The organism is Paracoccus versutus (genome assembly GCF_000763885.1).
Classification (GTDB): domain Bacteria; phylum Pseudomonadota; class Alphaproteobacteria; order Rhodobacterales; family Rhodobacteraceae; genus Paracoccus; species Paracoccus versutus.
Genome location: NZ_JRKO01000010.1, coordinates 56,629 through 108,766, shown reverse-complemented (window position 1 = coordinate 108,766; position 52,138 = coordinate 56,629). Strand labels below are relative to the sequence as shown.

Sequence of the window (52,138 nt, the reverse complement as noted above, 5' to 3'; positions counted from 1 at the left end):
CGCGAGCAGATCTCGCCCGCCATCCTCGCCGTCGCCACGCTGCTGGTCATCTTCTCCATCGCGCTGCTCACCACCGTCGAGCTGCTCCGCAGGCGCTCGGAACGGCTCAGGGGCCTGACCCCAAGGTAGAACCGGACGCCGCCCCTTCGGGGCGGCGTTTGCGCATCAGGGCAGGGCGCCGAGCCAGAACCAGACCGACAGCATCGACAACCCCGTCGCCATCAGCACCGTCGAGGCCGAAACCCGCTTGGCAACCCCGTAAAGCGACGCGAAAAGATAGGCGTTGACCCCCGGCGGCATGGCGGCCGTCATCACCGCCGAGCGCATCTCGGCCACGCTCAGCGCGAACAGCTTGCCCAGCCCGAAGGTCACGCCCGGATGCAGCAGCAACGAAATGCAGCAGCACAGCGCGATGGCCCGCGCCTCGCCCTCGGGGCGATAGCGGTATAGCACGCCGCCCAGCCCGAACAGCGCTGCCGGCAGCGCCGCGCTGGACATCATCCTGACCGCGGCCCAGAAACCCTCGGGCAGGACCAGCCCGGCCTGGGTCAGCAGGTTCACGGCAAAGCCGCAAAGGATGCCGATGACCAGCGGCGTATGCAGCACCCCCGACAGCGCCCGCAGGGCCACCCCGCCGACCGACAGGTCCTGGCCACGGGCGCGGGCGAATTCCATCGCGGTGATGCCGAAGGTGTAAAGCAGCGGCGAATGCAGCGAGATGATGGTGAAATTGCCCAGCAGCGCCTCGGGACCATAGGCGCGCTCGGTGATCGGCACGCCCAGCAGCAGCGAGTTCGAGAACAGGCAGACGAAGCCGATGGCGATGGCGTCCTCGATGGGCCGCCGGAGCCAGCGAAACGCCAGGATGGTTCCCAGTGCAAAGGACAAGAGCGCGCCGCTGTAGAAGGCCAGGAGCAGCAGCGGGTTGTAGTTCGCGCCCAGGTCCAGCCCGGCGATGGCGCCGAACAGCAGCACCGGCAGGGCGAAGTTCTGGGCAAAGCGCATGACGCCATCGACCGCGACCTCGGTCAGCCATTTGCGCCAGCAGACCAGATAACCGAAGCCAACCACCAGGAAAACCGGCAGGATGACGTCGAAAAGTGCGGTCATATCAGCTCGATCCGCATCCCGTCATGGGCGGGCACCACATTCTCGGGCGTCTCGCGCATCATGGCGTCGTAATCCAGGTCGACATGCATGTTGGTCAGGATCCCCCGCGCGCAGCCCGAACGCGCGATCCATTCCAGCGTCAGCGCCAGATGGGCGTGGCTGGGATGCGGGATGCGCCGCAGCGCGTCGCAGATGAACACCTCGCAGCCCATGATCGTCGGCCAGGCGTCCTCGGGGATCGCCAGCACGTCGGGCAGGTAGACCAGGCTCTGCTCGACCCCGCCTATGCGAAAGCCAAGCGCGTTCATGTCGCCGTGGTTGACCTCGAAGGGTGCAAGTTCGATGCTGCCGCCCGCGCCCTCGATGGCGAAGGGGCCACGGATCGGTTGCAAATCGCAGATCGGCGGGTAGGAGGAACCGGGCGGCGTCTCGAAGATATAGCCGAAGCGGGTTTTCAGCGCCGCCGCGGTCGGCAGGTCGGCCCAGACCGGCATCCGCCGGCGCATGTTGAAGACGATCTGCCGCAGGTCGTCGATGCCGTGGATATGGTCGGCATGGGCATGGGTATAGGCCACCGCGTCCAGTTCCGCGACATCCGCGTCCAGCAGCTGCGGCACCAGGTCCGGCCCGGTGTCGACCAGCAGGCGCGTCACCCCGTCATGGCCGAAGCGCTCGACCAGGAGCGCGCAGCGGCGGCGGCGGTTGCGCGGGTTCGCCGGATCGCATTCGCCCCAGCGATTGCCCAGCCGCGGCACGCCGCCCGAGGAGCCGCAGCCCAGGACGGTGGCGCGGATCATGCCGCGGCCTTGCGAAACAACCGCTCGAAGTTCAGCGTGGTGAGGCTGGCGAATTCGTGCTGGGTCATGCCCAGCAGGTCCGCGCCGACCTTTGCGGTATGGGCGACGAAGGCCGGCTCGTTGCGCTTGCCGCGATGGGGCGGCGGGGCGAGGTAGGGCGCGTCGGTCTCGACCAGGATGCGGTCGGCGGGGGCGGCGGCGAAGATCTCGCGGATCTCGGTCGAGCGCGGGAAGGCCGCGATCCCCGACATGGACAGGTAGAAGCCCAGGTCCAGCGCCACCCGCGCCAATTCGCGCCCGCTGGTATAGCAATGCATCACGCCGGTGAAGGCGCCGGCGCGATGTTCCTCGGTCAGGATGCGGGCCATGTCCTCGTCCGCATCGCGGGAATGCACGATCAGCGGCAGGCCGGTGCGGCGCGCGGCCTCGATATGGATGCGCAGGCTTTCGGCCTGAACGGCGGCGCTGTCGGCGGTATAGTGATAGTCGAGCCCGGTCTCGCCGATGCCGACGAAACGCGGATGGCGCGACAGGGCCACCAGTTCCTCGACCGTGGCCAGCGGCTCTTCGGCGGCATGCATCGGATGGGTGCCGGCGGCATAGAAGACGCCCGGATGCGCCTCGGCGATGGCGCGCACGGCGGGCTCGTTGCGCAGCCGGGTGCAGATCGTCACCATGCGGGTGACGCCCGCCGCATGGGCGCGGGCGACCAGCTCGGCCTGCTGGCCGTCGAAATCGGGGAAGTCCAGGTGGCAATGGCTGTCCACCAGGATGGGAAGATCGGATTCGGGCATGATCGGTTTCCGTCAGACGGCGGGCTGGTTCGCAAGCCCGACCAGCATATCCAACACCAGCGCGGAAGGGTCAAGGTTGACCGCCCGCCCGGCGCGGGCCCGCGCCGACAGCTCGGCCTGGGCGGCGGCCCAAAGCCGTGCCGCCGCGGGGTCGGGGGCGACGCGGCCCAGCACCTCGGCCTCGCCCTCGGCCGCCTCGGGCAGGGGGGCGCCCAAAAGGCCGGTGCGCGCCGCGCGGGTCAGGAAACGGTCGAGCAGGGTCACGACCAGGTCGAAGGGATCGCCCTCGGCCCCTGCGCGTCCCGCCGCCAGATCGGCCAGGGCGGCGGCGGCGCGGCGGTCCATGCGCGGATATTCGGCGAAAAGCCCGGTGATGCGCTGGTAAAGCGCCAGCCCGTCCTGGCCGGCCAGCCGCAGCGCCTCGCCGATCGAGCCGCCGGACAGCGCCGCCAGCCGCGCCGCGTCGTGGTCGAGCCCAAGGTCGTGCAGCACCCGGCCCATGTCCTCGGGGCTCAGCGGGTGCAGCCGCAATTCGCGGCAGCGCGAGCGGATCGTCGGCAGCAGCCGCGCCGGTTGATGCGCGACCAGCAGCAGCGTCGCATGCTGCGGCGGCTCCTCCAGCAGTTTCAGCAGCGCGTTGGCGGCGGCCTGGTTCATTTCGTCCGCGGCGTCGATAATGGCGGCGCGGCGCCCGCCCTCGACCGCGCTCATGTGGAAAAAGCCCTGCAGGCGGCGGATTTCGTCCACGGTGATCTCGGCGCGCAGGCGCAGGGTCTTGTCATCGACCGGGCGCCGGACCAGGTGCAGCCGCGGTTCGGACAGCGCCCGGATGCGGCGGACGGTCGGATCGTCCTGCGGCGTGGTCAGGTCGGGCGTCGCGGCGCCGCTCAGCAGCCATTTGGCGACGGTCCAGGCCAGGGTGGCCTTTCCGGTGCCGCGCGGGCCCGAGATCAGCCAGGCATGATGCAGCCGATGCGCCTGGGCGGCGGCCAGGAAATCCGCGACCGCGGCGTCCTGGCCGATGATGCGGGCCGCATCGCGGGGATGGGGGGCGCCCGGCACGCGGTCGGGTTCGGGCAGCGGCTCGTCGTTCATGCCGGATCTGCTCATGTCAGGGCGGCCAGAACGCGGGCGGCAACTTCGTCCTCGCTGCCGCGGCCGTCGATCACCCGGATGCGTCCGGGCGCCTCGGCGGCAAGGGCCAGGAAGCCTGCGCGCAGTTTCTGCTGGAAGCCCAGGCCCAGCGTTTCGAAGCGGTCCTCGGCCCCGCCGCGGGCCTGGCCGCGGGCCAATGCCACCGCCGGGTCGATGTCGATGATGAAGGTGCGGTCGGGCTCGATGCCGATGGTCAGCCGGTGCAGTTCCTCGACCAGTTGCCGCAGGTCGGCGCGGGCGAGGCCCTGGTAGACCCGGCTGGAATCGGCGAAGCGGTCGGTGACGATCCAGGCGCCCCGTTCCAGCGCCGGCCGGATCAGCCGCTCGACATGGTCGCGGCGGGCGGCGGTGAACAGCAGCAGCTCGGTTTCGGGGGACCAGCGCTCGCCGCCGCCCTCGACCAGAAGGCGGCGGATTTCCTCGGCGCCGGCGCTGCCGCCGGGTTCGCGGGTCAGCAGCGTTTCGGTGCCGCGCGCGTTCAGCGCTTGCGCCAGCCGCCGCGCCTGGGTGGACTTTCCCGATCCGTCGATGCCCTCGAAGCTGATGAACATGGCGGGCGCGGCGTCAGTTGCGCACCGCCTGGACGGCCCTTTCGCCCAGGCGAAAGGCCGCGCTTTGCATGCGGCCCAGCACGCCGGTGCGGGCGACGTCGCTGGCGGCGAACAGCGGCAGGCGCGATTGCCCGGCGCCGGGGATGTCCACGATCAGCTCGCCCAGCTGGTCGCCCTGGGCGATCGGCGCCTCGATGGGGCCGTTGAACACGGCCTCGGCCTTTACGCCTGCATGCGAGCCGGCGGGGATCAGCACCCGGACCCCGTCCTTGGTGGTCAGGCCGACGCGGCTCTTGTCGCCCAGCCAGACCGGGGCCTGGACCACGATTTCGTCCTTGGGGATGATGGTGCGCATGGTGAACTGGCGATAGGCCCAGTTCACGATCTGCTCGGATTCCTCGGCCCTGGCCTTTTCGCTGGGCAGGCCGGTGATGACGAAGACGATGCGCCGGTCGCCCTGCACGGCCGAGCCGACAAGCCCGTAGCCCGCTTCCTGGGTGTGGCCGGTCTTCAGCCCGTCGGCCTTCCAGTCGCCCGTTCCCAGCCGCAGCAGCGGATTGCGGTTGCTGGCATTCGAGGGCACCCGGCCCTTGTAGTTGTATTCGGTGAGGGCGAAATTCTTGTAGAGGTCCGGGAATTCGGTGATCAGCCGGGTAGCAAGCAGGCCCAGGTCGTGCATCGACATCCGGTGCCGGGGGTCCGGCCAGCCCGAGGAATTGACGAAATGCGAATTCGTCATGCCGAGTTGCCGGGCGCGTTCGTTCATCAGCCGCGCAAAGGCTTCCTCGGTTCCCGCCAGCCCCTCGGCCACCACGACGCAGGCGTCGTTGCCCGAGTTGATGATGATGCCGTGGATCAGATCCTCGACCGTAGGGCGGTCGGCGGGTTCGACGAACATCTTCGACCCGCCCATCTGCCAGGCCTTGGTCGAGACCGGGAAGGTCGTGTCCATCGCCACGCGGCCGTCGCGCAGCGCCTCGAACAGCATGTTCAGGGTCATCAGCTTGGACATGGAGGCCGGCGGCAGCGGCTCGTCGGCGTTCTTTTCCATCAGCACGGTGCCGGTGGCCACGTCATAGACCCAGGCGGCGCGGGCCGTGGTGTCGAAGGCCTGCGCCGGCAGCGCAAGCAGCATGGCCAGAGCGAAGATGCGGAACGTCAGAGCGCGCATGGATTATCCTTGACCTGTCGCCTTTGGCCCATGGTTATCCCAGCGGGCCAAGACCCGCAACGCCGCCCGGCGGCCTGTGCCGCGCAAGTGAACGGCGCGCGGCCTAATAGCTGCGGATCAACCCCACCAGCCGGCCCTGGACGCGGACCTTGTCCTCGGGCAGGACACGGGTTTCATAGGCGGGGTTGGCGGCCTCCAGCGCGATCATGCCGCCCTTGCGGCGATAGCGTTTCAGCGTCGCCTCGAAACCCTCGACCAGCGCCACGACGATGTCGCCGTTCTCGGCCGTGTCCTGTTCGCGGATCACCACCACGTCGCCGTCGTTGATCCCGGCCTCGATCATCGAATCGCCGCGCACTTCCAGCGCGTAATGGCGGTCCTGGCCCGAGAGCATCGAGCCGGGCACGGCGATGTGATGCGATACCTCGGAAATCGCCTCGATCGGAACGCCGGCGGCGATGCGGCCCATCACCGGCAGTTCGATGGCCGAGACGGAGATTTCCATGGCGCCGCGCGGCAGGGGCGCGGGGCGGTCGGGGACGACCCCTTCGATCACGCGGGGCTGGAAGCCGGAACCCTTGCTGAGGCTGTCGGGCAGGCGGACGATTTCCAGCGCGCGGGCGCGATGCGGCAGGCGGCGGATGAACCCGCGTTCTTCAAGGGCGGTCACGAGGCGATGTATTCCCGATTTCGAGCGCAGGTCCAGCGCGAGTTTCATTTCGTCGAACGAGGGCGGCACCCCGTCGCGAGCCATCCGCGCCTGAATGAATTCAAGAAGCTGGATCTGTTTCTTCGTCAGCATGCTCTGCCCCCGATCTGCTGCGGCCGCCATCATGTTCATAGAATGTTCTAGCGCGCCCCGTCCCATGCGTCAATCACTATGACGATTCGGGTAAATGTCCGGTTAACCGGGCTAGAGCGGCAGGTAGTCCATGCGCTCGCCCGCCCGTCGGGCCGGGTCGTGGGCGGGGCGGATCAGCAGCGCGTCGGCCTCGGCCAGCAGCCAGAGCCGGGCGGAATCCTGGTCGGCGAAGGGCTCGATCGCCGGCAGGCCGTCACCGGGCGAAAGCCGGGCGCGCAGGTAGTGCTGGCGGTCGCCCTCGGGCGGCAGCTCGCGGGCAAGCGTGGCCTGCAGGGGCTCGGGCCCCGGCGGCAGGCCCTGCATGGCGCGGATCAGCGGCTGCATGAAGAGTTTCGCGCAAACCACGGCAGAGACGGGATTTCCCGGCAGGCCCAGCATGGCGGCCGATCCGATGCGGCCGGCCATCAGCGGCTTTCCGGGCCGCATCGCCAGCTTGTAGAAGGCGCGCTCCATGCCCAGGTCGGCCGCGACCTTGCCGATCAGGTCGTGGTCGCCGACCGAGGCGCCGCCGATGGTCACGATCAGGTCGCACCCTTCGGCCTGGGCAAAGCGGTCGCGCAGGCTTTTCTCGGTATCGCGGGCCAGCGGCAGGACCAGGGGCTCGGCCCCGGCCTCGCGCGCCAGCGCGGCGATGGCGAGGTCGTTCGAACTGATGATCTGGCCCGGCGCGGGATCCGAGCCGGGAGGAACCAACTCGTCTCCGCCGGCCAGGACGGCGACGCGGGGGCGGCGCGCGACCGTCACCTGCGGCACGTTCATCGCCGCCAGCAGCGCCAGGTCGGCGGGGCGCAGCGGGCGCCGCGGCAGGAATTCCGAGCCCTCCGCGAAATCATTGCCCCTGGGGCGGATGTTGGGGTTGCCGCCGGGCTCGGCGACGGTGATCCGGTCGCCGTCGCGCGTGACCATCTCTTGCATGACCACGCGGTCGTAGCCGGCGGGAACCGGGGCGCCGGTAAAGATGCGGATGGCGCTGCCGGGGGACGCCTCGCCCTGCCAGGGCTGGCCGGCGGCCGCGGTGCCGATCACCGCCAGCGGTCCGGGCAGGTCGGCCGAGCGCAGCGCATAGCCGTCCATGGCCGAGGCGTCGAAGGGCGGCTGCGTCAGCCGGGCCAGCGCCGGCGCGACCATGGCGCGGCCAAGCGCATCGGCCAGCGCGACCTGCCGGGGCTCGGGGGCCGGGGCAAGGGCCAGGACGCGGGCGCGGGCTTCTTCGACGCTGATCATGGGTTCCCCCTTCAGGGTGCGGCGCGGAACGGGCCGGATTTGCCGCCGGTCTTGGACAGCAGGCGGATGCCTTCGATCCGCATGTCCTTCTGCGCGGCCTTGAGCATGTCATAGACGGTCAGGCAGGCGGTCGAGACGGCGGTCAGCGCCTCCATCTCGACCCCGGTCTTGCCGGCGGTGCGGACGGTGGCGGTGACGCGGATGCCGGGCAGGGCGGGGTCGGCGGCCAGGTCGACCGAGACCTTGGTGATCGGCAGCGGGTGGCACAGCGGGATCAGGTCCGCGGTGCGCTTGGCGCCCATGATCCCGGCCAGCCGCGCCACGCCCATCACGTCGCCCTTGGCCGCGCCGCCCTGCGCCAGGGCCAGCGTCTCGGGCGCCATGATCACCACGCCCTCGGCCACCGCCTCGCGCGCGGTCTCGGGCTTGTCCGAGACATCGACCATATGCGCCTGGCCCTGGGCGTCGAAATGCGTCAGGCTCATGCCGCAAGACCCAGGATCTGGCGGGTGGCGCCGGTCACGTCGGGCTGGCGCATCAGGCTTTCGCCGATCAGGAAGCGCCTGACCCCGGCCTCGGCCATGCGGTTCAGGTCGGCAGGCGTGAACAGCCCGCTTTCGCAGACCAGATCGCGATCGGCGGGCACATGCGGCGCCAGGTCCAGCGTCACGTCCAGGCTGACCTCGAAGGTCTTGAGATTGCGGTTGTTCACCCCGATCAGCGGCGATTTCAGCCGCAGCGCGCGGTCGAGTTCGGCGCGGTCATGCACCTCGACCAGCGCGTCCATGCCCCAGTGGAAGGCGGCGTCCTCAAGCTCGGCGGCCAGGGCGTCGTCGACCGAGGCCATGATGATCAGGATGCAATCGGCGCCCCAGGCGCGGGCCTCGGCCACCTGGTAGGGATCGTAGAGGAAATCCTTGCGCAGCGCCGGCAGGTCGCAGGCATCGCGCGCGGCGGTCAGGAACTCGGGCGCGCCCTGGAAGCTCGGGGCGTCGGTCAGCACCGACAGGCAGGCCGCCCCCCCGGCCTCATAGGCGCGGGCCAGCGCGGGCGGGTCGAAATCCGGGCGGATCAGACCCTTGGAGGGGCTGGCCTTCTTGATCTCGGCGATCAGCGCATGGCCGGTCGCGGCCTTGCCCTCCAGCGCGCGGGCAAAGCCGCGCGGCGGGGTGGCGGCACGGGCCGCGGCCTCGACCCCGGCCAGCGGGCGGGCGGCCTTGGCGGCGGCGATTTCTTCCAGCTTGTAGGCCTTGATGCGGTCGAGAATATCCATGGCGTCGGTTTACCCCGCGGTGGCGGTTTCGGAAAGGGCCCAGTCGATTGGCGGCTCGCCCCGCGACCGCAGCCAGTCGTTCACCCGGCCGAAGGGGCGCGAGCCGAAGAAGCCGCGCCGCGCCGACAAGGGCGAGGGATGGGCGCTTTCGATCACCAGGTCCTGCGGCCGCGGCAGCCCGGCCAGCGCCTTTTGCGCATGCGCACCCCAGAGGATGAAGGCCAGCGGCCGTTCGGCCTGGGCGCGGGCGACGGCCTGGCGCGCCAGCTTCTCCCAGCCCCATTTCGCATGGGCGCCGGCCTGTCCGGGCAGCACGGAAAGCGAGGTGTTCAAAAGCAGCACCCCCTGCCGCGCCCAATGGCTGAGGTCGCCGTTCGGCGGGGCGGTGCCCAGATCGTCGCGCATCTCGGCATAGATGTTTTTCAGCGACCGCGGCAGGGCGGTTTCCGGCGTGACCGAAAAGGCCAGCCCGTTGGCATGGCCCGGCGTGGGATAGGGGTCTTGCCCCAGGATCACCACCCGGGCCTGCTCGGGCGGGGTCAGCTCCAGCGCGGCGAAGACGCGGGCGGGGCCGGGCAGCCAGTCGCGGTCCCGCAGGCGGGCGGCGATGGCCGGCCAGTCCTGGCGAAAGAACGGCAGTTCGGCCCAGGCGGCGGGAACGGGGATGCCCTCAGCCATGGGGCTCGGCCGGCGCGCCCACTTCGGCGGCCAGCGCGGCCAGCTTGGCCCTGGCCTTGCCGCTGTCGATCGAATCGCGGGCGATCTCGGCCCCTTCGCGCAGCGAGGCGGCCTTGCCGGCGATCAGCAGCGCGGCGGCGGCGTTCAGCACCACGGCGTCGCGATAGGCGCCCGGCGCGCCCCCCAGCAGCGCCCGTAGTGCCGCGGCGTTCTGCGCCGGATCGCCGCCCAGGATCGCCTCGAACGGATGGACGGGCAGGCCGGCATCCTCGGGCGAGATCTCGAACTCGGTGATCTCGCCGTCCTTGAGCTGCGCCACCCAGGTCGGCTCGGCGATCGAGATCTCGTCGGTGCCGTCGCCGCCATGCACCAGCCAGGCGCATTCCGAGCCAAGCTCGCGCAGCGTCTCGGCCATGGGCCGGTTCCAGACCCGGTCGAAGGTGCCGGTCAATTGCCGCCTGACCGAGGCGGGGTTGGTCATCGGCCCCAGCAGGTTGAAGATCGTCCGCGTGCCCAGTTCCGCCCGCGCCGGGCCGACATGGCGCATGGCCGGATGATGCACCGGCGCCATCATGAAGCAGATGCCGGTGGCGGCCAGCGCGGCCTCGGCGATCTCGGGCGTGCCCATCACGTTCAGCCCCAGATGGGTGATGGCATCGGCCGAGCCCGATTTCGAGGACAGGTTGCGGTTGCCGTGCTTGGCAACCGGCACGCCCGCGCCCGCGACCACGAAGGCGGTGGCGGTCGAGATGTTCAGCGTGCCCTTGCCGTCGCCGCCGGTGCCGACGATGTCCATCGCGCCCTCGGGCGCCTGGATGCGGTTCATGCGGGCGCGCATGGCGCGGGTGGCGGCGGCCATCTCCTCGACCGTCTCGCCGCGCACGCGCATGGCCATCAGCAGGCCGCCGATCTGGGCGGGGGTGGCCGCGCCCTCGAACAGCGCGCCAAAGGCCGCCTCGGCCTCGGTCCCGGTCAGCGGCCGGCTGGCGGCCAGGCCGATCAGCGGGCGGATGTCGGTCGCCGCGCTCATGCGGCGCGGTCCAGGTTCGAGCAGCGGCGCAGGAAGTTGCGGATCATGTCGTGGCCGTGTTCCGAGGCGATGCTTTCGGGATGGAACTGCACGCCCTCGACCGGCAGGGTCCGGTGCATCAGCCCCATGATCGTGCCGTCCGCGGCGGTGGCGGTGACGCGCAGGCATTCGGGCAGGCTTTCCGGCTCGACCGTCAGCGAATGATAGCGCGTCGCGGTCAGCGGCGAGGGCAGGCCGGCGAACACCCCGGTCCCGTCATGGCTGATCGCGTCGGTCTTGCCATGCACGATGCGGCCGGCGCGCACCACCTTGCCGCCGAAGGCCTCGCCGATGGCCTGGTGGCCCAGGCAGACCCCGAACAGCGGCACGCCCTTGTCCGCCGCCGCGCGGATCAGCGGCACGATGATCCCGGCATGGGCCGGATCGCAGGGGCCGGGCGAGATCACGATGCCCTGCGCGCCCATCCCCAGCGCCTCTTCGACGGACAAGGCGTCGTTGCGGCGGACGACGACCTCGGCCCCGGCCTCGCCCATGTAATGCACGAGGTTCCAGGTGAAGCTGTCGTAATTGTCGATGAGCAGGATCATGGTCTGGGCCTTCCGGCTGGAGCGCCTTGCATTGGGGGGGTGAACCCCGGAAATTCTGCGGCTATAGATGGGCTAAAGCCTTGCCGCGGGTCAAGAGCGCGAGGCAAGAAAAACGGCGCCGGGGGGCATGCGGCGCGGCATTGGGGGCAGGGGCTGGGCAAGGGCATGGCAAGAGGGTTCGCGACGGGTCTGGTTCATGGCGCGCTGGCCTGCGGCGCGGCGCTGGTCGGGCTGTCGCTGGCGCTGCCGCAGCCGCCGCATCCGCAGGCGCCCGCCGCCGTTGGCCAGGGCCCCGCGGCCGAGACGCTGTCGGTCCCGGCGGGGTCCGAGTTCTCGCGCGCCAGCGACATGCAGCCGCAGGCCCCGGCGCCGCTTGCCGCCGGGGCGCCGCGTCCCGCCCTGGCCCCGCTGGCGCCGCGTCCGGCCGACGAAACCGCCCCGGCGCCCGCCGATCCCGCCGGGCTGCGCCCGCTTGCGCCCGCCGAAAGCCCCGCCGCGCCCGAGATCGCCCTGCCCGAGGCCGATCCCATCGACCTGCCCGATCCGGCGGGCGAGGCGCCGATCCCGGTGCCGCCGCCCGGCCAGGTGGTGGTGCCCGCGCTGGACCGCGCCCCCGAACGCGCCCTGCCGGCCCCGGCGCCCGAGACGCAGCCCCGAGCGGCGCATGAGGCACCTGTCGTTTCCACCGGGACGCAGCCGGCTTCGCCAGCCCCTGCCCTTGGAGCGGACGCGGCATCCGCCGACACGATGCCCCAACCGGCCGGGTCCGCGCTGCCGTCGCTGCCCGCCGTCCCAGCGCCCGAGGCGCAGCCCCAAGCGACGCCCGATGCATCTGCCGTTTCCAACGGGACGCAGCCGGCCGGGAACGCGCGCCCTTCGCCGCCTGCCGCCACAATGCCCGAGGGGGCGCCCGGCATGGCAGAGCCTTCCGCCGCGCCCGAAGACACCGCGCGCGGGCAGGGCGGCGAGCCTGTCCGGCCCGCAGCCGGTGCGGGCCTCGACCTGTCCACGCCGCCCGATTTCGGTGCGCTGCGCCTGACCGACTGAGGCCCGTCGCCATGCTGCCGCTGAACCCCGCCCTTGCCGCGACCTTTCGCCCGCCCGTCATGGAGGCGCGGCGCTGGCTTGCCGGACTGACCTTTCCGCCCGAGCGGCCGCTGATCAACCTCAGCCAGGCCGCGCCGGTCGAGCCGCCGCCCGAGCCCTTGCGCCGCGCCATGGCCCAGGCGGCGCTGGAGCGGCCCGACGCGCATCTCTATGGCCCGGTGCTGGGCCGTCCCGAACTGCGCGAGGCAGTGGCCCGCGAATGGTCGCGCGCCTATGCCGGCACCATCCGGCCCGAAGAGGTGGCGATCACCCAGGGCTGCAACCAGGCCTTCTGCGCCGCGATCCAGAGCCTGGCCGGGCCGGGGGACGAGGTGATCCTGCCGACGCCCTGGTATTTCAACCACAAGATGTGGCTCGACATGCAGGGCATCCGCACCGTTCCCCTGCGCTGCGGCGGGGACATGGTGCCGGATGCGGCCGAGGCGGCCAGGCTGGTCACGGACCGCAGCCGCGCCATCGTGCTGGTCAGCCCCAACAACCCCTCGGGGGCGGAATACCCGGCCGAGACCCTGCGCGCCTTTGCCGAGCTGGCGCGGTCGCGCGGGCTGGCGCTGGTGCTGGACGAGACCTATCGCGACTTCGATGCGCGCGAGGGCGCGCCGCACGACCTGTTCGCCGATCCCGACTGGGGCGAGGTGCTGGTCCATCTCTACAGCTTCTCGAAAGCCTATCGCCTGACCGGGCATCGCGTCGGCGCGCTGATCGCCAGCCCGGCGCGCCTGGCCGAGATCGAGAAGTTCCTCGACACCGTCGCCATCTGCGCCGGCCAGATCGGCCAGATCGGCGCGGCCTGGGGCATGGCGAACCTGCGCACCTGGCTGGCGGGCGAGCGGGCCGAGATCCTTGCCCGCCGCGCCGCCATGGCCGAGGGCATGGCGCGGCTTCCCGGCTGGCGCGTCAAGGGCTGCGGCGCCTATTTCGCCTGGGCCGAGCATCCGTTCGACATGCCCTCGCCCGAGCTGGCGCAGCGCCTGCTACATCAGGCGGGGGTCCTGCTGCTGCCCGGCACCATGTTCATGCCCGAGGGCGATGCGCAGGGCGCGCGCCATGTCCGCATCGCCTTCGCCAACGCCGACCGGGACGGCATCGCCGCGCTGATGCGCCGGCTGGAGGCGTTCCGGCCCTGACCGGCCGACCGGATTGTGATCTGCGGTAAAGGCGGCGCGGCGTCGCGGCCCTTGCCGCCGGGGCCTCGGCACCCTAAAGACTTGCGCTGACTGACAAGAACAATGGCGGGGCACGGCGACAAGATGCGAGGCAAGGGCAAATCGACCATCGTCTGGTTGCTGATGGGCATGCTGGTCCTGGGGCTGGGCGGCTTCGGCGTCACCAATTTCTCGGGCGGCTCGGCCGACATCGGCGCGGTGGGCGATGTCGAGATCTCGGCCCAGGACTATGCCCGCACCCTGCGCGCCGAGATGCAGGATTTTTCCGCCCGCACCGGCCGGCAGATCAGCGCCGCCGAGGCCAAGGCCATCGGCGTCGACCAGGCGGCGCTGGCGCGGCTTTACACCGCCGCGGCGCTCGAGGCCGAGGCGAACCGGCTGGGCGTCTCGGTCGGTGACCAGGCGGTGGCCGAGCAGATCACCGGCATCGCCGCCTTCCGCGGGCTGAACGGCCAGTTCGACCGCGCCATCTATGCCGATGCGCTGCGCCGCGAGGGGATGCGCGAGGCCGAGTTCGAACATGACCTGCGCATGGACATGGCGCGGCTGATCCTGCAGGACGCGGCGCTGGCCGGGGTCAGCGCGCCCGAGCCGGTGGTGGCGCAGACCCAGGGCTGGCTGCTGGAGACGCGCGACATCCATTGGCGCGAACTGACGGCCGAGGATCTGCCCGCGCCGGTCGCCACCCCGGACGAGCCCACGCTGCAAGCCTGGCACAAGGCCAATGCCGACCGCTTCACCGCGCCCGAGATCCGCAGGATCACCTATGTCTGGCTGACCCCCGAGATGCTGGAGGGCGAGGTCGAGGTCGACGAGGCGGCGCTGCGCGAGCTTTACCAGGACCGGATCGAGGAATTCCAGCAGCCCGAGCGCCGCATGGTCGAGCGGCTGGTGTTTCCGACCAGGGCCGCGGCCGAGGAAGCCAAGGCGCGCATCGACCGCGGCGAGATCACCTTCGAGCAGCTGGCCGCCGAGCGCGGGCTGACGCTGGCCGACATCGACCTGGGCGAGGTGAGCCAGGCCGAGCTGGGCGCCGCGGGCGAGGCGGTCTTTGCGCTGGAAGAGCCCGGCGTCGCCGGCCCGGCCGGTTCCGACCTGGGGCCGGCGCTGTTCTCGATGAACGCGATCCTGGAGCCGCTGGACATTCCCTTCGAGGAGGCGCGCGACGACCTGCGGCTCGAGGCCGCGGTGGACCGCGCCCGCCGCCAGATCGAGGAACGCTCGGGCGAGTTCGCCGACCTGCTGGCCGGCGGCGCCGCGCTGGAGGACATGGCGCAGGACACGCCGATGCAGCTGGGCCGCATCGACTGGAGCCAGGGCGCCGAGGCCGATCCGAACGGCATCGACGCCTATCCCGAATTCCGCCAGCGCGCGGCGCAGCTGACCGAGAAGGACTTTCCCGAACTGTTCGAGACCGGCGACGGCGGCGTCTTCGCCATGCGGCTGGACGAGATCGAGCCGCCGGCGCTGATCCCCTTCGAGGAGGTGCGCGAGCGCGTGGCCGAGGACTGGGCGCGCAACGAGACCCATCGCCTGCTGCTCGCCCTGGCCGAGGAGCGCCGCGTCGAGGCCGAGGCGGCCGCCGAGACCGGCATCGAGCCGGCCCCGGCGGCGGCGACCGCGCCGGTCGCCCAGGCCCTCGGCGCCGCCGCGACCGGGACCGGGACCGATAGCCCCGCTCCGGCGGCCGAGAAGCCCGTCCCCGATCCCGGCACGCCCGCGACCAACCTTGCCCGCGGCGGTTTCATCAACGGCGTGCCGCAGGACGTGGTGGCCCAGGCCTTCGAGATCGCCGAGGAAGGCGCGACCGAGGTGGTCGATGCCGAGAACCGGGTCTTCCTGGTCACGCTGGACCGGATCCACCCGGCCGAGACCGAGGGAGACGAGGCCGCGCAGATCCGCGAGGGCATCTCGGCCCGGCTGGCGGATTCGCTGCGCCAGGACGTCTTCGACTATTTCACCCGCGCGCTTCAGGCGCAGGCCGGCGTGACGCTGAACCAGACCGCGGTGGATGCGGTGAACGCGCAGGTCCAGTGATGGAGATCACCCCCGATTTCGCCGGATTCGAACGCGGCTGGGCCGAGGGGCGCAACCAGCTTCTGACCATCCGGCTGGCGGCCGACCTGGACACGCCGGTCAGCCTGATGCTGAAGCTGGCCGAGGCCGCGCCCAATTCCTTCATGCTGGAAAGCGTCACCGGCGGCGAGGTTCGCGGCCGCTATTCCTTCATCGGCATGAAGCCCGACCTGATCTGGGAATGCTGCGACGGCCAAGCCCGCATCAACCGCAACGCGCGCTATTCCGACGAATTCGCGGGCGACGACCGCCCGGCGCTGGACAGCCTGCGCGCCCTGATCGCGGAAAGCCGCATCGACATGCCGGACGGCGTCCCGGCGGGGGCGGCGGGGCTTTTCGGCTATCTCGGCTATGACATGATCCGCCTGGTCGAGCGGCTGCCCGACGTGAACCCCGACCCCCTGGGCCTGCCCGATGCGATGATGATGCGCCCCTCGGTCGTTGCGGTTCTGGACGGGGTCAAGGGCGAGGTGTTGCTTTGCGCCCCCGCCTGGCATGACGCGGACACGCCCGCCCGCGCCGCCTATGCCCAGGCCGCCGAGCGGGTGATGGAGGCGCTGCGCGCGCTGGACCGCCAGCCCAGCGAGCCGCGCGCCCTGGGCCACGACCTGAAGATCGGCGAGCTGCGCAGCAATTTCAGCAAGCCCGCCTATCTGGCGGCGGTCGAGAAGGCCAAGGAATACATCCGCGCCGGCGACATTTTCCAGGTGGTGCCCTCGCAACGCTGGGCGATGGATTTCCCGCTGCCGCCCTTTGCGCTTTACCGCGCGCTGCGGCGCACCAACCCCTCGCCCTTCATGTTCTTCCTGAACTTCGGCGGCTTCCAGATCGTCGGCGCCTCGCCCGAGATCCTGGTGCGGCTGCGCGAGGGCGAGGTGACGATCCGCCCCATCGCCGGCACCCGCCCGCGCGGCGCCACGCCCGACGAGGACCGCGCGCTGGAGGCCGACCTGCTGGCCGACCAGAAGGAACTGGCCGAGCATCTGATGCTGCTGGACCTGGGCCGCAACGACGTGGGCCGGGTGGCGCGCATCGGCACGGTCCACCCGACCGAGCAGTTCACCATCGAGCGCTACAGCCATGTGATGCATATCGTCTCGAACGTGGTGGGCGAACTCAACGAGGGCGAGGATGCGCTGTCGGCGCTGCTGGCGGGGATGCCGGCGGGCACGGTCTCGGGCGCGCCCAAGGTCCGGGCGATGGAGATCATCGACGAGCTCGAGCCGGAGAAGCGCGGCGTCTATGCCGGCGGCGTGGGCTATTTCGCCGCCAATGGCGAGATGGACATGTGCATCGCCCTGCGCACCGGCGTGATCAAGGACGGGCAGCTTTACATCCAGGCCGGCGGCGGCGTGGTCTATGACAGCGACCCCGAGGCCGAGTTCATGGAAACGGTGAACAAGAGCCGCGCCCTGCGCCGCGCGGCCGAGGAAGCGGCGCGTTTCGTGCGCGGGAACGGATAGGGCGCGGCTGCCGCCGGCGGGCTCAAATCCTGCCCGTGATGCCTGGCCTGGCAAGGCAGCTGGCGGACCGGCGCCGCTGCGCCGGAATAGGGCACGGTTGCTGCCGGCGTGCTCCCCCCCGCCCGCGATCCCTGGTGTGCCAAGGCGGCTGGCGGAGGCCGGTGGGTGGTCCGGCCGGGCAGGTGGTCGGCCCCGCTGCGCCGGAATGCGGCAGGAGCGGTCAGTCCCGCCAAAAGGGAATGTCCGTGCGGCAGTAATTCCCCACCGCCATCCCCACGGGCAGCGAGCCGTCGCGCGGTCCCGAACCGAACGCGGACAAGCCGGCCCCTTCCGCCTTTCGCGCCGGATCGAGGGTAAAGACGATCCCCTGGCCCGCCGCGCGCGGCTTGGGTGTGGCGCGCCAGATCCGGGTCTTGCCGGGCTGGCCCAGGGCGCGCTGCGCATAATCGCCGGCGGCACACCAATAGTCGGTGTCTTCGCGTCGCGGCTGGTAGGCGACCGCGATCTCGGCCGGGCCGGTCTGCGTGACGGTCATGCCGTTGCGGGCCGTGAAGGCGACGGCCGGCATCGGCAGCAGCAGCAGCGCGGCAAGCAGCATCGGTCGCATCGGGACTCCCCTGGGACGGCGGGCCGTGTCCGGCCCACTATTCGATGATGCGCCACAAGCATGTCCGCGGCAATCCCGAAGGACTGCCCGCGCCATGCCGCGTGGGGTCAGTCCTCGCCGCGATAGGGCTGGACGTATTGCAGCGCCATGTCCCAGGGAAAGAAGATCCAGGTGTCCTGGCTGACCTCGGTCACATAGGTCTCGACCATGGGCCGGCCCTTGGGCTTGGCATAGACGGTGGCGAAATGCGCCTTGGGATACATGGTGCGCACATGTTCCAGCGTGCGGCCCGAATCGACCAGGTCGTCCACCACCAGGATGCCGTCGCCGTCCAGCATCACCGCCGGGTCGGGGGCCTTCAGCACCGTGACCTCGCCGCGTTCCTGCCCGCCCTTGCCGCGATAGGACTTGACCGAGATCGTGTCGATCACCCGCACGTCAAGTTCGCGTGCGACGATCATCGCCGGCACCAGCCCGCCGCGGGTGATGGCCAGGATCGCGCGCCAGGGGCGATCCTCGAGCCGCCAGGCCAGCGCGCGGGCGTCGCGGTGCAGCTGGTCCCAGCTGATGTGGAATCCGCGTTCATGGGGCAGGCGATCGTTCATGCTGGCTCCTTAGTGGTTGACGATCAGAAGCAGGCCCAGCAGCGCCATGGCGATGCCGGCGGCCCGGTCGATCCAGAACTTTGCCGCAAAATAGCGCGCGCGCATGACGGCTGTCGACATCAGAACGGCGACCAGCGCATACCAGAACAGCTCGGTCGCAAGGCAGATGCCATAGATCAGCGCCTGGCGCGCGATCCCCATCGGCTCGGGAAAGACCGACAGGATCAGCGCGGCATAGAACAGCGCGGGCTTGGGATTGGAAAGATTCAGCGCGATCCCGCCCCAGAAGCCCTTGCTGGCGCCGCCCGCCGCCGGCGGCAGCGGCAGGGTCGAGGCGCGCCACAGCGCCCAGGCGAACCAGAGCAGGTAGAAGCCGCCGAAGATCTTGAGCGCGACGAACAGCGCCGGGTGCAGCCGGAACAGCACCGCGAGGCCGGCCAGGGCGAAAAGGCACCACAGCGAGGCGCCGGTGGCCAGCCCCAGCGCATAGGGCAGGGCGCGGGCGCGGCCATGCAGGAAGGCGGTCTGCACCGTGGCGATGATTGCCGGCCCCGGCGTCAGGATCGCCAGCGTCAGCGCCGAGACAAGCGCGATGACTTGTTCGGCGCTCATCGCGGGGGATCAGTCCTTTTTCGTGGTGGCGATGTCGGGGGCGTCCACGGCCTTCATGCCGACGATGTGATAGCCGGAATCGACGTGGTGCGTCTCGCCCGTCACGCCCGAGCCCAGGTCGGACAAAAGATAGACCGCCGACTTGCCGACATCGTCGATGGTGACGTTGCGGCGCAGGGGCGAGTTCAGCTCGTTCCATTTCAGGATATAGCGGAAATCGCCGATGCCGCTGGCGGCCAGCGTCTTGATCGGCCCGGCCGAGATGGCGTTGACGCGGATGCCGTCCTTGCCGAAATCCTCGGCCAGGTAGCGCACCGACGCCTCCAGCGCGGCCTTGGCGACGCCCATGACGTTGTAATGCGGCATCACCCGCTCGGCCCCGTAATAGGTCAGGGTCAGCATGGCGCCGCCGTTCGGCATCATCGCGGCGGCGCGGCGCGCGACGGCGGTGAAGGAATAGACCGAGATGTCCATGGTCATCAGGAAGTTGTCGCGCGTGGTGTCGGCATAGCGGCCGCGCAACTGCTCCTTGTCGGAAAAGCCGATGGCATGGACGATGAAGTCCAGGCTGTCCCAGCGCTCCGCGATGGTCGCGAACAGCCCGTCGACCGAGGCCTCGTCGGCCACGTCGCATTCGGCCAGCAGGTCCGAGCCGATCTGCGCGGCCAGCGGCTCGACCCGGCGCTTCAACGCCTCGCCCTGATAGGAAAAGGCCAGCTCGGCACCCTGTTCGGCCAGCGCCCTGGCGATGCCCCAGGCGATGGACTTGTCGTTCGCCAGGCCCATGATGAGGCCGCGGCGACCCTTCATCAGCCCATTCCCGCCGTCACTTGACATGATGCTGCCCCTCGCGCTTCTTCGGTTTTCAGCAGGATTAGGACAAGTGCATGGAGGCATCAAGTGTCGGTAAGCAGGCAGCCATGAGCGACCGCAGCGGAATTTTCGCGGGCGACGACCCCTTTGCCATCGCCCGCAGCTGGTTGGCCGAGGCCGAAAGGACCGAGCCGAACGACCCCACCGCCATGGCGCTGGCCACCGTCGACGCCGCGGGCATGCCCGATGTGCGCATGGTGCTTTTGAAGGATATCGAGGGCGCGGGGACGGAGGGCTCCTTCGTCTTCTATACCAATCACGAAAGCGCCAAGGGCAGCCAGATCGAGGCGACCGGGGTCGCCGCCTTCGTCATGCACTGGAAGTCCCTGCGCCGGCAGATTCGCGTGCGCGGCAACGTCACCCGCGTCGAATCCGACCTGGCCGACGCCTATTACGCCTCGCGTCCCTTGCAGTCGCGCATCGGCGCCTGGGCCTCGCGGCAAAGCCGGCCGCTGGCCAGCCGCGGCGCGCTGATGGGCGATGTGGCGCGGCTGGGAATCAACCTTGGATTGAATCCGCCACGCCCGCCGCATTGGGGCGGCTATCGAATCCACCCGGTCCAGATCGAGTTCTGGGCCGATGGCGCCTTCCGCCTGCATGACCGTTTTCGTTGGACAAAACGAGGTTTTTCCGGCAAAAACTGCGAGGCAGAGGACAATAGTCAAGAAATTATTCAAAGTTTATGGCAAGTCTGCCGTCTTAGCCCTTGATGCGGGTTCGCGATTTATCCATGGTATGGAAAACCTGACCAATCCGGCTCCACCTTCGTTCAGACGGGATCGAGGGGCGCGGGACCGGAGTTTCGGGTGGTTTCTGGTTTTCTAACGGGTGACAGGACGACATGGAAGAAGACGACGAGCAACAGCGCAAGATTGCGGGCGTCGTGAAATGGTTCGATGGCAGCAAGGGCTTCGGTTTCCTGACCGATCCCGAGGGTGGCGCCGACATTCTTCTGCACGCCAACGTGCTGAGGAATTTCGGCCAGAGCTCGGTTGCCGAGGGCTCTCATGTGGTTGCCATCATCCAGAAGACGCCGCGCGGCATGCAGGCGGTCGAGGTGCTGGAGATCACGCCGCCCGCCAGCGAGCCGATGCCCGCCATCGCCGATCTGTGTTCGGCCACGCCGGAAGAGATCGCGCAGCTGCCGCTGCTGCCGGCGCGGGTGAAATGGTTCGACAAGGCCAAGGGCTTCGGCTTTGCCAATATCTTCGCCGAAAAGGCCGATGTGTTCCTGCATGTCGAGGTCTTGCGCCATTCCGGCTTTGCCGATCTGGCCGTGGGCGAGGCGATCGCGCTGCGCGTGGTCGATGGCCGGCGGGGGATGATGGCCGCACAAATCCTGTCCTGGGAGAAAGCCGCGATCGAGGCGCGGCAGACACAGCCGGGGGGAGCGGCCGCGCTCGCTAAATTGCGGCTGGTCGCGGGCGCGGTATGAAGTTGCGGGCCGTTTCGGTTGTTCTTGCTCTTCTTGTCATAAATCAATCACCGGCCCTTGCGGCCACCTGCCACCCCGACCGGGCGCTGTTCCAGGGTCGGGGGAAGCCGGTCGAGATCGCGGTCGAGATCGCGGACAGCGACGAGGAACGCGCGCGGGGCCTGATGTTCCGCCGCGACCTGCCGGCGGGGCAGGGCATGCTGTTCATCTACGAATCGCCGCAGCCGGTCAGCTTCTGGATGCGCAACACGCAGATCGCGCTGGACATGATCTTCATCGATGCGCGGGGCGAGGTGCGTCACGTCCATCCCATGGCCCGGCCGCTGGACGAGACGGCGATTCCCGGCGCCGCGCCCGGCGATCCCGCGCCCGAGCGGCTGATGGTGCTGGAGGTGCGCGGCGGCGACGCGGCGCGGCTGGGCATCCATCCCGGCATGGTGCTGTCGCATCCGCGCCTGCCGCAGCAGGATGCGCTGGCGCCCTGCGACTGAAGGCGCGGGCGGCGCGTCAGTTTTCCCTTTCCCCCCGCGCGGTCAGCCGCTAGACAGCGCGGCAGGTCCGGGGCGTAGCGCAGCCTGGTAGCGCGACGGTTTTGGGTACCGTAGGCCGGAGGTTCGAATCCTCTCGCCCCGACCACTTCCTGCTTTCCCGCACGGGTCCGGCAGCCGCCTCGGCGGATTCCTGCCGAAAAAGCCAGCGTGACTTTGCCGCATCAGCGCCGCTTCATGACTGGATGGGCGTCCCGTTGTTTTCAAGGCGTCACATTCGTCTGATCGAAGGTGTTTTGATGAGTATGCGAGGTTCTCATGAACGCTTGGTGGAGCGCGTCCGTCTGCATCAACCGGACACTTGGGGGACAGCAATCAGAGCCGCTTTGCTCGCGCGTCTATCGTCAGCCGCCGTCGCCCTGGCGCAGCGCCTTCATGGCGCTGATGGACTGCATCTTTTCCGAAACGGCCCATTGCGAGACCATCCATAGCCGCTGGCGCGACCGCCGCGGTGCCTAGCTTTTGGCGGCAAGCTGCCGCTCCAGCTGCTCCAGCGCGGCGATGGTGGCGTCGTAGCTGTTGCCGGCCTTGGGAAAGCGCGCCTTGCGGCCGCGATAGAAGGCCAGCCATTTCGGCAGTTCCTCCAGCGGATAGGTGGCCGACCAGATCTTGCCGGTCAGCGTAAAGGTGGATTCGTCATGCGTCACTTTCATGCCCGCCCTTTTGCGGCCCCGCGCCCGCCGCTTCAAGATCCCGGCCGCGCTGGCGGCGGGACGGGCAAAATAATGCACCGGAAAGTTCGGGAAACGCCTGCCGCCCCTTGTTCTTTTCCCGTCCCGACCCTAGAAGGCCCCCCTGAAAACTGGTGATGCTGGGGGCAAGGGAATGCCGCTTCTGGTGATGAAATTCGGCGGCACCTCGGTTGCCGACCTGGACCGCATCAAGAACGCAGCGCTGAAGGTTCAGCGCGAGGTCGAGCGTGGCTATGACGTGATCGTCATCGTCAGCGCCATGTCGGGCAAGACGAACGAGCTGGTCGGCTGGGTCGAGGCGACCTCGCCGCTGTTCGACGCGCGCGAATACGACGCCGTCGTCGCCTCGGGCGAGAACGTCACCGCCGGGCTGATGGCGCTGACCCTGCAGGAGCTGGGCGTGCCCGCGCGCAGCTGGCAGGGCTGGCAGGTGCCGATCAACACCACCTCGCAGCATTCGGCGGCGCGCTTCGTCAGCATCCCGCGCCAGAACATCGACCAGAAATTCGCCGAAGGCATGCGCGTGGCCGTGGTCGCGGGCTTCCAGGGGCTTGGCACCGACAACCGCATCACCACCCTGGGCCGGGGCGGCTCGGACACCACCGCCGTCGCCTTCGCCGCCGCCTTCGGGGCCGAGCGCTGCGACATCTATACCGACGTGGACGGGGTCTATACCACCGATCCGCGCATCACCTCCAAGGCGCGCAAGCTGAAGAAGATCGCCTTCGAGGAGATGCTGGAACTGGCCAGCCTGGGGGCCAAGGTTCTGCAAACCCGCTCGGTCGAGCTGGCGATGCGCTACAAGGTCCGCCTGCGGGTGCTGTCCTCGTTCGAGGAAACCGACGAGAACAGCGGCACCCTGGTCTGCGATGAGGATGAAATCATGGAATCGAAAGTCGTCAACGGCGTCGCCTATTCCCGCGAAGAGGCCAAGATCACCCTGGTCACGGTCGAGGACCGCCCCGGCATCTCGGCCGCGATCTTCGCGCCCCTGGCCGAGGCCGGCGTGAACGTGGACATGATCGTCCAGAACATCTCGGAAAAGGATTACGAGGATCACCCCGGCTCGGTGACCGACATGACCTTTTCCTGCCCGGTGAACCAGGTCGCCCGCGCCCGCAAGGCGATGGAGGATGCCAAGGCCGCCGGCCATATCGCCTATGACGACCTGGTCGTGGACACCGAGGTCGCCAAGGTCTCGGTCGTGGGCATCGGCATGCGCAGCCATGCCGGGGTCGCCGCGCGCATGTTCAAGGCGCTGGCCGATGAAAACATCAACATCAAGGTGATCTCCACCAGCGAGATCAAGATTTCGGTGCTGATCGACCGCAAGTATATGGAACTGGCGGTTCAGGCGCTGCATGATGCCTTCGAACTGGAAAAGCCCTGAATCCGGGCCGATAGGCTGAAGCGGGAGGATTATGCCCGAACGCAAGGACAGCGACTCGCGCAAGCTGCTGCGGCGGCTGCGCGAAACCTTGGCCGCCCCTGGGGGCGGCCAGGACCGTCTGGACCAGATCACCCATCACATCGCCGATTCGATGGGGACCGAGGTCTGCTCGATCTATCTTTTCCGCGACCCCGCCACGCTGGAGCTTTGCGCCACCGAGGGTCTGAAGCCCGAATCGGTCCACAAGACCCGGCTGCGCCTGGGTGAAGGGCTGGTCGGCCGCGTCGCCCGCTCGGGCCGGCACGTGAACACCGCCAATGCCCCGGCCGAGCCCGGTTTCCGCTACATGCCCGAGACCGGCGAAGAGGTCTATTCCAGCTTCCTGGGCGTGCCGATCCAGCGCGTGGGCGAGCGGCTGGGCGTCCTGGTGGTGCAGTCCCGCGATGCCCGCCAGTTCAACGAGGACGAGGTCTACGGCCTGGAGGTCGTCGCCATGGTGCTGGCCGAGATGGCCGAGCTGGGCGCCTTCCTGGGCTCGCAGGCGGACAGCCTGCCGCTCCAGCACCGCTTTCCGGTCATGTTCCGCGGCTCGACCGCGCAGGAGGGCGCGGCCGAGGGCCGTGTCTGGCTGCACGAGCCGCGCGTCGTGGTCACGAACCCGGTCGCCGACGATCCGCTGAAGGAAAAGGCCCGGCTGATCGAGGCGGTGGCCATGCTGCGCACCACGGTCGATTCCATGCTGGCCGCCTCGGACATGGGCTCGGGCGATTCGGCCGAGGTCATGGAAACCTATCGCATGTTCGCCCATTCCCGCAGCTGGCTGCGCCGGATGGAAGAGGCCATCGAGCTGGGGCTTTCGGCCGAGGCGGCGGTGGAAAAGGAACAAAGCCAGGCCCGTGCCCGGCTGGAAAGCGCCGCCGATCCCTATTTGCGCGACCGGCTGCACGATCTGGACGACCTGTCGAACCGGCTCTTGCGCATCCTGACCGGGCAGGGCCGCGACACCGGGGCCGAGATGCCCGACGACCCGATCCTGGTCGCCCGCAACATCGGCCCGGCCGAGCTGCTGGATTACGGCCGGCGCCTCAGGGGCGTGGTGCTGGAAGAGGGCTCGGTCGGCAGCCATGCCGCCATCGTGGCGCGGGCGCTGGCGATCCCGCTGGTGATCCATGCCGAGCGCGTCACCTCCGAGGCGCTGAACGGCGACCTGATCCTGGTGGACGGCGACATGGGCACCGTGCATCTGCGCCCCGAGGAATCGGTCGCCAAGGCGTTCCGCGACAAGATGGCGATGCAGGCCGAGGCGCAAAAGCGCTATGCCGGGCTGCGCGACCTGCCCGCCACCGCGAAATGCGGCACGACGATCCAGCTTTACATGAATGCCGGGCTGATGGCCGACCTGCCCAGCCTGGAAAGCTCGGGCGCCGAGGGGGTGGGGCTGTTCCGCACCGAGTTGCAGTTCCTGACCCGCACCCGCGTCCCCCGCCGGGGCGAGCTGGCGGCGCTTTACGCGCATGTGCTGGACAATGCCCATGGCAAGCCGGTGATGTTCCGCACGCTGGACATCGGTTCGGACAAGGTGCTGCCCTACATGAAGCCGCAGGACGAGCCGAACCCGGCCATGGGCTGGCGGGCGATCCGCGTGGGCCTCGACAAGCGCGGCGTGTTGCGGATGCAGCTCCAGGCGCTGATCCGCGCCGCGGTGGGGCGGCCGCTTTACGTCATGTTCCCCTTCATCACCGAGATGGGCGAGTTCGAAGAGGCGCACAAGCTGTTGATGGAGCAGCTGGCGCGCGAGCAGCGGCTCGGCCATGCCATGCCCTCGGACATCCGCGTCGGCGCGATGCTCGAGACGCCCTCGCTGGCCTTCGCGCCGAAGAAGTTCTTCGAGATGTGCGATTTCATCTCGGTCGGCGGCAACGACCTCAAGCAGTTCTTCTTTGCCGCCGACCGCGAGAACGAGCGGGTGCGGCGGCGCTATGACACGCTGAACAGCTCGTTCATCTCGCTGCTCGACCAGATCGTGAGGCGCTGCGACGAGGCGCGGGTGCCGGTGTCGTTCTGCGGCGAGGATGCCGGCCGCCCGATCGAGGCGGTGACGCTGGCGGCGCTGGGTTTCCGGCGGCTGTCGATGCGCCCGGCCTCGATCGGGCCGGTCAAGCACCTGATCCGGCGCGTGGACCTGGGCGAACTGAAGCGGCTGATCGACGACGCCCGCACCCTGGGCGAGACGAACCTGCGCCGCTGCATCACCGACTGGCTGGCGCGGCAGTAGCCGGCCCGCCGGCTGCGCCGTATCGCGGTCGGAGGGCCGTCGCAGGCCGCCGCCGCGGCGCTGCCTGCGCCGAATCGCGATGCCGCAAGGCCGATTTTCGGCGTCCATGGTCTTGCCATGGCACCACAGGGGGCCACGGTCCATCGCGACGTCCCGGACCCTGCACCGGCGCGCTCGCCGGACAGGTCCGCGCTTTCAAGCGTCTTCGGCCGCCGCGGTCGGTGGGCGCCATCCCGCGCCCTCTTTCGACCGCAAGCACGAACTGGCCGGGCGCCCGGCTTTGGCCGAAGCGCGGGACGCCGATTTACTGCTGCGTGCCCGCCTGCACAGGTCAAGCCTCGAAAGACAAGGCCGCCCAAGAGGGGCAATGATGTCTGGAAATTCAATGGCGGACCCGGAGCGATTCGAACGCCCGACCCCCAGATTCGTAGTCTGGTGCTCTATCCAGCTGAGCTACGGGTCCGCTGTGAGCCGGTGATTTAGAGTGAGCGCCGGGGGGGCGCAAGGCCAAAACGACCCGTGTCGAAAACTTTTTTGGAAAACCCGCGGGCGCGGCCTAGCCCGCCGTCGCCTCGGCCTGCGAGGCCAGGCCCGCCAGCTCGCGCGGCAGGTGCAGGATGAACTGCGTGCCCTCTTCGTCGCTGCGCAAAAGCTCCAGCCGGCCGCCGTGGTTGCGCACCAGGTCGGCGGCGATGGCAAGGCCAAGCCCGGTGCCGCCCTTGCGCGAGCCGCCCGAGAAGGGCTGGAACAGGAAATCGCGCGCCTTCTTCGGCAGGCCGGGGCCGGTGTCGCCGATGCGGATCCACCATTCCTGCTCGTCCTCGCCGGCGCCGATCTCGATGGTGCCGGGCCGGCGCGTGGCCTCGATCGCCTGGCGGGCATTGCGCACCAGGTTCGACAGCACCCGGAACAGCTGGTCGCGGTCGGCGCGAATCGTCAGGCTCGATGGCACGTCGGTCAGGAATTCGATCGGCTCGGCGCCCTCGGGATGGTCCGAGGCCAGCGCCTCGCCCTCGGTCACTTCGCCCACCAGCGCCGAAAGGTTGAAGCGCGACAGCGAGGGCGCCGGCTCCTCGGCCTTGCCGAAGGCCAGCGTCGTCTCGCACAGGTTCACCGCCCGGCTGATCGAGTTCACCAGCTTGGGCGCGGCGCGGCGCACGGCCGGGTCGGCGCTGGTTTCCAACCGGTCGGCGAATATCTGCGCCGTGGTCAGGATGTTGCGCAGGTCGTGGCTGATGCGCGCCACCGCCTGGCCCAGCTGCGCCAGCCGGTCCTTCTGCTTCAGCGCCGAGGTGACGGTGCGCTGCATGGCGGCAAGCGCGGTCTCGGCTTCGTTCAACTCGGTCAGGCGCGCGTCGGGGGTGATGATCGAGCGCGCGTCCTCGGGGGCGCTGGCATAGGCGGTCATGTGGCTGATGACGCGCCGGATCGGCACCAGCAGCAGCCGCTGCGCCGCCAGGTTCAGAAGCAGCGCGGTCAGGACCGAGAAGGCGGCCGAGATCAGCAGGAGCCGCAGCCCGTAGTCGATCATCTCGTTGCGCAGCCGCTGGGTGTCGGTGGTGATCTCGATCAGCTGCCCGGCCTGGTTCACCGGCGCGCCGATGACCCGGATCACCCGGTTCTGCGGATCGGCCAGCTGTGCCAGCCCGTCGCGGATCGAGGTCCAGAACGGCTGTTCGCGCAGGTCGTAGGTGGCCGCGATCGGCCCCGGAATCGGCGAGGACAGCACCAGCTGGCGCACGTCGTTGCGCCGCAGCACGACGTTGAAGACGCCGGCGTTCTCCAGCAGTTCCGATTCGAGGTCCGCGGCCAGCGATTCGTCGGTCGCCAGCAGCGCAAGGCTGGCGATCTGCGCGCGCTCCAGCCGCGATTCCAGGAAATCCAGCCGATAGTTCGCGATCGAGGGCAACAGGATCAGCAATTCGGCCAGAAGCACGAAAATGCCGGTGATCACCGCGAATCGGCCCGATAAGCTATTCAGGGACATGGTCGGTTCTGCTATTCCCCTCGTCGCGGCGCCGTTGCATCACATAGTGGCTGACATTGTGCAGTTCAAACCTGCGTGACATGGTCCCGGTTCCCCCGAACCTGCCGCAGCCGCGAAATCCTTTCAATGTGGTTGACTTGGGCTGCGGGGGCGACTATCCAGCGGGCCTCGAATGACCGGCGCGTCCTGCGTGGGCCGATGGCCCATACCCTGACCCGCCCCGACCCGGAGTTGAAAGATGTCGAAACGCACCTACCAGCCGTCGAACCTGGTTCGCGCCCGCCGCCACGGCTTTCGCGCGCGCATGGCGACCAAGGGCGGCCGCCGCGTGATCAACGCCCGCCGCGCCAAGGGCCGCAAGACCCTCAGCGCGTAAGCCCGCGCGCCGCAGGGCGTGGGCTTGCCGTGATGGACAGCACCCCCAAAGCCGCCGCCGCTGACCGGACCCGCGCAGATGCGATGCCGGACAGGGCGGCTTCTGCTGTTTCGGGGCCGCGGCTGGAAACCCTGCGCAAGCGGGCGGATTTCCTGCGCGCCGCCTCTGCCCGGCGGCAGGGCACGGCCGGCTTTCTGCTCCAGGCCCGCCGCCGCCCCGAGGGCGAGGCGGGGCAGGCGATCCGGGTCGGCTTCACCTGTTCGAAAAAGCTGGGCAATGCCGTGACGCGCAACCGTGCCAAGCGCCGGCTGCGGGCGCTGGCGCGCGAGGTCATGCCGGGCGCGGCGCGGCCGGGCTGGGACTACGTGCTGGTCGGTCGCCCCGGCGCCACGGTCGAGCGCGGCTTTGCCGAGCTGCGCGCCGATCTGGCGGCGGCGCTTTCTCGGGTGCATGGCGCGCGGGGGGATGGCACGTGACCCCGCTGGCGCATCTTCTGGCGCTGCCGGTGCGGGCCTATCGGCTGGTGGCCAGCCCCTGGGTCGGGCATGGCTGCCGCTTCCAGCCGACCTGCTCGGCCTATGCGCTCGAGGCGCTCGAGCGGCATGGCGCGGCCAAGGGTGGCTGGCTGGCGGCCCGACGGGTCTGCCGTTGCCATCCCTGGGGCGGGCATGGCTTCGACCCGGTGCCGGGCAGCGAGACGACGCCGCAGGACTGAGGCGGCGCTTTCATCAGGGCGCAAGGGCGCGACAAGGATCGACAGATGCGGGACGAGACCGGCGAAACCCAGGACCATGAGGCGGAGGAGATCCATCCGCTGTTTCGCGGCGCGCCCGGCTCGACCGAGTTCCGCAAGCTGCGCAAGCGCCTGGTGCGTGAGACCCGCGCCGCGATCGAGACCTATGACATGATCCGCCCCGGCGACCGCTGGCTGGTCTGCCTGTCGGGCGGCAAGGACAGCTATACGCTGCTGGCCGTGCTGCACGAGTTGAAATGGCGCGGCTTGCTGCCGGTCGAACTGCTGGCCTGCAACCTCGACCAGGGCCAGCCGGGCTTTCCGGCGACGGTGCTGCCGCAGTTCCTGACCGAGCGCGGCGTGCCGCATCGCATCGAATACCAGGACACCTATTCCATCGTGAAGGAAAAGGTGCCCGCGGGCCGGACCTATTGCAGCCTGTGTTCGCGGCTGCGGCGCGGCAATCTCTATCGCATCGCCCGCGAAGAGGGCTGCCAGGCCGTGGTGCTGGGCCATCACCGCGACGACATCCTGGAAACCTTCTTCATGAACCTGTTCCACGGCGGCAGGCTGGCCTCGATGCCGCCCAAGCTGCTGAACGAGGAAGGCGACCTGAACGTGTTGCGCCCGCTGGCCTTCGTGGCCGAGGCCGATTGCGACCGCTTCGCCCGAGCGATGAACTATCCGGTGATTCCCTGCGACCTTTGCGGCAGCCAGGAGGGCTTGCAGCGCATGCAGGTCAAGAAGCTGCTGGACGAATGGGAAACGCGCGCGCCCGGCCGGCGCCAGGTCATGTTCCGGGCGCTGATGAACGTGCGCCCCTCGCATCTGCCGGACCCCAAGCTATTCGATTTCACGTCGCTGATACCGGATATGTCGGATTTTAGCGAAAAAGACGTGCCGATCCTGCGCGAACATTAACGGAACGAAAAGCTTCGTCGGCCTAGGCTGCGATCCGTGCAACAAGATTCGGATCAGGCAATGGCTTACGGAATCGCTGGGGCTGCCTCGGGGCTGGCAAGGCTGGTCAGGGGGCAGGGTGCGGCGCAGTGCAGAACCCGGCTCGCGCTGGTGCTGCGGGTCGAGAATGTCGAGATGCTGCGCGCCAGCATCGGCCCCGCCCTGCTGGAGCAGATGCTGGACAGGCTCTTGCTGCGGCTGGTGGCGGAGCTGCGGCTTTTGCCGCAGGGCCGCAGCCAGGGCTGTGGCGAGATCCTGGGGCTATTCGCCATCGGCCGTCAGCAGGCGGTGCCGGGCCTGCTGGCGCGGCTGCAGGCCATCTGCGCGGAGGGGATCGTGTTGCCGGACCTGCGCATCTGTCCGGTGATGAACGCCGCCATCGTCAGCGACGAGACCGGCCGGCAGGAGGCTGCGGCGCTTTACGCCCATGGCCGCATGGCCCTGCAGGGGCTGAGCCCGTTTTCGGCCGCGGGCCAGATCCGCTTCGTCGAGACGGGGGCGCAGGCCGAGCCGGGCGGGCTGGCGGTCTCGGCGCTCGACCGGGTGGGGGTGCTGTTCCAGCCCCAGCTTTGCTGCGACACCGGGCAGGTCCGGGCGCTGCGGGCCTTGCCGCGGATGAGGATGGACGATGGCGAGGGCTGCGATCTGGCCGAGGTGGCGCCTCGGCTCGACGACGCGGTGCTGGGGCAGGTCGTGGCCGAGCTGCTGCGCCAGGCTTTCGCCGGCCTGCGCGGCTGGGATCGTCTGGGCAGGCCGGTGCCGCTGCTGTCCCTGCCGCTGTCCGACCGCATGCTGGGCGATGCCGCCATCGCCGACACGATCCTGTGGGAACTGGACCGCAACGACCTGGCCCCGCAGCGGCTGGAAATCGAGGTGAGCGAGCCGATCGGCCGCGGCGGCGGCCGCATGCCGGTGACCGCCAGCCTGCAGCGCCTGATCGCCGCGGGCTGTTCGCTGGCCCTGGGCGGGTTCGGCACCGGCAGCGCCGGCCTGGACGACCTGCGCCGCTTCGGCATCGGCCGGGTGCGGATCGGGCGCGAGTTCATCGCCGGCTGCGACCTGCGTGCCGACCAGCAACGCATGATCCTGGCCATCCTGGCCCTGGCGGAACACCTGGGCCTGGCGACCGTCGCCGACGGGGTGGCCACGCAGGAAGAGAACGCCTTCCTGGCCCAGATCGGCTTCAACGCGGTGCAGGGACCGGCGGTGGCGCTGCCGCTGGACGCATCGGCGGTGGACGATTTCCTGCTGGATCGCGACCATGCGCTGCCCGCGCCCTTCGAGCTGCGCCGCAAGGCATGAAGGCCGGGGGCGGTCGTGCTGCCGGGGGCAAGCTTCGCCCTGCCCGCGGCATGCGCCGAACGCCATCTGACCGCCCCGCCTCGTGCGGGACTGGCAAGCTTCGCCCGCGCGCGGCATGCGCCTCGCTGGCCGGGAGCCGAAGGGCGGCTTCACGCCGGCAAGCTTCGCCCCCCTGCTTGCGGCATGCGCCTGGGCGACAGGACGCGCCTTGGCGGCGGCCCGGCAAGCCAGGGGCCGGACGGACAGACCGGACGGGCCGAGTCGAATAGGGGGTCGGGACAGGCGGGGCGTTGCGTCGGGATGGAAACCGACCCGGTTTTCGGGCAAATTCCCTTGACCTTTGCCGGTCGCTTCTGTTGAAGCGGCCCGAACCCTCAGACTGGGTGACGACGAAGGGCTGGTCCGGCATGCAAGACAACAACCGCAACCTCATCCTGGCGATGGTGCTTTCCGCCCTCGTCATGCTCGTCTGGTCGATCTTCTTCGCCCCCGAGCCGGTGCCGCCCGCGCAGGATACGGTGCCGGCCAGCACCCAAGGCGCGGCCCAGCCCGAGACCGGAGCCCCCGCGACGCCCGGCGCGGTGCCGCAGGGCGCGGCGCCGGAACTGGAAGCCGCGGCAACGAGCAGCGACCCTTCCGCCAATGCCGGGCGGGTCAGGATCGAATCCCCCTCGCTCGCGGGCACGATCTCGCTGGCGGGCGGCCGCGTCGACGACCTGGAACTGACCGGCTATCACGAGACGCTGGATCCCCGCTCGCCCTTTGTCCGCCTGTTGTCGCCCACCGCGCAGACCACCGTGCGGGCCGAAGGCAGCCCGGTCGCGCCGGGCGGCAATGCCGAGGTCGCGGTGCAGAAACCCTATTACGCGGTCTATGGCTGGATGCCGGCCGCCGGCACCGATCCCGCCCTGGTCCCCGGCCCGGCCACGGTGTGGGAGGTCGAATCCGGCTCGACCCTGGCCCCCGGCCAGCCGGTCACGCTGCGCTGGGACAATGGCGCCGGCCAGATCTTCCGCCGCACCTATGAGCTGGACGACAAGTTCCTGTTCACCGTGACCCAGACGCTGGAAAATACTGCGGCCGCCCCCTTCTCGGCGGCGCCCTATGGCATCCTCGCGCGCCACGGCAAGCCCGACACCCAGAACTTCTTCGTCCTGCACGAGGGCGCGGTCGGGATGACCGACGGCAAGCTGCTGGAAGAAAAATACAAGGACATGGCCAAGCTCGACCCGCTGCCGGGCGAGGGGCCGGCGCAGCTGATCGAGGTGCAGGAAAACGGCTGGATCGGCTTTACCGACAAGTACTGGATGACCACGCTGGCGCCTGCGCCCGGCCAGTCCTTTACCGCGGTGGTGAAATACGCCCCCGGCGCCGACATCTACCAGACCGAGGCGCGGATGCCGGTGCAGACCGTCGCCCCCGGCGCGACCGCCACCAGCGCGAGCTATCTGTTCGCCGGCGCCAAGGTCTGGGAGGTCATCAACGGCTACCAGGAAGCCCCCGGCATCGACCGTTTCGTCGATTCGATCGACTGGGGCTGGTTCTATTTCCTGACCAAGCCGATCTTCCGCCTGCTGCACTGGCTGCACGGCATGATCGGCAACATGGGCTGGGCGATCATCGCGCTGACCTTCGTGCTGAAGCTGCTGGTCTTTCCGCTGGCGCGCAAGTCCTACATCTCGATGGCCAAGATGAAGGAACTCCAGCCCGAGATGGAGGCCGTCAAGCAGCGCACCGGCGACGACCGCATGAAGTTCCAGAAAGAGGTGATGGAGCTTTACAAGCGCGAAAAGGTGAACCCCGCCGCGGGCTGCCTGCCGGTGCTGCTGCAGATCCCGATCTTCTTTGCGCTCTACAAGGTGATCTTCGTCACCATCGAGCTGCGCCACGCGCCCTGGATCGGCTGGATCCGCGACCTTGCCGCGCCCGACCCGTCCAGCCTGTGGAACCTGTTCGGCCTGTTGCCCTGGGCGGCGCCGGGCCAGGGCAGCTTCCTGCACAGCTTCACCCTGCCGGTGCTGGCGATTTTGCTGGGCATCTCGATGTGGATGCAGCAGAAGCTGAACCCGGCCCCGACCGATCCGGCGCAGAAGATGATCTTCGCCTGGATGCCCTGGGTGTTCATGTTCATGCTGGGCGGCTTTGCCTCGGGGCTGGTGCTGTACTGGATCACCAACAACACCATCACCATCATCCAGCAATACACCATCATGTCGATGCACGGCCACCGGCCCGACTTCTTCGGCAATATCCGCTCCAGCCTGCCGTCGCGGGCCAAGGCTGGGGACAAGGGCGGGGACAAGGGCGGCAAATGACCGCCCGCGTCGCCCGGATACGCCGGCACCCGATCAAGGCGATCGGCGGCGAGGATCTGCCCCGCACCCGGCTGGATGCGGCGCGGCGCCTGCCGGGCGACCGGCTCTGGGCGCTGCTGACCGAAGGGGGCGAGCGTCACGCCGGCGCGGTGCCGCAGCGTTGGCTGCCGAAATCCTGCTTCCTGCGCGGCGCGGCCTCGGCCGGGCTGCAGGCCGTTTGCGGCGGCTGGGGCGAGGGGGCGGAAGGCGGCCGCATCCGCCTGACCCATCCCGACCTGCCCGACCTGGACTTCGACCCCGAGGCCGAGGGGCCGCGGCTGGTCGAATGGGTGCGCCCGCTCTGGCCCCAGGACAAGCCGGCGCCGACGCGGCTGGTGCGCGGCCCGACCGGCTGGACCGACGTGAGCCAGCCCTGGATCTCGATCCTGTCGCTGTCGAGCCTTGCCGATCTGGAAGGGCGGCTGGGCCAGCCCCTTGGCATCGAGCGCTGGCGCGGGAACCTGTGGCTCGAGGGCTGGGCGCCCTATGCCGAGCGCGAGCTGATCGGCCATGTGCTGACCCTGGGCGGGGTCGAGCTGCGCGTGACCGAGACCATCGGCCGCTGCCCGGCGACCAGCGCCGACCCGACGACCAGCCGCATCGACATCGACATGCCCGAGGCGCTGGAGGCCCAGTTCGGCCATCGCGATTTCGGCATCTATGCCGAGGTGGTGACCGGCGGCGACATTGCCCTGGGTGACGAGGTGCGCGCATGAAGGTTGCCTTTCCCATCGCCCCCGAGCCCGATGCAGAAACCGCCGAGGCGGCGCGCAAGTTGTTTGCCGGGCCGGTCGATTTCCTGAAGGGCGTCGTCGCCATGGACGGGCTGCCGCCCGCCGACCGGCCCGAGGTCTGCTTCGCTGGCCGCTCGAATGTCGGAAAGTCCAGCCTGATCAACGCTCTGACCGGCCGCAACGGCCTGGCCCGCGCCTCGAACACGCCGGGCCGCACGCAAGAGATCAACTATTTCACCCTGGGCGAGCAAGCCTATCTGGTGGACCTGCCGGGCTATGGCTTTGCCAAGGCCCCGGTCGCGGTGGTGGCGAAATGGCAGGCGCTGCTGAAGAACTACTTGGCCGGCCGGCCGACCCTGCGCCGCGCCTTTGCGCTGATCGATTCGCGCCATGGCGTGAAGGACGTGGACCATGAGATCATGAAGCTGCTCGACCGCTCGGCCGTGCCCTTCCAGGTGGTGCTGACCAAGGCCGACAAGATCGGTGCGCAGGCCATGGAGGCGACGGTCGCGCAGGTGCAGGAGGCGCTGCAAAAGCACCCCGCCGCCTATCCCGAACTTGTGATCACAAGCTCGGACAAGGGGCAGGGCATCGCCACCTTGCGCGCCATCATAGCCGCTCTGGACTGATCGGCGCCCGCGTCCTAGGGTCGGGTGCGACGAACAGGGGCCCCTGATGAGAAAGCAGAACATGAACCGTGACTGGATCGCCACCGCCCGCACTCTTTCGGAAGCGCTGCCCTATATGCAGCGGTATTCGGGCGCGGTGGTGGTGGTGAAGTTCGGCGGCAATGCCATGGGCGACGACGAGGCGATGGCAGAGTTCGCCCGCGACATCGTGCTGATGCGGCAGGTGGGCATCCATCCGGTCGTCTGCCACGGCGGCGGGCCGATGATCAACGACCTGCTGGGCCGGCTGGGCATCGAAAGCCGCTTCGTGCGCGGCAAGCGCGTCACCACCCGCGAAACCGTCGAGGTGGTCGAGATGGTGCTGTCGGGCCTGGTCAACAAGCGCATCGTGCAGGCGATCAACGATGCCGGCGGCCGCGCGGTGGGGATTTCCGGCAAGGACGACGACCTGATGGTCTGCGAGCCGGACGACCCGGAGTTGGGCTTCGTCGGCCGCCCGGTCGAGATGAACGTGCAGATCATCCGCGACCTCTACAACGCCGGGCTGATCCCGGTCATCGCCCCGGTGGCGACAGGGATGGAGGATAACGAGACCTTCAACGTCAACGGCGACACCGCCGCGGGCGCGATCGCCGGCGCGCTCAAGGCCGACCGGCTGCTGCTGCTGACCGATGTCTCGGGGGTCAAGGACGCCTCGGGCGAGGTGGTGACGGCCATGCATCCCGACCAGGTGCGGGCGATGATCGCCGAGGGCACCATCGCCGGCGGCATGATCCCCAAGACCGAAACGGCGCTGAAGGCGCTGGAGGAAGGGGTGCGGGCCGTGGTGATTCTGGACGGGCGGGTGCCCAATGCCTGCCTGCTGGAGCTGTTCACCGAACATGGCGCCGGCTCGCTGATCCGCTCGACCGAGCCGCGGGTCAAGCCGCGCGGCTTGCGCCAGGGCGACAGCGGCCTGTGAGCGGCGCGACGTTGCGCCCCAAAGAGAAGGCTTGCCCGCCCCGCGGAAGCTATGGCAGGCTCGGCGACGTCGCGTAATCTTAACCGCATGGCCGAAAAGGCAATTCGATGACTCCACTCGGGCACTGCCGTCTGATCCTGACCCGCCATGCGAAATCGTCCTGGGACGATCCGGCGCAGCCCGACCATGATCGGCCGCTGAATGCGCGCGGCCGCCGCTCGGCCCGCGAGCTGGGCGACTGGCTGGCCAGCCGCGGCTACGAGCCCGAGGAAGTGCTGTGCTCGACCGCCGAGCGCACGCGCGAGACCTGGGCCGGCATCGCCATGGCCCCGCTGGAGGTGCGGCCGCATATCCGATACGAGCCCGGCCTTTACCACGCCGCGCCCGAAAAGATGCTGGAGATCCTGCGCAGCGCCTCGGCGCCGACGGTGATGATGATCGGCCACAATCCCGGCATCGCAGAATTTGCCGGCATGCTGCCGGCGCGCGCGCCGCTGGACCCGGATTTCCGCCGCTATCCGACGGCGGCGACGCTGGTCGTCGATTTCCAGATCGACGACTGGTCGGAACTGGCCCCGGCGCAGGGCAGCGTGCTGGACTTCGTGCGCATGGACGGCCGCGGCTAGCGCGGCCCCCGCATCTGCGTCACCACGCGGGCGGCGAACAGCCGCTCGACATCCTCGCCCCGGCACAGCTCGGTGGCCGGCGTCTGCACTGCGGCCGAGGCGGCGGCCGCCGCCAGCCCCAGCGCCTCGCCGACCGGCCAGCCGCGGGCATGGCCCAGGGTGAAGCCGGCAAGGAAGCTGTCGCCGGCGCCGACCTTGCTGACCACCTGCACCCGCGCGGCCTCGGCATGCCAGATGCCCTGGTCGGTGGCGATGATATTGCCGTCGCGGCCGCGCGCCACGATCACCCCATGCGCCGCCCCCGAGGCGACGAGGCTGGCCGCGAAACCCGCGGTGTCGGCGCGATAGGGCAGGGGATGGCCGGCCAGGCCCGCGGCCTCTTCGTCGTCCATGCGCAGGATCTCGACCCGGCGGTCGGTGGCGGCGGCGACCTCGGCCAGCGCCGGCCCCGAGGTGTCCACGACCAGCCGCGCGCCGGTCCCGCGCAGCCGCTCGGCCAGAAGCGCGGCAAAGCCCGCCGGCACGCCCGGCGGGTTCGAGCCGGACAGCACCACCAGCGCGCCGGGCTTGGCGGCGTCGGCGGCGGCCTCCAGCGCGGCCTCGACATCGGCCGCGGACCATTCCGGGCCGGGCATGACAAAGCGGTATTGCTGGCGGATGGTGCGGTCGTCCACGGTCAGGGACTGCCGCGTCTCGCCCGGTGCGGGCAGGGTCATCAGCGGGACGCCGGTTTCCGCCAGCAGTTCGGCGATGCGCTGCCCGGTGGCGCCGCCAAGCGCGACCAGCGCCGTGCTGTCGCCGCCCATGGCGCGGATCGCGCGGCTGACGTTGATGCCGCCGCCGCCCGGATCAAAGCGCGGCGCTTCGCAGCGCAGCTTGATGTCGGGCACCACCTGCCGCACGCCCGTGGTCACGTCCAGCGCCGGGTTCAGCGTGATGGTCAGGATCGGCGCCTGCTCCATCATTCCCACCAGCGGTCGATCGCGGCGATGTCGTCGTCGGACCAGCCGAAGTGATGGGCGAATTCATGCACCACGACATGGGCGACCAGCTGGCCCAGCGTCACGTCCCCGCGACTGGCCCATTCGTCCAGGATGGCGCGGCGGAACAGCCAGACCGTGTCGGGAAAATGCTGCGGGTCGCTGGGCGATTTCTCGGTCATCGGCACGCCGTCGTAAAGCCCGGTCAACTCCAGCGGGTCGTCGATCTCCAGCTCGTCCAGGAATTCCTCGCTGGCGAAATCCTCGATGCGCAGCACCACCTGGGCGGCGGGACCGGCGAATGCCGGCGGCAGGCCGGCGATGGCCTCGCGCGCCAGTTCCTCGATCATGGCCGCGTCGGGGGCCTCGGCATTCTTCCAGTCCAGCATCGGCTTACCTCTGTCTTTGGTCCCGATATGGACAAAAACCGCCGTTTGTGAAAGAGCGAAGCCGACAGGAGACCTCCCATGACCACCACCCGTTTCGCCCCTTCGCCCACCGGCCACATCCATGTCGGCAACCTGCGCACGGCGCTGATGAACTATCTGATCGCGCGCAAGGCGGGCGGCACCTTCATCCTGCGCCTGGACGATACCGACCGCGAGCGCAGCAAGCAGGAATATGCCGACGGCATCCAGCGCGACCTGGAATGGCTGGGCCTGACCTGGGATCGGATCGAGCGGCAGTCGGACCGCCTGGACCGCTATGCCGAGGCGGCCGAGGGGCTGCGCGCCGCCGGCCGGCTCTACGAGGTGTTCGAGACCCCGACCGAGCTGGACCTGAAGCGCAAGAAGCAGCTCAACATGGGCAAGCCCCCGGTCTATGACCGCGCCGGGCTGAAGCTTTCGCCCGAGGACAAGGACCGCCTGCGTGCCGAGGGCCGCGCCGGCTATTGGCGCTTCCTGCTGGACCAGGAGCGGATCGAATGGGCCGACGGCATCCTGGGCGAGATCTCGATCGACGCGGCCAGCGTTTCGGACCCGGTGCTGATCCGCGCCGACGGGCAGGTGCTTTACACCTTCGCCAGCTCGGTCGACGACGCCGACATGGGCGTGACCCATATCGTGCGCGGTGCCGACCACGTGACCAATACCGCGACGCAGATCCAGATCATCCGTGCGCTGGGGTCCGAGCCGCCGGCCTTTGCCCACCACAGCCTGCTGACCGGCGCGCAGGGCGAGGAACTGTCCAAGCGCCTGGGCACGCTGTCGATCCGCGACCTGCGCGAAAGCGGCGTGGCGCCCGAGGCGCTGTTGTCGCTGATGGCGCGGCTGGGGTCGTCGCAGCCGGTCGAGCTGCGGATGTCGCTGGACGAACTGGCCGAAGGGTTCGACTTGTCGCAATTCGGCGCCTCGCCCACCAAGTTCGACGCCGAGGATCTGTGGCCGCTGACGCGCGAGGCGAACCAGTCGCGCCCCCTTGCCGAGGTCAGGGACCGCATCGCCGCGCTTGGCGTGCCCGACGAGCTGGCCGAGCGGTTCTGGTGCGTCGCCTCGCAGAACATCACCCGGCTGGACGACCTGGCCGGCTGGTGGCAGATCTTCTCGCAGGGGGCCGAGCCGCAGATCGACCCCGAGGACGCCGATTTCATCGCCGAGGCGATGAAGCTGCTGCCGCCGCCGCCCTATACCGACGCGACCTGGGGCGAGTTCACCAATGCGGTCAAGCAGGCGACCGGCCGCAAGGGCAAGGGCCTGTTCATGCCGCTGCGCAAGGCCCTGACCGGCCAGGCACATGGGCCGGACATGTCCGAGGTCATGCCGCTGTTGCAGGTTGTGCGCGCGCGCGGCTGAGCCCGCGGCGGACCCCATGCGAAAAGGCCGCCTGCAGGGGCGGCCTTTGCCGTTTCAAGGCTGATTGAAGGCCGACCGGACCCTGCTGCGAGAGGGGGCCGGTTTCGACCTTTTTGTCTGATATATCCAGATGCGGGAATCGCCAGGGGCGAGTCGGGCCGAACCATGCCCAATAATGACGCAACCAGGACAGAGGGAATCCCGCAATCCCTTGCCGGCGCACAACCGGGCGGGAACAAGGATGCGCACCCGCCCGGTCAGTTTTGAACACATGACCAAAGAACCGTTTACCAAGGTTAACAAACAACCGCTTACGCAACGATGCCTGTATGCACCGCCGGGGCGGGGAAGGGAATATATCCATAAGTTAGGTTGCGTTTGCTGACCTAATAATGGCAGTCCGTTGATATTCCGGCGGCTGCAACTTGCGGCTGCAAGACGGGCCTGCTGGCGGAAGATCGCTCATCCCGGTTGCCCTTGCGTCAACCGGTCCGGGCGCATGGGCCAGGGTGGATGAGGCGATAATGCACAATTCAACCAAGGGGTGTGGCGGCGCTTTTCGCTCTCGCGTGGGGGGGGGGTGGGGGCTGGGCGGTTTCTGGCAGGATCCCTGGCGGCGCGCGGCTTGCGACGGCGCGCGAAACCCGGCGGGAGGGCGGCGATTCCCGCCTTCCTCCTTGCTATGCGGGCCGAAATCCCATAGCTAGCGCGCTGAAACAGGCGGAGGCGCGGGACGGCAGGTTCCGGCGCCGGCGAGGCTGTAATGCCTCGGACCCGCACGATGGTTCGTGGATGAAGGAAGACAAATGCAGGTCAAGGAAACCCAGAACGAAGGGCTGAAGCGGGGCTATGAATTCACCCTGCCTGCGGCCGATCTGGCGGCGCAGGTGGATGCGAAGCTGAAAGAGGCCCAGCCCGAGGTCGAGATGAAGGGCTTCCGCAAGGGCAAGGTGCCGATGGCGCTGCTGAAGAAGCAGTTCGGCCAGCGCATCATGGGCGATGCCATGCAGGAGGCCATCGACAAGGCGCTGCGCGACCACCTGGAGAAATCGGGCGACCGTCCCGCCCTTCAGCCCAAGATCGAAATGGTCAACGGCGAGACCTGGAAAGAGGGCGACGATGTCGTCGTCACCGTCGCCTATGAGGCGCTGCCCGCCATCCCGGAAACCGACCTGTCCGGCGTCGAGCTGGAGCGGCTGGTGGTCGAGGCCAGCGAGGAGCAGGTGACCGAGGCGCTGGAGAACCTGGCCAAGAACGCCCAGAGCTTCGAGGACCGCAAGAAGGGCACCAAGGCCAAGGACGGCGACCAGGTCGTGATCGACTTCAAGGGCATGGTCGACGGCGAAGCCTTCGAGGGCGGCTCGGCCGAGGATTATCCGCTGGTGCTGGGCTCGGGCAGCTTCATCCCCGGCTTCGAAGAACAGCTGGTCGGCGCCAAGGCCGGCGACGAGATCAAGGTCGAGGTGAAATTCCCCGAGGATTACGGCCATCCGGCCCTGGCCGGCAAGGACGCCATCTTCGAGACCACCGTCAAGGCGGTGAAGGCCCCGAAAGCGGCCGAGATCGACGACGAACTGGCCAAGAAATTCGGCGCCGAAAGCCTGGACGCGCTGAAGGGCCAGATCCGCGAGCGGCTGGAGGCGGAATACAAGGGCGCCTCGCGCCAGGTTCTCAAGCGCGCGCTGCTGGACAAGCTGGACGAGCTGGTCAAGTTCGACCTGCCCGATTCGCTGGTCGAGGCCGAGGCGCATCAGATCGCGCATCAGCTCTGGCACGAGGAACACCCCGAGGAGCATGGCCATAACCATGGCGAGATCGAGCCGACGGACGAGCACAAGACGCTTGCCGAGCGCCGCGTCCGCCTGGGCCTGCTCTTGGCCGAGATCGGCCAGAAGGCCGAGATCACCGTCTCGGACCAGGAGATGACCCAGGCCGTGCTGCGCCAGGCGCGTCAGTATCCCGGCCAGGAGCGCGCCTTCTTCGAGTTCATCCAGCAGAACCCGCAGGCGCAGCAGCAGCTGCGCGCGCCGCTCTTCGAGGACAAGGTCGTCGACCATATCGTCGAGGGCGCCAAGGTTTCGGAGAAATCCGTGACCAAGGAAGAGCTGGAAAAGGCCATCGAGGCGCTGGATCAGCTCTGATCCGCTGCCTTGCCGCGAAAAGAAGGGCCGTCCCGCGGGGGCGGCCTTTTTCATTGCCGCGCCCCGCTGGCCAGGGCGGGGCGCGGGGCGCGGTGGCGCAGATGGGTATTTATGCAACGAAGAAGCCGGACAGCCGAGCCGCAGCGCGCTGCTGGCGGCACCGGCTGGTCAAGGGCCGTTCCGCGTCAGAGCCGGTGAAGGCGCGGGTCGTGATCGGCCGGGCCGCCGGGGTCCGGGCCCTCCATCGGGTCGTGCAGCAGCGGGTCGTCGCGCAGGTCCGGCATATGCGCCTCGCGGCGGGGCTTGCGGGGTTGCGGCGCGGGCTTGCGGTCGATGATGTCGCGGATGATCGCCGCGGCATCGCCGAATTCCTGCACGATGGTGCTGGCCTGGCCGGCGACCGAGCGGAAGCCGGTCACGGCGGCGGTCAGCGCCTGCATCACGTTCTCGACGCCGCTGGTCAGGTTGGCGGTATTGGCCTCGACCTCTTGCAGCAGGCTTTGCCGCGGCGGGCGGCGCCGGCCCTGCGGGACAGGCCGGGCGGGTTGCGTCTTGGGCCTGGGCTCGTGCGGGGCCTTGGGGGCCTGACGCGGGGTGCCTGTGCCGCGTGGACGGGCGGGGCCGTCGTCGTCCGAGACCAGGTCGATCAGGTGCCGCGCCGCGATCACCGTGCCGGCGGTCAAGGCCGCGGCCACCAGCCCGGTGCCGCCCCAGACCAGCCATTTTGCCCCGCGCGAGGGACGCGGCCATGGATGGCTGCCGTCGGGCGAGACATCGCCATGCGGCGGGATGCGGCGCGATTCCACCGGGCCCGGTGGCCGGCGATGCCCCTCGGGCACCGGGCGGGGACCGAAGCGGGTCTGGCTGGTCTCGTCGGCCGGGGTATGGGTGATGGGCGGCTGGTCGTCCTGGTGATGCATGCCGGCAAATCCTCTGGCGAAGGGCGCTTTGCGTTTCAACCCCGCAGCCCGGCGAATGTTCCGCCGAACCCGTGGTTGAGGCAAGGGGACGTTGCCATGCGGGCATGAAAAAACGCGCCGGTTACGGCGCGTTTTTCCCTGTTCCGGCAAAGGCGCGATCAGTTCGCGGCTTCGTCCTCGTCGCGGCCGGCCGAGCCGATGTCGTCGAAAAGCTCGGCGATCTCGAATTCCGCGGCGGCTTCCTCTTCGGCGGCCAGTTCCTGGATCGACTTGCCCGAGGCTTGCAGCTCGGCCTCTTCGGGCGAGCGGGCGACGTTCAGCTTGATGATGACGTCGACTTCCGGGTGCAGATGCACGCGGACCTCGTGCAGGCCCAGATCCTTGATCGGGGCGGTCAGGACGACCTGGCGGCGCTCGATCGCGAAACCTTCGGCATTGGCGACATCGGCGGCGTCGCGCGGCGTGACCGAGCCATAGAGCGCACCCGCGTCCGAGGCGGAGCGGATGATGACGAAGGTCTGGCCGTCGAGCTTCTGGGCGGTCTTTTCGGCTTCGGCGCGGGTTTCGTCGTTGCGCGAGGCGAGTTCGGCCTTGCGGGCTTCAAACGCCTGGATATTGGCGTCCGAGGCGCGCAGCGCCTTGCCCTGCGGCAAGAGGTAGTTGCGCGCGAAACCGTCCTTGACCTTCACGACTTCGCCCATCTGGCCCAGCTTGGCCACGCGTTCCAGCAGGATGACTTGCATGATCGTCTCTCCTTACTTCACGGCATAGGGCAGCAGGGCGAGGAAGCGGGCGCGCTTGATGGCGCGCGCCAGTTCGCGCTGCTTCTTGGCCGAGACGGCGGTAATGCGCGAGGGCACGATCTTGCCGCGTTCCGAGATGTAACGCTGAAGCAGGCGCGTGTCCTTGTAGTCGATGGCGGGGGCGTTGTCGCCCGAGAAGGGGCAGACTTTCCGGCGGCGGAAGAAGGGTTTGTTGGCCATGATCCTGGTTCCTTTCCCTTAGTTCCGGTCGTCGCGGTCGCGACGCTCGCGACGCTCGCCGCGATCCCCGCGGTCGCCACGATCCCCGCGCTCGCGCTCGTCGCGCTTCTGCATCTGGACCGAGGGGCCGTCCTTGTGCTCGTCCACGCGGACGGTCAGCACGCGCATGACGTCGTCATGCAGGCGGGCCAGGCGCTCCATCTCCTGCACGGCGGCCGAGGGGGCGTTCGAGCGCAGGAAGGCGTAATGGCCCTTGCGGTTCTTGTTGATCTTGTAGGCAAGCGTGCGCACGCCCCAGTATTCGTTGTCCACGACCTTGCCGCCATTGTCGGCGATCACGGTCGAGAAATGTTCGATCAGCCCCTCGGCCTGCGCGTTCGACAGGTCCTGGCGGGCGATCAGCACATGCTCGTAAAGCGGCATGTCTGCACCTTTCATCGGGGCGCACTTCAACGGCGGGACAGCCCTTCCGCGCCCCGCCACGAGAGGCTGCGCCGGTTTCGCATTTGCGGAAGGATGCGGCCTTATAGCGGGCAGGCCGGGGAATGCAAGGATAAATGCCCGGAAACCCCGGAAAGTCGCCCCTGCGGCGATACTGTTTCCGCGCTGCGGCGAAACACGAAAATGTCAGGAAACCCTTGTTGATGCGCGGGCATTTTCTGGCAGAACCATCATGATCTTTTTCAATCGGGAGTTCAGCATGAAATCCATCCTCGCCCCTGTCGCCGCGATCGGCCTGCTTGGCGCCAGTGCCGCGATGGCCGAGCCCGTGGTCTATGACTTCGACCCCTCGCACAGCCAAGTCGTCTTTGAATACAACCACATGGGCTTTTCGACCAGCACCGGCATCATCAACGGCGTCACCGGCAAGCTGACGCTGGATGCCGAGAACCCGGCCAATTCCAGCGTCGAGGCGACCATCCCGCTGTCCGGGCTGCGCACCGTCTCCGAGGAGCTGGACAAGCACCTGTTCGGGCCGGATTTCTTCAACACCGATGCCAGCGGCGCCGTCGCGACCTTCAAGTCGACCAAGGTCGAGCCCGAGGACGACAAGGAGGCGAAGGTCACGGGCGATCTGACGCTGAACGGCGTGACCAAGCAGGTGGTGCTGGATGTCGACCTGAACCAGATTGCCGCCCATCCCATGACCGGCAAGGAGGCCGCCGGCTTCGATGCCGAGGCCGAGATCAAGCGTTCCGAGTTCAACCTGGGCAAGTTCGCCCCGGCGGTCGAGGACGAGGTCGAGATCAAGATCACCGTCGAGGCCGTCAAGGCCGAGTGATCCGCCGGCCGGACCGCAAGCAAAAGGGGCCCCGCGAGGGCCCCTTTTCGTGTCTCGCCTGCCGCGCCTTACATCGGCGTGGGCAGCGGCGTGGAGTCGGTGCGCACCGGCAGGATCGGGTGGTCGATCACCGGCTGATCGCCGGTCAGCGTGCCCAGGAAGGCGGTGATGTCGTCGGCCTGCTCATCGGTCAGCTCGGTGCCAAGCTGCGCCGAGGACATGATCTGCACCGCTTCCGCCAGATCCCAGACCACGCCCGAGTGGAAATAGGGCGCGGTCAGCGCGACGTTGCGCAACGGCGCGGCGCGGAAGACATATTCGTCGTCAACGGTCTGGCTGATCTCGTAGCGGCCCCTGTCGCCGGCGGGCAGCACCTCGGCGCCGGGCTTGGCGATCAGGCCGAAGGGGTGATAGTCCTGCCCGCCGAAGTTCACGCCATAGTGGCAGGCGGTGCAGCCGGTTTCGATGAAGGCTTGCAGCCCGCGTTTTTCCTGGTCGGTCATCGCTGCATCGTCGCCGGCAAGGAAGCGGTCGAAGGCGCTGTTGGGCGTGACCAGCGTGGCCTCGAACTGCTCGATCGCGATGGCGAAATTGTCGAAGGTCACCGGGTCCGCTTCGTCGGGGAAGGCGGCCTTGAAGGATTCGACATATTCCGGCATCGAGTTGATGGTCTTGACCACCTGGTCGGGGGTGTTGCTCATCTCGACACCGGCCTGGACCGGACCCTTGGCCTGTTCGGCAAGGTCGCCGGCGCGGCCGTCCCAGAATTGCGCGGCGTTGAAGATCGCGTTCAGCATGGTGGGGGCGTTGCGCGGCCCTTTCTGCCAGCCGTGCCCGATCGAGGTCGGCAGGCCGTCCACACCGCCAAGGCCGACGTTGTGGCAGGTCTGGCACGAGATCAGCCCGGAGCTGGACATGCGCGGGTCGAAGAACAGCACCTTGCCCAGTTCGATCTTCTCGGCGGTCAGAGGGATGCCTTCGGGATTGTCCTCGGTCTGCTTGATGGCGGTCATCTTTTCGGGAATCGCCTCGAACACCCCCTTGGCTTCCTCGCGCAGGGCGCCGTTGTCGATGGCTTCAGTCTGCGCCATGACCGGCAGAGCGGACAGGGCAAGACTCGTCGCTGTCAGAAAGGGGACGAGTTTCACGTGGGGCCTCCTTTGGCTTGGTGGGCGCGTCTTGCAGCAATCTGCACCAAGACGGCCGGCCTTGCTTTGATCTGGGTCAGATGCCTGCAAGGTTCCGCCTTGTCGGCCCGCGGCTCAACAGCTAATTGCATCAAATGCTGCCGGAAGACCGCCTTGCCCAGATCGTCGCGCGTTTCGAATATCTCGAAGCGCGGCTGCACGCCGGGCCGGCGGCCGAGGAAATCGCCGCGATCAGCCGCGAATATGCGGAATTGAAGCCCGTGGTCGCGCAGATCGGCGAATGGCGCGCCGCGCAGGACGGCATCCGCGAGGCCGAGGCCCTGCTGGCCGATCCCGAGATGCGCGAGCTGGCGCAGGACGAATTGTCGCGCCTGCGCGCCGCGCTTCCCGAGCTGGAACATGCGCTGCGCATCGCGCTGTTGCCGCGCGACGCCGCCGATGCCCGCCCGGCCATCCTGGAGATTCGCCCCGGCACCGGCGGGGAAGAGGCGGCGCTGTTCGCCGGCGACCTGCTGGCCATGTATCGCCGCTTTGCCGAATCGCAGGGTTGGCAGTTCCAGATGCTCGAGTTGGCCGAATCCGACCTGGGCGGCGTGCGCGAGGCGGTGGCGCGGATCGAGGGCGAGGGGGTCTTCGCCAAGCTGAAATACGAATCGGGCGTCCACCGCGTCCAGCGCGTCCCCGAGACGGAATCGGGTGGCCGCATCCATACCAGCGCCGCCACCGTCGCCGTGCTGCCCGAGGCCGAGGCGGTGGATATCGACATCCCCGCCAGCGACATCCGCATCGACACCATGCGCGCCAGCGGCGCCGGCGGCCAGCACGTCAACACCACCGATTCGGCGGTGCGCATCACCCACCTGCCGACCGGCATCGTCGTGACCAGTTCGGAAAAGTCCCAGCACCAGAACCGCGCCAATGCCATGGCCGTGCTGCGCGCGCGGCTTTACGACATGGAGCGGTCGCGCGCCGATGCCGAGCGCGCCGCCGACCGCAAGAGCCAGGTCGGCTCGGGCGACCGCTCGGAACGCATCCGCACCTACAACTTCCCGCAGGGCCGGATGACCGATCACCGCATCGGCCTGACGCTCTATGCGCTCGACCGCATCATGCAGGGCGAGATCGGCGAGATCGTGGCGGCGCTGACCGCGCACGACCAGGCCGCGCGCCTGGCCGCGCAGGGCGCGTGATTCCATGACCGGGGCCGAGGCCCTGCGGCAAGGCGCCGCACGACTCGCCCAGGCCGGCGTGCCCGGCGCGGCCGAGGATGCCCGGCTGCTCCTGGCCCATGCCCTGGACCTGCCGCGCCACCACCTGGCCGCCGCGCTGGCTGCGCCGCTGCCGCCCGAGGCTCTGCGACGTTTCGACGCAACCCTGGCCGCCCGCGCCGCGCGCCAGCCGGTCAGCCAGATCCTGGGCCGCCGCGCCTTCTGGAAGCACGAGTTCCGCGTGACCCGCGACACGCTCGATCCCCGCCCGGAAACCGAGACCCTGGTCGAGGCGGCGCTGGCCGGGCCCTTTGCCTCGGTGCTGGACCTGGGCACCGGCACGGGGGCGATCCTGATCTCGCTTCTGGCCGAGCGGCCGGGCGCGCGCGGGCTTGGCACCGACATCTCGGCCGCCGCGCTGGAGGTGGCGCGAGAAAATGCCAGGACCGTGGGGGTTTGTGCGGATTTCCTTGAATCCGACTGGTTCGCCTCGGTCACGGGGCAGTTCGACCTGATCGTCTCGAACCCGCCCTATATCGCGCTGGACGAGATGGCGCAGCTTGCGCCCGAGGTGCGGGAATGGGAGCCGCGGCAGGCCCTGACCGACGGGGCGGACGGGCTTTCCGCCTATCGCGCCATCGCCGCCGGGGCGCCCGCGCATCTGTCGCCCGGCGGCCGGCTGATGGTCGAGATCGGCCCCACGCAGGGCGCGGCCGTGGCGGCGCTGATGCGCGCAGCCGGTCTGGCCGAGCCCCGGATCCTGCCCGACCTGGACGGGCGCGACCGGGTCGTCGCCGCCCGCAAGCCGCTTTGATCCGGCAAGCTTCCGCGCCTTTCGCGGCTTTTGACGAAATTTTCGCTTGTAAGCGGCGCTGCGGCGTGTTTATTCGCAATTGTGACGGGGGCGCACCGCCCGCGCACGGGTCAGTCATACTCAGATAATCCAGTTTTACTGGTGACGCGGGAGCCGGAGCAAACGCTGCGCCTGCGCTGACACCCGCCTTCGGAATGACCCCAACCTTAGCCGGCCCTTGCCGGACATAAACTGACAACAAGCTGATGAGATCATCCAAATCCCGTTCGCGTAACAAGTCGAACCGCCAGCGTTCGCTGGGCAATATCGTCAACCGCGTCTTCGATTCCTCGGGCCCCGAGGGCAAGGTGCGCGGCACGCCCCAGCAGATCATCGAGAAATACCTGACGCTCGCCCGCGACGCCCAGCTTTCCAACGACCGGGTGGCCGAGCAGAGCTTTCTTCAGCACGCAGAACATTACACCCGCATGCTGGGCGAGGCGCAGCGCGAGCAGGCCGAGCGCCAGGGCCACCAGCACCAGGGCCGCGACGATGATGCCCAGGACGGCAATGGCTCGGCTGCGTCCGAGAACGGCAATGGCCAGAACGGCCATCACGGCCACCGCCAGGACCGTCACGACCGGCGCGAGGATCGCCGCGACGAGCGTCGCGATGACCGCCGCGAGGAACGCCAGCAGCCCGCCCCCCGCGCGGAAGAACGCGCCCAGCCCGCCGCCGCGCCCGCCGATTCCGGGCTGCCGCCGGTGATCGCTGCCGACGAGGATGCCGCCGGCCCGGTGGAAACCCCGGAAAGCGCCGTCCGGTCCGAAACCCCTGCCGAACCGACCCCGGCCGCACCGGCCCCCGCCGAGAACGCGGCAGCCGGGGAACCGGCCGCCGAGCCCGCCCCTGCGGCGCGCCGGCGCAGCAGCCGCACCACCGGGGCGGCCGCGCCGCGCAGCCGCAAGAAACCGGCCGAGGAAGGTGCCAAGGCCTCGGCGAAAACCGGCCGCGGACAGGGTGCCAAGGCGGCAAAGACCCAGGCCGAAAGCGCCTCCGGCGAATGATGCTCAGCGCGGCGCGGCGGCCAGGCCCCGCGCCAGCGCGCAGAATTGCTGCAGCCCGACCTCTTCTGCGCGGGCGGTGGGGGCGATGCCGGCCTGGACCAGCAGCGATTCGATCTCGGGATGCAGCCCCTTCAGCGAGGCGCGCAGCATCTTGCGGCGCTGGTTGAAGCCCGCCGCCACCACCCGGTTCAGCACCGCCGGATCGGCCGGATAGCGCGGCTCGGGCAGGGCGGTCAGGTGGACGACCGCCGAATGCACCTTGGGCGCGGGAACAAAGGCTTCGGGCGGCAGGGTCATCACCACCCGCGCCTTGCTGCGCCATTGCGCCAGCACGGCCAGCCGGCCGTAAGCCTTGCCGCCCGGCTGCGCCACGATGCGCTCGGCCACCTCTTTCTGGAACATCAGCGTCAGCGACTGCCAGAAGGGCGGCCAGGCTGCCGGCGTCAGCCAGCGGATCAGCAATTCGGTGCCGACATTATAGGGCAGGTTCGCGACGATGCGGATCGGCGGCGACAGATGCGCCAGCGGGTCGACCTCCAGCGCATCGCCATGGATCACCTCCAGCCGGCCGGGATAGGCGGCGGCGATCTCGGCCAGGGCGGGCAGGGCGCGCACGTCCTTCTCGATCGCCAGCACATGCCGCGCACCCTCGGCCAGCAAGCCGCGGGTCAGCCCGCCCGGACCGGGGCCGACCTCGATCACGTCGCAGCCGGTCAGGTCGCCGGCGGCGCGGGCGATCTTGGCGGTCAGGTTCAGGTCCAGCAGGAAATTCTGCCCCAGCTGCTTCCTGGCGCGCAACTCATGGCGCGCGATCACCTCGCGCAGCGGCGGCAGCCCGTCGATGGCGCTCATCGCCGTGCCGCCATCTCATGCGCCATGCGCAGGGCGGCGATGACGCTCTGCGCATCCGCGATGCCCTGGCCGGCGATGTCGAAGGCGGTGCCGTGATCGGGCGAGGTGCGCACGAAGGGCAGGCCCAGGGTCACGTTCACCCCGCCGGCGAAATCCAGCGTCTTGATCGGGATCAGCGCCTGGTCGTGATAGGCGCAGAGCGCCGCGTCGTAACGCGCCCGCGCGGCTGGATAGAACATGGTATCGGCCGGCAGCGGCCCGCGCAGGTCGAACCCCTCGCGCCGCAGCCGCTCGACCAGGGGCGCCATCCAGCGTGCTTCCTCGTCGCCCATGACGCCGTTCTCGCCGGCATGGGGGTTCAGCCCGGCGATGGCCAGCCGCGGCTGCGCCAGGCCGAAATCGCGCCGCATCGCGGAATCGGTGATGCGGATCGCCTGCTCCAGCCGCAGGGGCGTCAGCGCCAGCGGCACCTCGGACAGCGGGATGTGGATCGTCACCGGCACCACCCGGCAGGGCGGCTCGACACGGGTCGAGGCCAGCATCATCACCACCGGCACGTCGCCCGCCAGATGCGCCAGATATTCGGTATGGCCGGGAAAGCCGAAGCCGGCGCCGCGCTTCAGCGCCTCCTTGTTGATCGGCAGGGTGCAGATGCCGCCGGCCGCGCCGGACATGGCCAGGTCGACCGCGCGGGCGATGACCTCGACCACCGCCGGCGCATTGGCGGGATCGGGCCGGCCCGGCACCGCCGGCGCCGGGAAGTCATGGCGCAGCACGGCCAGCACGCCCTCGGCCACCGGCTCGCCCGGCGCCGCGACCTCGGCCCAGGCGGTGCCCTCGCGCAGATGCCGCGGATCGCCCAGGAACACGAATGGCACGCCCGAGGCCAGCGCCTTGGGCGCAAGCTCCGGCCCGACGCCCGCCGGCTCGCCGCAGGTCAGGATGATGGGGCGGGCTTCAGTCATCTTCTCCGTTTCCCAAATACCCTCTGGGGGTCCGGGGGGCGAAGCGCCCCCGGTGGCTCAACCGGGCTCAAGGCCGCCGGATGATTGCATTGGCCCGCAACTCGGCCAGGTAGTTGTCGGCAGCCTGGCCGACCTTGCGGCTGAAGATCTGGCTGCGCATCTCTTCACGGTCCGGCAGCGTGTCGGGATCGGGCGCGGCGGCCGTCTCGCCCTCGGCCGTCACCGCCACCGGCGCCTCCGCCGCGGCGCCGGAGGCCAGCAGCGCGGATTGGCGCTTGCACAGCATCAGCAATTCGGCCGCGCCGCCCTGGCTGACCACCGAGGTCTCGTTGTCGTCCAGCACCGCCAGCCGCAGCGCTTCGGAGGCCGGGATCTGGCCTTGCGGCAGGGTCTGGCGCTGGATCTGCTCGGGCGGCAAGCCGCGGGCATGGACGAAAAGATCGGCGCAGCTGTCGGAAAGCGCCGCGATCCGGTTCGCCTCGGCCAGGCTGGCCAGCCGGAAGCGCACGTAGTCCAGCACCTGTTCCCTGGCGCCGGGACGCAGCGCGCCGCGGCTGTCGCGCAGGAAGAACAGCACCACCGCGCCCTCGACGGTCAGGGGCTGGCTGATCTGGCCGGGCTTCATCGACAGGATGATCGGCCGCAACGAGGGCGGCAGGTTCTCCAGCGGCATCCAGGGCAGCCGCCCGCTTTCCTCGGCCGAGGGCGTCGCGGAATGCTGCCGCGCCGCCGCGGCGAAATCCGCCTCCGAGCGCACGCTCTGCACCAGCGATTCCGCCAGGCCCATGGCCTGCGCCTCCTGGCCGGGCGGCGCGGGGATGATCAGTTCGGACAGCGCGACATGGGTGATGCGCGGCGTCTCGATCAGGCGCTGCATTTCCTGGTCCAGCTCGGCGTCGCTGACCTGGACCTGCGGCACCAGGCGCTGGCGCACCACCTCGCGCCAGACAATGCCGGCGGCGACGAAATCGCGGAAGGTCTGCTGCTCGACCCCGGCCTGGGCCAGGGCGCGGGTGAATTCCTCGACGCCAAGATTGGCGCGGCCGGCGAACTCGGCCAGGCCGGCGTCGATCTGGGCGTCGCTGGCGGTGATGCCCATCTGGTTCGCGGCAAACAGGCGCAGCCGGTCGTCGATCAGCGCCTGCTCGGCCGAGGCGCGGTCGGCATCGGGCGCGCGCAGGATCTGCAGGAAGCGGATGCGCTGTTCCAGCTCATAGCGGGTGACGGCCGAATCGTTGACATAGACCAGCGGCTGGAACGGAT

54 protein-coding genes, 2 tRNA genes and 2 pseudogenes (1 of these 58 cut by a window edge) are annotated in these 52,138 nt (G+C 69.2%); 27 read left to right on the top strand and 31 right to left on the bottom strand.

Going from position 1 to position 52,138, the window contains the following annotated elements; all coding sequences use genetic code 11:
- Positions 1-129: pseudogene (locus IT40_RS29945) on the top strand (ABC transporter permease); the annotation flags it as partial.
- Between the two features lie 36 nt (positions 130-165).
- On the opposite strand, the gene IT40_RS06170 reads toward IT40_RS29945, so the two are convergent.
- The 13 genes from IT40_RS06170 to IT40_RS06110 form a co-directional block, all read right to left on the bottom strand.
- Positions 166-1,110: an AEC family transporter gene (locus tag IT40_RS06170; protein ID WP_036751834.1), complete on the bottom strand. Its 945-nt coding sequence runs from the start codon at positions 1,108-1,110 to the stop codon at positions 166-168.
- On the bottom strand, positions 1,107-1,907 hold the full coding sequence (locus tag IT40_RS06165) for an MBL fold metallo-hydrolase (protein ID WP_036751832.1): 801 nt from the start codon (positions 1,905-1,907) through the stop codon (positions 1,107-1,109). Before IT40_RS06165 ends, IT40_RS06170 begins: the two co-directional genes overlap by 4 nt.
- Complete coding sequence (locus IT40_RS06160) at positions 1,904-2,701, bottom strand: TatD family hydrolase (protein ID WP_036751830.1); 798 nt, start codon at positions 2,699-2,701, stop codon at positions 1,904-1,906. Before IT40_RS06160 ends, IT40_RS06165 begins: the two co-directional genes overlap by 4 nt.
- A 12-nt stretch (positions 2,702-2,713) precedes the next feature.
- A complete protein-coding gene (locus tag IT40_RS06155; RefSeq protein WP_036751828.1) occupies positions 2,714-3,796 on the bottom strand; it encodes a DNA polymerase III subunit delta' in 1,083 nt (360 codons plus the stop codon).
- Positions 3,797-3,807: 11 nt separating this feature from the next.
- Positions 3,808-4,407, bottom strand: coding sequence for a dTMP kinase (gene tmk / locus IT40_RS06150; RefSeq protein WP_036751825.1), 600 nt, complete (start codon positions 4,405-4,407; stop codon positions 3,808-3,810).
- Between the two features lie 13 nt (positions 4,408-4,420).
- Positions 4,421-5,578 (bottom strand): D-alanyl-D-alanine carboxypeptidase family protein, encoded by a 1,158-nt coding sequence (locus IT40_RS06145; RefSeq protein ID WP_036751823.1) that lies wholly within the window; start codon positions 5,576-5,578, stop codon positions 4,421-4,423.
- Positions 5,579-5,681: 103 nt separating this feature from the next.
- Positions 5,682-6,380 carry a transcriptional repressor LexA gene (gene lexA / locus IT40_RS06140; RefSeq protein WP_036751856.1) on the bottom strand — a complete coding sequence of 233 codons (699 nt, stop codon included), beginning with the start codon at positions 6,378-6,380 and terminating at the stop codon, positions 5,682-5,684.
- Positions 6,381-6,491: 111 nt separating this feature from the next.
- A complete protein-coding gene (locus IT40_RS06135; RefSeq protein ID WP_036751821.1) occupies positions 6,492-7,664 on the bottom strand; it encodes a molybdopterin molybdotransferase MoeA in 1,173 nt (390 codons plus the stop codon).
- An 11-nt stretch (positions 7,665-7,675) separates the two neighbouring features.
- On the bottom strand, positions 7,676-8,149 hold the full coding sequence (gene moaC / locus IT40_RS06130; RefSeq protein WP_036751819.1) for a cyclic pyranopterin monophosphate synthase MoaC: 474 nt from the start codon (positions 8,147-8,149) through the stop codon (positions 7,676-7,678).
- Positions 8,146-8,937, bottom strand: a complete 792-nt coding sequence (gene trpC, locus IT40_RS06125) for an indole-3-glycerol phosphate synthase TrpC (protein ID WP_036751817.1) — start codon at positions 8,935-8,937, stop codon at positions 8,146-8,148. The genes moaC and trpC overlap by 4 nt, the downstream gene beginning before the upstream one ends.
- 9 nt (positions 8,938-8,946) lie before the next feature.
- A complete protein-coding gene (locus IT40_RS06120) occupies positions 8,947-9,615 on the bottom strand; it encodes a uracil-DNA glycosylase (protein WP_036751815.1) in 669 nt (222 codons plus the stop codon).
- Positions 9,608-10,645, bottom strand: coding sequence for an anthranilate phosphoribosyltransferase (gene trpD / locus IT40_RS06115; protein WP_036751813.1), 1,038 nt, complete (start codon positions 10,643-10,645; stop codon positions 9,608-9,610). Before trpD ends, IT40_RS06120 begins: the two co-directional genes overlap by 8 nt.
- Positions 10,642-11,232 carry an anthranilate synthase component II gene (locus IT40_RS06110; RefSeq protein WP_036751810.1) on the bottom strand — a complete coding sequence of 197 codons (591 nt, stop codon included), beginning with the start codon at positions 11,230-11,232 and terminating at the stop codon, positions 10,642-10,644. The genes trpD and IT40_RS06110 overlap by 4 nt, the downstream gene beginning before the upstream one ends.
- Positions 11,233-11,397: 165 nt before the next feature.
- On the opposite strand from IT40_RS06110, the gene IT40_RS06105 reads away from it, so the two are divergent.
- From IT40_RS06105 to trpE, 4 genes are all read left to right on the top strand, one after another.
- Positions 11,398-12,279: a hypothetical protein gene (locus IT40_RS06105; protein WP_036751808.1), complete on the top strand. Its 882-nt coding sequence runs from the start codon at positions 11,398-11,400 to the stop codon at positions 12,277-12,279.
- A gap of 11 nt (positions 12,280-12,290) precedes the next feature.
- A complete protein-coding gene (locus tag IT40_RS06100) occupies positions 12,291-13,466 on the top strand; it encodes an aminotransferase (RefSeq protein WP_036751806.1) in 1,176 nt (391 codons plus the stop codon).
- A gap of 123 nt (positions 13,467-13,589) precedes the next feature.
- Complete coding sequence (locus IT40_RS06095; protein WP_052095763.1) at positions 13,590-15,542, top strand: peptidylprolyl isomerase; 1,953 nt, start codon at positions 13,590-13,592, stop codon at positions 15,540-15,542.
- Positions 15,542-17,044, top strand: coding sequence for an anthranilate synthase component I (trpE, locus tag IT40_RS06090; RefSeq protein ID WP_036751802.1), 1,503 nt, complete (start codon positions 15,542-15,544; stop codon positions 17,042-17,044). Before IT40_RS06095 ends, trpE begins: the two co-directional genes overlap by 1 nt.
- A 220-nt stretch (positions 17,045-17,264) precedes the next feature.
- On the opposite strand, the gene IT40_RS06085 is transcribed toward trpE, so the two are convergent.
- The 4 genes from IT40_RS06085 to fabI all read right to left on the bottom strand — a co-directional run bounded on the left by IT40_RS06085 (position 17,265) and on the right by fabI (position 19,705).
- On the bottom strand, positions 17,265-17,642 hold the full coding sequence (locus IT40_RS06085; protein ID WP_052095762.1) for a hypothetical protein: 378 nt from the start codon (positions 17,640-17,642) through the stop codon (positions 17,265-17,267).
- A 116-nt stretch (positions 17,643-17,758) separates the two neighbouring features.
- Complete coding sequence (gene gpt / locus IT40_RS06080) at positions 17,759-18,256, bottom strand: xanthine phosphoribosyltransferase (RefSeq protein WP_036751800.1); 498 nt, start codon at positions 18,254-18,256, stop codon at positions 17,759-17,761.
- Between the two features lie 9 nt (positions 18,257-18,265).
- On the bottom strand, positions 18,266-18,868 hold the full coding sequence (locus IT40_RS06075; RefSeq protein WP_036751798.1) for a LysE family translocator: 603 nt from the start codon (positions 18,866-18,868) through the stop codon (positions 18,266-18,268).
- 9 nt (positions 18,869-18,877) lie between these two features.
- Entirely contained in the window at positions 18,878-19,705 is an 828-nt protein-coding gene (fabI, locus tag IT40_RS06070) for an enoyl-ACP reductase FabI (RefSeq protein WP_036751796.1), read from the bottom strand.
- Between the two features lie 83 nt (positions 19,706-19,788).
- Between fabI and pdxH the strand changes: the two genes are divergently transcribed.
- The 4 genes from pdxH (at position 19,789) to IT40_RS06050 (ending at position 21,812) form a co-directional block, all read left to right on the top strand.
- The gene (pdxH, locus tag IT40_RS06065; protein ID WP_036751794.1) at positions 19,789-20,451 is read left to right on the top strand and encodes a pyridoxamine 5'-phosphate oxidase; all 663 of its coding nucleotides are present in this window, start codon (positions 19,789-19,791) and stop codon (positions 20,449-20,451) included.
- A 131-nt stretch (positions 20,452-20,582) separates the two neighbouring features.
- Entirely contained in the window at positions 20,583-21,176 is a 594-nt protein-coding gene (locus IT40_RS06060; protein ID WP_024844983.1) for a cold-shock protein, read from the top strand.
- Positions 21,173-21,667, top strand: coding sequence for a DUF192 domain-containing protein (locus IT40_RS06055; RefSeq protein ID WP_036751792.1), 495 nt, complete (start codon positions 21,173-21,175; stop codon positions 21,665-21,667). Before IT40_RS06060 ends, IT40_RS06055 begins: the two co-directional genes overlap by 4 nt.
- Before the next feature lie 68 nt (positions 21,668-21,735).
- A tRNA-Pro gene (locus IT40_RS06050) sits at positions 21,736-21,812 on the top strand.
- Positions 21,813-22,179: 367 nt separating this feature from the next.
- On the opposite strand, the gene IT40_RS06045 is transcribed toward IT40_RS06050, so the two are convergent.
- Positions 22,180-22,377, bottom strand: coding sequence for a hypothetical protein (locus IT40_RS06045; RefSeq protein ID WP_036751852.1), 198 nt, complete (start codon positions 22,375-22,377; stop codon positions 22,180-22,182).
- A 172-nt stretch (positions 22,378-22,549) separates the two neighbouring features.
- Here IT40_RS06045 and IT40_RS06040 point away from each other — a divergent pair, with 172 nt between their 5' ends.
- Together IT40_RS06040 and ptsP are read left to right on the top strand one after the other, a co-directional pair.
- A complete protein-coding gene (locus tag IT40_RS06040) occupies positions 22,550-23,806 on the top strand; it encodes an aspartate kinase (protein ID WP_036751790.1) in 1,257 nt (418 codons plus the stop codon).
- 31 nt (positions 23,807-23,837) lie between these two features.
- On the top strand, positions 23,838-26,081 hold the full coding sequence (gene ptsP / locus IT40_RS06035; RefSeq protein ID WP_036751788.1) for a phosphoenolpyruvate--protein phosphotransferase: 2,244 nt from the start codon (positions 23,838-23,840) through the stop codon (positions 26,079-26,081).
- Positions 26,082-26,467: 386 nt separating this feature from the next.
- On the opposite strand, the gene IT40_RS06030 is transcribed toward ptsP, so the two are convergent.
- Both IT40_RS06030 and IT40_RS06025 read right to left on the bottom strand, forming a co-directional pair.
- Positions 26,468-26,544, bottom strand: a tRNA-Arg gene (locus tag IT40_RS06030).
- A 93-nt stretch (positions 26,545-26,637) separates the two neighbouring features.
- Positions 26,638-28,068, bottom strand: a complete 1,431-nt coding sequence (locus IT40_RS06025; protein WP_036751786.1) for an ATP-binding protein — start codon at positions 28,066-28,068, stop codon at positions 26,638-26,640.
- Positions 28,069-28,306: 238 nt separating this feature from the next.
- On the opposite strand from IT40_RS06025, the gene rpmH reads away from it, so the two are divergent.
- From rpmH to IT40_RS05975, 10 genes are all read left to right on the top strand, one after another.
- On the top strand, positions 28,307-28,444 hold the full coding sequence (gene rpmH / locus IT40_RS06020) for a 50S ribosomal protein L34 (protein WP_011747211.1): 138 nt from the start codon (positions 28,307-28,309) through the stop codon (positions 28,442-28,444).
- A gap of 32 nt (positions 28,445-28,476) precedes the next feature.
- Complete coding sequence (gene rnpA / locus IT40_RS06015; protein WP_036751784.1) at positions 28,477-28,920, top strand: ribonuclease P protein component; 444 nt, start codon at positions 28,477-28,479, stop codon at positions 28,918-28,920.
- Positions 28,917-29,159, top strand: coding sequence for a membrane protein insertion efficiency factor YidD (yidD, locus tag IT40_RS06010; protein ID WP_036751782.1), 243 nt, complete (start codon positions 28,917-28,919; stop codon positions 29,157-29,159). Before rnpA ends, yidD begins: the two co-directional genes overlap by 4 nt.
- Positions 29,160-29,204: 45 nt before the next feature.
- Positions 29,205-30,098, top strand: a complete 894-nt coding sequence (ttcA, locus tag IT40_RS06005; RefSeq protein WP_036751781.1) for a tRNA 2-thiocytidine(32) synthetase TtcA — start codon at positions 29,205-29,207, stop codon at positions 30,096-30,098.
- A gap of 60 nt (positions 30,099-30,158) precedes the next feature.
- Entirely contained in the window at positions 30,159-31,439 is a 1,281-nt protein-coding gene (locus tag IT40_RS06000; RefSeq protein WP_036751780.1) for an EAL domain-containing protein, read from the top strand.
- 407 nt (positions 31,440-31,846) lie between these two features.
- Positions 31,847-33,754: a membrane protein insertase YidC gene (gene yidC, locus IT40_RS05995; protein ID WP_036751850.1), complete on the top strand. Its 1,908-nt coding sequence runs from the start codon at positions 31,847-31,849 to the stop codon at positions 33,752-33,754.
- Complete coding sequence (locus tag IT40_RS05990; RefSeq protein ID WP_036751779.1) at positions 33,751-34,509, top strand: MOSC domain-containing protein; 759 nt, start codon at positions 33,751-33,753, stop codon at positions 34,507-34,509. The genes yidC and IT40_RS05990 overlap by 4 nt, the downstream gene beginning before the upstream one ends.
- On the top strand, positions 34,506-35,156 hold the full coding sequence (gene yihA, locus IT40_RS05985) for a ribosome biogenesis GTP-binding protein YihA/YsxC (RefSeq protein ID WP_036751778.1): 651 nt from the start codon (positions 34,506-34,508) through the stop codon (positions 35,154-35,156). Before IT40_RS05990 ends, yihA begins: the two co-directional genes overlap by 4 nt.
- Before the next feature lie 61 nt (positions 35,157-35,217).
- Complete coding sequence (argB, locus tag IT40_RS05980) at positions 35,218-36,117, top strand: acetylglutamate kinase (protein WP_036751776.1); 900 nt, start codon at positions 35,218-35,220, stop codon at positions 36,115-36,117.
- A 107-nt stretch (positions 36,118-36,224) separates the two neighbouring features.
- The gene (locus tag IT40_RS05975) at positions 36,225-36,743 is read left to right on the top strand and encodes a SixA phosphatase family protein (RefSeq protein ID WP_036751774.1); all 519 of its coding nucleotides are present in this window, start codon (positions 36,225-36,227) and stop codon (positions 36,741-36,743) included.
- Here the strand turns inward: IT40_RS05975 and IT40_RS05970 are convergent.
- Entirely contained in the window at positions 36,740-37,705 is a 966-nt protein-coding gene (locus IT40_RS05970; protein ID WP_036751848.1) for a 1-phosphofructokinase family hexose kinase, read from the bottom strand. The two genes, IT40_RS05975 and IT40_RS05970, sit on opposite strands and share 4 nt — an antisense overlap.
- Positions 37,705-38,112: a metallopeptidase family protein gene (locus IT40_RS05965; RefSeq protein WP_036751772.1), complete on the bottom strand. Its 408-nt coding sequence runs from the start codon at positions 38,110-38,112 to the stop codon at positions 37,705-37,707. Before IT40_RS05965 ends, IT40_RS05970 begins: the two co-directional genes overlap by 1 nt.
- A 78-nt stretch (positions 38,113-38,190) precedes the next feature.
- Between IT40_RS05965 and gltX the strand changes: the two genes are divergently transcribed.
- A complete protein-coding gene (gene gltX, locus IT40_RS05960) occupies positions 38,191-39,516 on the top strand; it encodes a glutamate--tRNA ligase (protein ID WP_036751770.1) in 1,326 nt (441 codons plus the stop codon).
- 806 nt (positions 39,517-40,322) lie between these two features.
- Positions 40,323-41,657, top strand: coding sequence for a trigger factor (tig, locus tag IT40_RS05955; RefSeq protein ID WP_036751768.1), 1,335 nt, complete (start codon positions 40,323-40,325; stop codon positions 41,655-41,657).
- 185 nt (positions 41,658-41,842) lie between these two features.
- Here the strand turns inward: tig and IT40_RS05950 are convergent, their stop codons facing one another.
- From IT40_RS05950 to rpsF, 4 genes are all read right to left on the bottom strand, one after another.
- On the bottom strand, positions 41,843-42,577 hold the full coding sequence (locus IT40_RS05950; RefSeq protein ID WP_036751765.1) for a hypothetical protein: 735 nt from the start codon (positions 42,575-42,577) through the stop codon (positions 41,843-41,845).
- Between the two features lie 158 nt (positions 42,578-42,735).
- Positions 42,736-43,320: a 50S ribosomal protein L9 gene (gene rplI, locus IT40_RS05945; RefSeq protein WP_036751763.1), complete on the bottom strand. Its 585-nt coding sequence runs from the start codon at positions 43,318-43,320 to the stop codon at positions 42,736-42,738.
- Between the two features lie 12 nt (positions 43,321-43,332).
- Entirely contained in the window at positions 43,333-43,560 is a 228-nt protein-coding gene (gene rpsR, locus IT40_RS05940) for a 30S ribosomal protein S18 (RefSeq protein WP_011747229.1), read from the bottom strand.
- An 18-nt stretch (positions 43,561-43,578) separates the two neighbouring features.
- Positions 43,579-43,983 (bottom strand): 30S ribosomal protein S6, encoded by a 405-nt coding sequence (gene rpsF, locus IT40_RS05935; protein ID WP_036751761.1) that lies wholly within the window; start codon positions 43,981-43,983, stop codon positions 43,579-43,581.
- Between the two features lie 277 nt (positions 43,984-44,260).
- Between rpsF and IT40_RS05930 the strand changes: the two genes are divergently transcribed.
- Complete coding sequence (locus IT40_RS05930; protein WP_036751846.1) at positions 44,261-44,842, top strand: YceI family protein; 582 nt, start codon at positions 44,261-44,263, stop codon at positions 44,840-44,842.
- Between the two features lie 68 nt (positions 44,843-44,910).
- Here the strand turns inward: IT40_RS05930 and IT40_RS05925 are convergent, their stop codons facing one another.
- Complete coding sequence (locus tag IT40_RS05925) at positions 44,911-45,933, bottom strand: cytochrome-c peroxidase (RefSeq protein ID WP_052095761.1); 1,023 nt, start codon at positions 45,931-45,933, stop codon at positions 44,911-44,913.
- 191 nt (positions 45,934-46,124) lie between these two features.
- Between IT40_RS05925 and prfA the strand changes: the two genes are divergently transcribed.
- The 3 genes from prfA to IT40_RS05910 all read left to right on the top strand — a co-directional run bounded on the left by prfA (position 46,125) and on the right by IT40_RS05910 (position 49,058).
- The gene (gene prfA, locus IT40_RS05920; RefSeq protein WP_036751759.1) at positions 46,125-47,180 is read left to right on the top strand and encodes a peptide chain release factor 1; all 1,056 of its coding nucleotides are present in this window, start codon (positions 46,125-46,127) and stop codon (positions 47,178-47,180) included.
- Between the two features lie 4 nt (positions 47,181-47,184).
- Positions 47,185-48,012, top strand: coding sequence for a peptide chain release factor N(5)-glutamine methyltransferase (gene prmC / locus IT40_RS05915; protein WP_036751757.1), 828 nt, complete (start codon positions 47,185-47,187; stop codon positions 48,010-48,012).
- A gap of 245 nt (positions 48,013-48,257) precedes the next feature.
- Positions 48,258-49,058, top strand: coding sequence for a DUF4167 domain-containing protein (locus IT40_RS05910; protein WP_036751755.1), 801 nt, complete (start codon positions 48,258-48,260; stop codon positions 49,056-49,058).
- A 3-nt stretch (positions 49,059-49,061) separates the two neighbouring features.
- Here the strand turns inward: IT40_RS05910 and rsmA are convergent, their stop codons facing one another.
- The 4 genes and pseudogenes from rsmA to IT40_RS30420 all read right to left on the bottom strand — a co-directional run.
- Complete coding sequence (rsmA, locus tag IT40_RS05905) at positions 49,062-49,910, bottom strand: 16S rRNA (adenine(1518)-N(6)/adenine(1519)-N(6))-dimethyltransferase RsmA (protein ID WP_036751753.1); 849 nt, start codon at positions 49,908-49,910, stop codon at positions 49,062-49,064.
- The gene (gene pdxA, locus IT40_RS05900) at positions 49,907-50,875 is read right to left on the bottom strand and encodes a 4-hydroxythreonine-4-phosphate dehydrogenase PdxA (protein ID WP_036751751.1); all 969 of its coding nucleotides are present in this window, start codon (positions 50,873-50,875) and stop codon (positions 49,907-49,909) included. Before pdxA ends, rsmA begins: the two co-directional genes overlap by 4 nt.
- Positions 50,876-50,942: 67 nt before the next feature.
- Positions 50,943-51,752 (bottom strand): peptidylprolyl isomerase, encoded by an 810-nt coding sequence (locus tag IT40_RS30425; RefSeq protein WP_275600387.1) that lies wholly within the window; start codon positions 51,750-51,752, stop codon positions 50,943-50,945.
- 75 nt (positions 51,753-51,827) lie between these two features.
- Positions 51,828-52,138: pseudogene (locus IT40_RS30420) on the bottom strand (SurA N-terminal domain-containing protein); its annotated part runs 91 nt beyond the window's last position; the annotation flags it as partial.

Coding starts and splice junctions, on each gene's coding strand:
- IT40_RS06170 (WP_036751834.1), bottom strand. CDS start 1,110: ATGACCGCACTTTTCGACGTCATCCTGCCGGTTTTCCTGGTGGTTGGC.
- IT40_RS06165 (WP_036751832.1), bottom strand. CDS start 1,907: ATGATCCGCGCCACCGTCCTGGGCTGCGGCTCCTCGGGCGGCGTGCCG.
- IT40_RS06160 (WP_036751830.1), bottom strand. CDS start 2,701: ATGCCCGAATCCGATCTTCCCATCCTGGTGGACAGCCATTGCCACCTG.
- IT40_RS06155 (WP_036751828.1), bottom strand. CDS start 3,796: ATGAACGACGAGCCGCTGCCCGAACCCGACCGCGTGCCGGGCGCCCCC.
- tmk (WP_036751825.1), bottom strand. CDS start 4,407: ATGTTCATCAGCTTCGAGGGCATCGACGGATCGGGAAAGTCCACCCAG.
- IT40_RS06145 (WP_036751823.1), bottom strand. CDS start 5,578: ATGCGCGCTCTGACGTTCCGCATCTTCGCTCTGGCCATGCTGCTTGCG.
- lexA (WP_036751856.1), bottom strand. CDS start 6,380: ATGCTGACGAAGAAACAGATCCAGCTTCTTGAATTCATTCAGGCGCGG.
- IT40_RS06135 (WP_036751821.1), bottom strand. CDS start 7,664: ATGATCAGCGTCGAAGAAGCCCGCGCCCGCGTCCTGGCCCTTGCCCCG.
- moaC (WP_036751819.1), bottom strand. CDS start 8,149: ATGAGCCTGACGCATTTCGACGCCCAGGGCCAGGCGCATATGGTCGAT.
- trpC (WP_036751817.1), bottom strand. CDS start 8,937: ATGGATATTCTCGACCGCATCAAGGCCTACAAGCTGGAAGAAATCGCC.
- IT40_RS06120 (WP_036751815.1), bottom strand. CDS start 9,615: ATGGCTGAGGGCATCCCCGTTCCCGCCGCCTGGGCCGAACTGCCGTTC.
- trpD (WP_036751813.1), bottom strand. CDS start 10,645: ATGAGCGCGGCGACCGACATCCGCCCGCTGATCGGCCTGGCCGCCAGC.
- IT40_RS06110 (WP_036751810.1), bottom strand. CDS start 11,232: ATGATCCTGCTCATCGACAATTACGACAGCTTCACCTGGAACCTCGTG.
- IT40_RS06105 (WP_036751808.1), top strand. CDS start 11,398: ATGGCAAGAGGGTTCGCGACGGGTCTGGTTCATGGCGCGCTGGCCTGC.
- IT40_RS06100 (WP_036751806.1), top strand. CDS start 12,291: ATGCTGCCGCTGAACCCCGCCCTTGCCGCGACCTTTCGCCCGCCCGTC.
- IT40_RS06095 (WP_052095763.1), top strand. CDS start 13,590: ATGCGAGGCAAGGGCAAATCGACCATCGTCTGGTTGCTGATGGGCATG.
- trpE (WP_036751802.1), top strand. CDS start 15,542: ATGGAGATCACCCCCGATTTCGCCGGATTCGAACGCGGCTGGGCCGAG.
- IT40_RS06085 (WP_052095762.1), bottom strand. CDS start 17,642: ATGCTGCTTGCCGCGCTGCTGCTGCTGCCGATGCCGGCCGTCGCCTTC.
- gpt (WP_036751800.1), bottom strand. CDS start 18,256: ATGAACGATCGCCTGCCCCATGAACGCGGATTCCACATCAGCTGGGAC.
- IT40_RS06075 (WP_036751798.1), bottom strand. CDS start 18,868: ATGAGCGCCGAACAAGTCATCGCGCTTGTCTCGGCGCTGACGCTGGCG.
- fabI (WP_036751796.1), bottom strand. CDS start 19,705: ATGTCAAGTGACGGCGGGAATGGGCTGATGAAGGGTCGCCGCGGCCTC.
- pdxH (WP_036751794.1), top strand. CDS start 19,789: ATGAGCGACCGCAGCGGAATTTTCGCGGGCGACGACCCCTTTGCCATC.
- IT40_RS06060 (WP_024844983.1), top strand. CDS start 20,583: ATGGAAGAAGACGACGAGCAACAGCGCAAGATTGCGGGCGTCGTGAAA.
- IT40_RS06055 (WP_036751792.1), top strand. CDS start 21,173: ATGAAGTTGCGGGCCGTTTCGGTTGTTCTTGCTCTTCTTGTCATAAAT.
- IT40_RS06045 (WP_036751852.1), bottom strand. CDS start 22,377: ATGAAAGTGACGCATGACGAATCCACCTTTACGCTGACCGGCAAGATC.
- IT40_RS06040 (WP_036751790.1), top strand. CDS start 22,550: ATGCCGCTTCTGGTGATGAAATTCGGCGGCACCTCGGTTGCCGACCTG.
- ptsP (WP_036751788.1), top strand. CDS start 23,838: ATGCCCGAACGCAAGGACAGCGACTCGCGCAAGCTGCTGCGGCGGCTG.
- IT40_RS06025 (WP_036751786.1), bottom strand. CDS start 28,068: ATGTCCCTGAATAGCTTATCGGGCCGATTCGCGGTGATCACCGGCATT.
- rpmH (WP_011747211.1), top strand. CDS start 28,307: ATGTCGAAACGCACCTACCAGCCGTCGAACCTGGTTCGCGCCCGCCGC.
- rnpA (WP_036751784.1), top strand. CDS start 28,477: ATGGACAGCACCCCCAAAGCCGCCGCCGCTGACCGGACCCGCGCAGAT.
- ttcA (WP_036751781.1), top strand. CDS start 29,205: ATGCGGGACGAGACCGGCGAAACCCAGGACCATGAGGCGGAGGAGATC.
- IT40_RS06000 (WP_036751780.1), top strand. CDS start 30,159: ATGGCTTACGGAATCGCTGGGGCTGCCTCGGGGCTGGCAAGGCTGGTC.
- yidC (WP_036751850.1), top strand. CDS start 31,847: ATGCAAGACAACAACCGCAACCTCATCCTGGCGATGGTGCTTTCCGCC.
- IT40_RS05990 (WP_036751779.1), top strand. CDS start 33,751: ATGACCGCCCGCGTCGCCCGGATACGCCGGCACCCGATCAAGGCGATC.
- yihA (WP_036751778.1), top strand. CDS start 34,506: ATGAAGGTTGCCTTTCCCATCGCCCCCGAGCCCGATGCAGAAACCGCC.
- argB (WP_036751776.1), top strand. CDS start 35,218: ATGAACCGTGACTGGATCGCCACCGCCCGCACTCTTTCGGAAGCGCTG.
- IT40_RS05975 (WP_036751774.1), top strand. CDS start 36,225: ATGACTCCACTCGGGCACTGCCGTCTGATCCTGACCCGCCATGCGAAA.
- IT40_RS05970 (WP_036751848.1), bottom strand. CDS start 37,705: ATGGAGCAGGCGCCGATCCTGACCATCACGCTGAACCCGGCGCTGGAC.
- IT40_RS05965 (WP_036751772.1), bottom strand. CDS start 38,112: ATGCTGGACTGGAAGAATGCCGAGGCCCCCGACGCGGCCATGATCGAG.
- gltX (WP_036751770.1), top strand. CDS start 38,191: ATGACCACCACCCGTTTCGCCCCTTCGCCCACCGGCCACATCCATGTC.
- tig (WP_036751768.1), top strand. CDS start 40,323: ATGCAGGTCAAGGAAACCCAGAACGAAGGGCTGAAGCGGGGCTATGAA.
- IT40_RS05950 (WP_036751765.1), bottom strand. CDS start 42,577: ATGCATCACCAGGACGACCAGCCGCCCATCACCCATACCCCGGCCGAC.
- rplI (WP_036751763.1), bottom strand. CDS start 43,320: ATGCAAGTCATCCTGCTGGAACGCGTGGCCAAGCTGGGCCAGATGGGC.
- rpsR (WP_011747229.1), bottom strand. CDS start 43,560: ATGGCCAACAAACCCTTCTTCCGCCGCCGGAAAGTCTGCCCCTTCTCG.
- rpsF (WP_036751761.1), bottom strand. CDS start 43,983: ATGCCGCTTTACGAGCATGTGCTGATCGCCCGCCAGGACCTGTCGAAC.
- IT40_RS05930 (WP_036751846.1), top strand. CDS start 44,261: ATGAAATCCATCCTCGCCCCTGTCGCCGCGATCGGCCTGCTTGGCGCC.
- IT40_RS05925 (WP_052095761.1), bottom strand. CDS start 45,933: ATGGCGCAGACTGAAGCCATCGACAACGGCGCCCTGCGCGAGGAAGCC.
- prfA (WP_036751759.1), top strand. CDS start 46,125: ATGCTGCCGGAAGACCGCCTTGCCCAGATCGTCGCGCGTTTCGAATAT.
- prmC (WP_036751757.1), top strand. CDS start 47,185: ATGACCGGGGCCGAGGCCCTGCGGCAAGGCGCCGCACGACTCGCCCAG.
- IT40_RS05910 (WP_036751755.1), top strand. CDS start 48,258: ATGAGATCATCCAAATCCCGTTCGCGTAACAAGTCGAACCGCCAGCGT.
- rsmA (WP_036751753.1), bottom strand. CDS start 49,910: ATGAGCGCCATCGACGGGCTGCCGCCGCTGCGCGAGGTGATCGCGCGC.
- pdxA (WP_036751751.1), bottom strand. CDS start 50,875: ATGACTGAAGCCCGCCCCATCATCCTGACCTGCGGCGAGCCGGCGGGC.
- IT40_RS30425 (WP_275600387.1), bottom strand. CDS start 51,752: ATGCAGCGCCTGATCGAGACGCCGCGCATCACCCATGTCGCGCTGTCC.